The sequence below is a fragment of the Pseudomonas fluorescens genome (assembly GCF_001623525.1).
Taxonomy (GTDB): Bacteria; Pseudomonadota; Gammaproteobacteria; order Pseudomonadales; family Pseudomonadaceae; genus Aquipseudomonas; species Aquipseudomonas fluorescens_Q.
In genome coordinates, this window is the sequence record NZ_CP015225.1 from 1,258,226 (window position 1) to 1,315,896 (window position 57,671).

Below are 57,671 nucleotides of genomic sequence, written 5' to 3' on the forward strand. Positions count from 1 at the left end.
CCGGGGAAAACGCCGAGATGCCCCAACCTTGGCCGGAGCGGTTGAGAATGTCCGGCGGGGCGCCCACAGTCAGCGAGGCGAGCAGTTCGTCCTGCCGGCTCCAGGCCTGGCTGCCACCGCCATCGGCACCCACCGCCAGGTCGGCGATCAGACCGATGCCCATGCCGCTGGATCGGGCTGCGCTCTGGGCGCGCTCCAGGCAGCGGGCGATCAACCATTGGCAAAAAGCGTAGAAGCCGATCTCATCGGCATTTTCCTCGGCGAAATGGGCCAGGGCGGGGCTGCGCGGGTCGCGCCATTCTTCCGGCCAGTGACGCCAGTCGAGGCTTTCCCCCCGGGCGGCGCGTTCGGCCTGCAAGGCCTCGAAGCGGCAATGGTTTTCCAGGGCTTCGCCACTGGTGTGGCGGAAACTGCTGAAGTCCTCATGCAACGGATGTTCACCCTGGCTGAAACCGTCGTACAGGGCACGCAGGATTTTCTGTTTGGCCTGGGCGGCGACCGGCCAGTCGATCAGCGGCTGCTCTTCCAGGGTGCGCAGTTGATTGGTCAAGCCAGTGGCGTCGATGGCGGTGCGCAGCGCGCGTTCACCGAGGATGGTGCCCGGCGCGGCGTAAAGGCTGTTGAAAAACAGTCGGCTCGACGGTGAGTAGGGGCTGTAGCGCCCGGTGTCGCTGCTGAACATCGCGTGCATCGGGCTGATGGCAACGGCCTCGGCGCCGCGCTCGCCGGCTACCCGCGCCAGTTCCTCCAGGGCCTGGGTGTCACCGAAGCCACCGTCACCGGGGCGGCGCAGGGCATACAGTTGCGCGCTCAGGCCCCAGGCCCGGGGCGTCGGGTCGTCCACTGCATCGGCCACGCTGTAGCAGCGGGCCGGCGCGACGGCCAGGGTGAAATGCTGGTCCTGGATGCTGACATGCTGATACCCCACCGGGACCATCCCCGGCAGCTTGGCATCGGCATCGAGGTTCAAATTCAGTGTCGCACCCTCTTCGAGCTTGATTTCGCAGGGTGTCCCGGCCTCGAAGTAGCGGCTCAAGTCCAGGCTGACCCCGACGTCGGCGGTGATCAGCGGTGGCAATTGATGGTTCTGTTGAGCTTCCTGCAATTGCAGCAGGCTGGCGTCGATTTCCTGGGCGCTGCCGGCCGGATGGCCCAGGCCGGTGAGGACCGAACGCAAGACCGCCGGCGAGACTTTCTGGGCCCGGCCATTGGCATCGATCCAATCCACCGCCAGGCCCGCTCGGCCGGCGAGGATTTCCAGTTGCGCATCGCTCATAGGCGCTCTCCAGTGATGTTGGGCAAGGTTGTCGCCTGCGTCAGACTGACCAGCGCGCTGTAGGGCGCAAGGACGCCCTGTTGCAACAGACCCATGACCTGCTGCGGATGTTCGAAAAGAATGCGTGCCTCATCCGGGGCAGTGTGTTCGACGGGCTGATCGCTCAGGTTGAAGTCGATGCGCAACACGCTGCCATCGCCCAATCGCCAGCGTGCGCTGATGGCGCCATGGCCCAGCACATCGGTCCCCAGGGCCTGGGCACCGGGCAGGCGCGGGACGATCTCTTCACGGCGGATTTTCAGCAGTTGCCGATACAGCGCCTCGTTGGCCTGCTGCTCCGGGCCTTGCGATTCCAGGCTTGGGCGTGAAGCCTCGAAGGTACTGGCGGCGTTGGGGTCGGGAATGCGTTCGCGCTTCTGTGGATCGGCAAAGGCGGTGAAGGCCTTGAACTCGTTGCGTCGGCCTTCGCGCACCCGCTCTGCCAGCTCGCCGTGGTGGCTGGTAAAGAACAGGAACGGTTGTTCGGCCGCCACCTCGTCGCCCATGAACAGCAGCGGGATCATCGGTGATAACAGCAACAAGACTGTCGCTGCTTGCAGGGCCTGGGGCGCGGCGAGTTGATGCAGGCGTTCGCCCAAGGCACGGTTGCCGATCTGGTCATGGTTCTGCAGGAACAGCACGAACGCGCTCGGCGGCAAGTGGCCGCTGGGCTCGCCCCGGGCTTCGCCATGGCGATTGAGATGGCCTTGGAAGACGAAGCCCTGGCTCAGGCAACGTGCCAGTTGTTCGGTCGGCTGCTCGGCATAGTCGGCGTAGTAGGCGTCGGTCTCACCAGTCAGCAGCACGTGCAGGGCATTGTGTCCGTCGTCGTTCCACTGGGCGTCGTAGACATGCTCCAGCAGGTGGGCCTGGTTGTGTTCGTTTTCCACGGTCAGCCAGACATGCCGGATCGGGTCCACCTGCTCGCGCACCCGGGTCGCCAGTTCCTGGAGAAAGTCCGGGTCTTCAATGGCGTGTATCGCGTCCAGGCGCAGGCCGTCGAAACGGTACTCCAACAGCCACATGAGCGCGTTGTCGATAAAGAAGTCCCGCACTTCGCGGCGGCGGAAATCAATCGCCGCGCCCCAGGGCGTGTGCTTGTCTTCACGGAAGAAGCCCTTGGCATAGCGGTGCAGGTAGTTGCCGTCGGGGCCGAAGTGGTTGTAGACCACATCCAGGATGACGGACAGCCCATGGCCGTGGGCGCTGTCGATCAGATGCTTGAGCTGTTCGGGCGTGCCGTAGGAGGCCTGGGGCGCGTAGGGCAGGACGCCGTCGTAGCCCCAGTTGCGATCACCGGGAAACTGCGCCAACGGCATCAGTTCGATGGCGGTGATGCCCAGCCCGGCCAGGCGTGCCAGATGCTGTTCGACGCCATCGAAACCACCCAGGGCGCCCACGTGCAATTCGTAGATGACGGCTTCGTGCCAGGGGCGACCGGACCATTGGGTGTGTCGCCATGAGTAGGCATGCGGGTCGACCACCACGCTGTGGCGGTCGATGTCGCCGGCCTGGGCGCGCGAGGCCGGGTCCGGCACCTCCAGCTCGCCATCGATGTTGTAGCGGTAGCGGGTGCCGGCGGGGCAACGGGTCTGGATCATGAACCAGCCGTCGGCTTGGGGCAGTAGCGGTATTGAATCTCCAGTGTCGAGCTCGACACTGACAAAAAATGCATCCGGGGCCCAGAGGGCGAAGCGGGTGTGCCCTTCGTCCAGCATGACCGCCCCGTGGGTCCATGTCTCAGGCGTCCTTGACGTCATTGTTACCTCATTGTCTGGCCGATTTTCCCAGTGACTTAGCCACCAGCTGTTCGTAGAGTTCGGCATAGGGTTCCACGGCCTTGCACCAGTTGAACGGCGCCGACATGGCCCGGCAGCGCATGGCGTTGAGCAGGTCGGGGAATTCGAAGACCTTGAAGGCCCGGCTCAAGGCCTGTTTGTAGCTTTCCACGGTGGACTCATCGAACAGGAAACCGGTGATGCCATCTTCGATGGTGTCCGCCAACCCTCCGGTATTGCGCGCCACCGGCAGCGAACCGAAGCGCTGGGCGTACATCTGGCTCAAGCCGCAGGGCTCGTAGCGCGACGGCATGAGCAGGAAGTCGCTGCCGGCGAACATCCGCCGTGCATCGGTTTCGTTGAAGCCGATACGCACACCGATGCGTCCGGGGAAACGCAGGGCCAGTTCGCGCATGGCCTGTTCTTCCTCCGGTTCGCCACGGCCGATGATGGCGATCTGGCCGCCGGACTCGACGATGAACTCGGCGACCGCTTCGGTCAGGTCCAGGCCTTTCTGGTAGACCAGGCGCGAAACCACGGCGAACAGCGGGCCAGTGGAGTCGTCGAGGCCAAAGAGTTCGCGCACATGGGACGCGTTGACTGCCTTGCCTTCCCAGTCGCCCATGGCGAACTGACGGAACAGGTGGGTGTCGGTGGCCGAGTCCCAGCTTTCATCGATACCGTTGGGAATGCCGCTGAGCAAGCCTTGTTGGGTCTTGGCAGCGAGGAAGCCGTCGAGCCCGCAGCCAAACGCCGGAGTGGTGATCTCCTGGGCATAGGTGGCACTGACGGTGGTGATATGGCTGGAGTACGCCATCCCGGCCTTGAGAAACGACAGTTTGCCGTAGAACTCCATGCCTTCCTGTTGCAGGGCGTGCTCGGGGATGCCCAGTTCCGGGCAGGACGCCAGGCTGACGACGCCCTGGTAGGCCAGGTTGTGAATGGTAAACAGGGTCGGGGTGCGTTGCCCGCGCCAGTGCATATAGGCCGGCGCCAGCCCGGCTGGCCAGTCGTGGGCGTGGACCAGGTCCGGGCACCAATGGATCTGCGCGAGGTTGGCGGCAATGTCGGCCGCGGCCAGGCCCAGGCGAGCGAAGCGAATGTGGTTGTCGGGCCAGTCGCGACCGTTGTTGGCTCCGTAGGGGGAGCCTTCGCGGGCAAAGAGTTCCGGGCAGATCAGGACGTAGATCACCAGGCCGTCGGCCATGTCCATGCGCCCGATCTTGCAGGGCGGCAGTGCTGCGTGGCCGCCCAGTTCGCCGATGATGTGGATCGGATTGCCGCTGTTCATCACTTGCGGATAACCGGGGATCAGCACCCGGACATCATGCAGCCCGGCCATGGCCCGGGGCAGTGCGGAGGAGACGTCGCCCAGGCCGCCGGTCTTTACCAGGTCGGCGATTTCCGAGGTAACGAATAATACTTTCTTGCGGTTGGGATTCTGTCGAACGACGGGGAGCAGTGCCTTGCCGCCGGTGGCCAGCACCGGTGCCGTTGGCGATTCGGCCGCGGGCGGTAATTGAGAACGAACTTGTTGTGGTTCCAAGGCAGCACTGATCATAAATATCTCCCATTTTCTCGATCTGTTTCCGGCAAGCGCCAGAGCTGTTGTTTCATTGGCCAAATCCTGCGGCCAGGCGCACAAGCGCTACGCAAGGAAAGCGAACGGCTACCCAATGCGGCGAAGCGAATCAGCTGAAGGAGCTGTTGCAATGACTAGTGCAAGGACTGCACCAGTCGCGGTTGCCCTACCTCTAACCTGACCTGTCGCCGTTGCGAAAAGTTTCGACTTTTTTTCGTCTGGATGACCGGTTGGTTTTCCCCCCGGTTAGGCAGTCTAGGTCAGAACGTAGAGCGGTGCGGCTCGGTTCGTCGCATTGTCCGACAATCACGGTTTTTGTCGGCAATCTCTTACATGACAAAGGGGGATACGCACCGACGAAGTGCAGTTTTCTGAAAAGAAAAATGTGTATGGGGAGGGGGCTGTTTCATTGGCGTGCGCGATGGAATGGCGTGGTGCACCATTGGGGAGCGGGCAGCGTGGAGGCGTTTTGATGGCATTTATAGGCACTGCAAACACGCTATTTTTGTGAAGGCGTTGTCCTGGGTATTCGGGTAGGCTTCAGCCTGCTGGCGTCAGTAACCGGATCGGCTGGCCCGCCGCCCAGGCCAGCAGGTCTTCGATCATCAGCGAATAGAACCGCTGGTAATTCTGTCGGCTGACATAGCCCACATGCGGCGTGGCCAGTACGTTATCCAGGGTTCGGAACGGATGGGCGGCGGGCAAAGGTTCCTGGGCGAATACGTCCAGGGCGGCGCCGGCCAGGCGCTTGTGCTGCAGCGCGTTGATCAGGGCGGTTTCATCGACGATCGGCCCGCGGGAGGTGTTGACCAGCAGCGCCTCGGGTTTCATCCAGGCCAGGGCCTGGGCATCCACCAGGCCGCGGGTGCGTTCGCCGAGCACCAGGTGGATCGAAAGAATATCGGACTGCTCGAACAATGCCTGTTTGCTCACATACGTCACGCCCACTTCGGCGGCGCGCTCGGCGCTGAGGTTCTGGCTCCAGGCGATGACCCGCATGCCAAACACCTGGCCAAACTGCGCCACCCGCGTACCGATGCTGCCCAAGCCGAGGATCGCCAGCGTCTTGCCGTGCAGGTCGCCGCCCAAGCCTTGCTGCCACAGGCCGGCGCGCAGGGCGTTGGCTTCCTGCATCAGGTTGCGGGTCAGGGCCATGATCAGCGCCCAGGTCAATTCAGGCGTGGCGTGCTTGTAGCTGTCGGTGCCGCATACCTGGATACCCAGCTCAGCGGCAGCCTTCAGGTCCAGGGCGGCATTGCGCATGCCGCCCGTGAGCAACAGCTTCAGATTGGGCAAGCGACGCAGCAGGCCTTCGTCGAACAATGTGCGTTCACGCATCACGCAGATCACCTCGAAGCGCTGCAAGCGCTCGGCGAGGGTGTCGCGGTCAGCGGGATAGTCATGGAGAAACGTCACCTGGCCGACGCTGTCCAGCACCGACCAGTCCACGACGTCACGTGCCACATCTTGCCAATCGTCTATGACTGCTATTTGCACCGCCATGGAACACCTCGTCAGGGAATGGGTTTGTCCAGCCAGCTCAACAGGGCCTTGTGGAACCGATCCGGCTCTTCCATCTGTGGGGCATGCCCCAGATTGGGGAACTCCACCAGCGTCGAGCTGGGAATCAGCCGGGCGGCTTGCTTGCCCAATACCTCGTAGTGGCCCAGCTTGGCCTTGACCGCCGGCGGCGCGATGTCGCTGCCGATGGCGGTGGTGTCCGAGGTGCCGATCAGCAGCAGGGTGGGTACCGTCAAGTCCTTGAATTCGTAATAGACCGGTTGGGTGAAGATCATGTCGTAGATCAGCGCCGAGTTCCACGCCACTTGCGTATGACCCGGGCCCTTGTTCAAGCCGGCGAGCATGTCTACCCAGCGCTCGAACTCAGGTTTCCAGCGGCCTGCGTAATAGGTCGTGCGCTCGTAGTTGCGAATACCCTCGGCGTTGACTTTCAGCTCCCGCGCGTACCATTGGTCCACGGTGCGATAGGGTACGCCCAAGGCTTTCCAGTCTTCCAGGCCAATGGGGTTGACCATCGCCAGGCGTTCGACCTCGTCGGGAAACTGCAAGGCGTAGCGGGTGGCGAGCATGCCGCCGGTGGAGTGACCGAGGATGACGGCTTTCTGTACGCCGAGGGCCTTGAGCAAGGCCTGGGTGTTGCTCGCCAGTTGCTGGAAGCTGTACTGGTAATGCTCGGGTTTACTCGATGTGCAGAAACCGATCTGGTCCGCCGCGATGACCCGGTATCCGGCTTCGCTGAGCACTTTGATCGAATCGCCCCAGGTGGCGGCGCAGAAATTCTTGCCATGCATCAGCACCACTGTGCGGCCATTGACCTTGCCTTGGGCCGGCACGTCCATGTAGCCCATCTGCAACGACTGGCCCTGGGACTGGAAGGCGAAGCGCTTGAGGGTGTAGGGGTATTCGAAGCCCTCCAACAGCGCTCCGTAGGCCGGGCCTTCGGGTGGGGTGGCGGCCAGGGCGAACAGGGGCAGGGCGGCGGTGAGGAACAGGCTGGGCAACCAGCGCGCGGGGGTACGGGGCATGGTCAATCTCCTTGTGGCCGCCGCCGATCCTGGCGCGACCCGATTATGGCGACATTAACCACAGGCAACCGAACAGCCCGAACGTTCAGTCCATCCATCCCAGTGTCGCCAGGGCCAGAACGCCATAGCGCAGGCCCTTGGCAAGGCTCACGAGCAGCAGGAAACGCCGCCACGGTTCGCCCATTACCCCGGCCACCAAGGTCAACGGATCACCGATGATCGGCAGCCAGCTGAGCAGCAGTGACCAGTGGCCGAAGCGTTGGTAATGCACGCGAGCCTTGTCCAGGTGGGCCGGGCTGACCGGAAACCAGCGCCGATCCTTGAAGTGCTCCAGCCGCGTGCCCAGCCACCAGTTCACCAGCGAGCCCAGGACATTGCCGAGCGTGGCAACGGCCAGCAACAGCCAGACCAGATGGCGCTCGCTGAGCAACAAGCCGACCAACACCGCCTCCGATTGCAACGGCAACAAGGTTGCCGCGCCGAAAGCCGCCAGGAACAAGCCGATATAGGCTTCGCCCATTAGTGGGCCGGGTAATCCGCCACTACGGTTTGGGTCCCGTCTTTCTTCAAACCGATGACTTGGTAGGCATCGCTCATACCGTCCATTTCCATGCCGGGCGAGCCCATGGGCATGCCCGGCGCGGCGACACCGAGCAGGTCATCGCGCTTGCTCAGCGCCAGCACCTGGTCGGCCGGGACATGGCCTTCGACGAATTTGCCGTTGATCTCGGCGGTGTGGCAGGAACGCAGGTTCGGCGCCACGCCCAGGCGCTGCTTGACCGAACTCATGTCGGCTTCGACATGGTCGTTGACCTTGAAGCCGTTTGCTTGCAGATGCGAGATCCACTTTTTGCAGCAGCCGCAATTGGCATCGCGGTGCACATCGATGGTGACTGGTTCGGCGGCCTGGGCCAGGGTGGTCATGAACAGGGCGCTCAAGGCGAGCAGGTGCAGGGGATGGGCCATGGAGGAGGTCTCGTGTCGAACGGTTTGGAGGGAGGATAACAGAGTAGCGAGCGCGAGCTGACGGGGGGCTGAAGCGGGGATTACAGAATTGTCAGGTTGCAAGGGCGAATAACGTCCTTTGGGAGCTTGCTCGTGATGGCGGTGACGCTGCTTCAGGGGAAGGCAAGGCGCGATAAAACCAGTGTTGCATAAGGTTGGCGAGGGAGTTTGCTCCCACGCCAAAAAGACAGTTAGCGGGGCATGTCGAAGCCCGGGCCGCCACGGTGATCAGGTCGATCCCCATGGCCGCGGTCGTGGGGGAAAAACAGGCAGCCACTCAGGGTCAGGGTGGACAACAAGGCAAGCAATAGGCTGATACGACGAAACATACATAATTCCTCATGATTAACCGCCGCGGTTGCGCGAATACGCTCCTTCGGCTGTACCATGGGACCCCGTTGGCAGCCCGCCATTCCCGCAATACGGTATGGACTTGGCAAGCCTTCGGATACAGAGCGGATACATTCAGGAAATTGGTAATGACTCATTCACAACGTTTGAAATACTCGATTCTGATCGTCCTCGTCGTCCTGGCAATCATGCTGGGGCTGTCGTGGATGCAGGGCAAGGGCATGATCAGCGAGCAGCTGTTTCAATACATCGCCATCGCCGTGGCGGTCATCGTGGTGGTGATCAACGGCGTGATGCGGCGCAAGGTCAAGTCCTGAGCGCCGGCTTCATTCCTCGGCCTTGAGCACGGCCATCGCACTGGGGTGCAGGCGGTAGCTTTTATCCGGGTTGAGGGTGACGACGCCCTCGCTGCACAGGCGCTTCAACACCTCACGCACGCTGAGAAAGGACAATGGAATGTCCAGCCCCAATAACTGGCTGTGCACCCCGCGCACGCCCAGGCTGCGGTTTTCCTGGGCGGCCTTGAGCAGCGCGTCGATGACTTTGAGACGAATCAGGCTGGTCCTGAGCCCGAAGCTCTTGAGCAAGCGTCTGATGTGGTCATTGCCGCCTCGCTCTGCCGGCCTGTCGAATACACGGTGGGGGGCGCTCAGCGAGACGCCGGTCGCCCTTGGCTTGCCCTCCATGGGCAGTTGCGCGTTACGCATGCAAAAACTCCTTACCAGCCTGATCAGAAAAGGTCACGGATACTCTCCTGTAATAGGACGAACGAGGACGCACAATCATGAGGACCATGATGTGAAAAAAATGCCCTTGCTGCGTCAAACCCCCATATTCAAAAGGCTGCCAGCCATTAATTTTTTTTCATCCGGTTCGTTTTCAAGGGAGGCACATTCCGGTTCAGCAAGCGGCATGTGATTTCCCAGGCGGGTCGAGTGTTTGTCTTCTGTCGCACCGGTGGCCGTCCTGGTTTCTGAAGTTTTATCAGGAGTGAATGTGAGAATGTCCGGGCAGTTATCGAGGATTGGCCTCGCAGGCGCTTTTCTGGGGATCGCCCTCGGGCTCAGCCCCGTGGTCAATGCGCAAGACGATGGGCAGCAGGCCAGTGCCGAGATCCGTCGCACCCGTTTTGGCGTACCGCATATCCGGGCGCAGGATGAGCGCGGGCTGGGTTATGGCATCGGCTACGCCTACGCCCAGGACAACCTGTGCCTGCTGGCCAATGAGCTCGTCACGGTCAATGCCCAGCGCTCGCGCTATTTCGGGCCCGAGCGCAGGACGGTGGAGCAACGGGAGAACCGCGTCAGCGATCTGTTCTTCAGTTGGCTCAACACGCCACAAGCGGTTTCCGGTTTCTGGCAGGCCCAGACGCCTCAAGTGCAACAACTGGTCGAAGGCTACGTGGCGGGCTACAACCGTGCGCTGGTCGAGCGCAAGGCCAAAGGCCTGCCCGAACAATGTGCCAGCGAGTGGGTGCGACCGATCACGGCGCTGGACCTGGTCAAGTTGACCCGTCGGTTGTTGGTGGAAGGCGGCGTTGGCCAATTCGCCGAGGCCCTGGCCGGCGCGCAACCGCCCCAGGCGAGCGCGCTCGCGGGCACCCCGGTCACGGGTTTCGCGGCCGCTGCAACCCGGCAGCAGCGTTTTGCCCTGGAGCGCGGCAGCAATGCGCTGGCCATCGGCAGCGAGCGCTCGTTCAATGGTCGCGGCATGTTGCTGGCGAACCCACATTTTCCGTGGCTGGGTGGCATGCGTTTCTACCAGATGCACCTGACCATTCCCGGCAAGCTGGACGTCATGGGCGCGGCGCTGCCAGGCCTGCCGATGATCAATATCGGTTTCAGCCAGCACTTGGCCTGGACCCACACCGTCGACAGCTCGAAACACTTCACCCTATACCGCCTGCAACTCGACCCTAAGGACCCGACCCGCTATCTGCTTGACGGCAAGTCTGTGCCGATGAGTCAGCAGACGGTCGCGGTGGACGTCAAGCAACCTGATGGACAGGTGCAGACGGTCACCCGAGTGGTCTATGGCTCGCAGTTCGGCCCGATCGTGCAATGGCCTGGCCGGTTGGACTGGGATAACCGGTTCGCCTACAGCCTGCGGGATGCAAACCTGGAAAACGATCGCGTGCTGGCGCAGTGGTACGCCATGAACAAGGCGGTCACGCTCAAGGATCTGCAGGACGCCGTCCATAAGATCCAGGGCATTCCCTGGGTCAATACCCTGGCGGTGGACGACCAGGGGCAAAGCCTTTACATGAACGTGTCGGTGGTGCCGAACGTCGACGCCGAGAAACTGGCCCGGTGCAGCGATCCCCGGGCCGGGTTGCGACTGATCGTGCTGGATGGCTCCCGCAGCGAGTGTGCCTGGAGCATCGATTCCAAAGCCGTGCAAAAAGGCACCTATGCCGCCGACAGGCTTCCGCAGTTGCTGCGCCGCGATTATGTGCAGAACTCCAACGATTCAGCTTGGATGGTCAACCCTGCGCAGCCGCTGTCCGGTTACTCCCCACTGATCAGTCAGCAAGGCCAGCCCCTGGGACTGCGGGCGCGTTTTGCGCTGGACCGGATGAGCCAATTGGCCAAGAGCGGGCCGGTGAAGATCGAGGATTTGCAGCGCATGGTCATGGACGATCAGGTTTACCTGGCTGACCAGGTGATGCCGGACCTGCTCGGCGTGTGCGCCGGTGACCTGGGGGCCGATGCTTCGGCATTGGTCGAGGCTTGTGCCAGCCTCAAGGCGTGGGATCGCAAGGCCGGCCTGAATAGCGGCCTGGGGTTCGTGCATTTCCAGCACATCATGGACCGCTTGCAGGCGGTGCCGGATTCATGGCGCGTCGCGTTCGACCCCAAAGACCCGCAACACACACCGCGTGGCCTGGCGATTGAGCGGCCAGCCGTGCTCAAGGCCGTGCGCGATGCCATGCTGGCTTCGGTGGAGACGGTGAAGGTCGCCGGCTTGTCGAAGGACAGCCAATGGCAAGACGTCCAGGTGGCCAGCAGCGGCAGCCGACAGACACCGATTCACGGCGGTCCCGGGGAGCTGGGCATCTACAACGCGATCCAGAGTGTGCCCGGGGCGGACGGCAAGCGGGAGGTGGTCAGCGGGACCAGTTATCTGCAAGTGGTGACGTTTGACGGCAACGGTCCGCAGGCCCAGGGGTTGCTGGCATTCTCCCTCTCCAGCGACCCGGCATCGCCATATTCGGCGGACCAGACCCAGGCCTTTTCGCAGAAGCAGTGGAGTGTGCTGCCATTCACTGAACAGCAGATCAAGGCCGATCCGCACTATCAAGCGTTGATTATCCGCGAGCGTGATGAGACGGGCAGGGTGGCTACGCAATAGCCGCTGGTGAGCGGTCACATTCAAACGGAATGTAGACTGATCCACCGCCTTCGCGAGCAAGCTCGCTCCCACACATAGGATCGGTACCAGCCTGTGATTTCCCGGCCAACACAGATCCCCAGTGGGAGCGAGCTTGCTCGCGATGACGGCGGCACATTCAACGTCGAGGCAAGCTGACCCGGGCTATCGCGAGCAAGCTAGGCTCCCACAGAGAAAAGCTGTCAGTGAGTGGCTGGTCGTTGCCCGATGGAATTGAGAACCGGGTTGCCGTCCTTGTTCTGGGTCAGGTAGACCGGCAGCACTTTCGGCAGCGAAGGCACCAGGTTTTGCACTTCGCTGATGTTGTAGACACCACCGATACGCAGGCCCCCGGTGCTGTTGTCGGCCAACATGACAGGCCGGTCGAGGTAGCGGTTGATCAGCGGCAGTGCATCGCTCAGGGCAAGGTTATCCAGCACCAGTTTGCCGTTGCGCCAGGCCAGCGAACTGTCATTGGCATCTGTCTCACGAACTTGCGGTTGTTGGTCGCCTGCCTTGTAGCTGGCCTGCATGCCCGGGAAAAGCGGCAGGCCGTCACGGCTGAGTGCCTGGTTGCTGGTCACCCTCACCGAGCCCTCCAGTAGCGTGATCCGTACCTGGTCCTGGTACATCCATACGTTGAAGCGTGTACCGGTCACACGCACCTGGCCTTGGCCGGCCCGAACGACAAACGGGTGCTGTTTGTCATGGCTGACGTCAAAAAACGCCTCACCCTTTTTCAGCGTCACCCGGCGTTCGTTTTTGTAGTTGGCAAATACCAGCTCACTGCCCAGGTTGAGTTCGACCTGGCTGCCGTCACCCAGGGTGATATGACGTACGCTGGCGCCCGCTTCGAAGCGCTGGTAGGAGTTGGCAACCCAGCCCAGATTCCAGCCGGTGTAAGCAGCCAGGGGCATGCCCACTACTAACACCGCAGCGGCGACCGCCAACCGGCTCCAACGCGACTGGGTGCGGCGTGCTGGAGCCGTCGGCGTTGACTCGACACGCGGCAGATGATCGGCAACAGCCCAGATCTCCAGCATGGCTTCGTATTCGAAAGCATGCAGGGGATCGGCATCGTGCCATTGCTTGAACGCCTGCCGTTCGGCATGGGTGCAATCGGCGGCATGCAAACGCATGCACCAATGGGCAGCGGCATCGGTAATGGCGTCGTATTCGGCTTCCGAGAGGGGATGTTCGGTCATTGACTCTTCCTGGTTTGCCGCATTCTAACCTTCGGCATGAGCTGCCGAGAACAACCGTCATGGCGTTTACGCATCAATCGCCTGTTTTTTTACACAAACACTCGTTGTCGCCTACCGTCGCATACATTGCGTGAAAAAAAGATCAACCACCCAAACCGTTCATGGCACGGTAGTTTTCCGTGGTGGAGTGGGGTCGAGTTGGCGTCCCAATTCACAAATCAAGAGTGTGAGCGAGTCGGCGTTGCGAAGTATGACGTCGATGCGCTTGTCCGGCAAAATCGAATCGAGAAAATCATCGCGAGCGTTATCCATGGTTCTGGCGCCAGTAATCTTCAGGATTTCCCGGGTGATTTGACTGTATCCAGGCAACAGCTCCAGCTTCTTGTAAGTGTTATCCGTGCTGTCCCACTGCGTGAACAGTTTTGACTTTGGTGTGGTCAATGAAAGCCCGTTGAGTTGCAGGTCCCTTTGCTCGTCGTATCGCAACTTTCCGGCGTAAGTCGCTGTTGAAATCAAATCGAGAAATGGCAACGCGGCGTCCAGGTAGATGATGTCGAACGTATTGAACAACTGATGGGAAATTTCGTGGATGAGGGTCGCTCCCTGGGCATGCGCATCGACATTGAAGAACTCGGGTACGACGGCCTTGTACCAGTCCAAACCCATGTCGAAGAAAAACTGCGTGATATAGATTCTTCCGACGGCTGCCGGCTCGAGTACGAAGGCGGTTGCTCGATCTTCCATGTGCTTGAGGTTGCCGATCACGATGCGGTCGGCATTCTGTTGCGCCCAGGATGGATCGGCCAATGCCCGGCATATGGGCGAGATCGCCGTCTCTATCTTGCTGATAAGACGAGCGTCGACGCTGTCGACCCCAAAAAACAACCTCATGAAATTATCCAGCCGAGAGCCCGCAAGTGGTTGTCGCTTGAATTGAGCAAGGTTGTGAAGGGCGTTGAATGAATAGAACCTCGCGGTCTCCAGTGCCTGCACAATTGCGTTTGCACGGTGCGGATATTTCCTGCGTATCTCAGCCATGCCCTTTGCTTCGATATTCAGTGAGCCCTTGGCCTTGAAGTCGCTGTAGGTGACGGCCATTTTCGATCCGGCTTTGCCGAAGCGTATGGTCTGGCGTTGTGGATCGAGTTCCCATGTCCGGTCGTCAGGCGACTTTCTCAATAACGGCCCCTCTGCGTGCTCATGCACGATTCGCCAGGTTTGGCCGGCTTTCGCTACTTGGAAGACTTTGCCGGCAAGGGGGATATAGAGCCTGCCGTTTTCCAGTGCCTTGTAGGTGCCGTCGATCAGGTCTGGTTGCAGATCCGACAGGCTGATACCCATGGCCTCGAAAACGCTCAAGTCGGTTCGGATCCGGGCGGTGGAAGCGATGTCCTTCCAGCGATTGGCCAACGTAGCGCCTTGCGAAAGCGGTTCAATGGGATCGAGAAGACCGAATGTATCCTCGCGATTCATCAGGCCCAGCGACACCATCTCGGCAGCGCCGGCGATAAAATCGTGCAGGCCTGTTTTCCAGTCATGCTGCTGCAACGCTTCGGCTGAAGTCTTGAAGTCCTGGTAGCTTTCCCAAAGCGTTTCGATAAAAGTCAGTTTGCCCGACAGTTGCCTCCCCACTGACTTGATGCCGGAGCTGAACAGGTGCAGGACCGTTTCCCAGTCAAACTGTCGTTTTTCATTGGTTTGTGCGCTCAGCATGTCCGATAACAATGCTGCGTTGTCGTCGAACAATGTGTCGAACAGGTTGGTCTGGATAGGGTTCGAGGCCAGGGTGATTTCCGATCGCTGCCCGACGGTGGCGGCGAACAGGTGCCTGAATGTGGCCTGCTGGTGCTCGGGAAGCCGGCGAATCAGCAGGTTCTGAAGTATCCCTGGCGTATTGAATGCGGCAATGACACTCGCTTCATCCTTGAATTCGGTGAAGTGCTCCCCCTCGTGGTAGGGCGAATACAGGACCTGAGGACTTGTCGCATCGACGCTCGAGCCGATCAAGTAGAGCCCTTGCGCTTTGACCGGCACTGCACCACCGGTCTTGATCAACTCCAGCGGGCGAATAAACGCGTTGGCACCCTCAACGGCTTTGCGAGCGACGGCATCGGGCATGTCCACCACCTGGCGAATCAAATCAAAGGCCAAGGGGGAGAGGTGTTGTTGCAGATAACGTGCGTGAGCGTATTGCAGCAACTGCCAGGGCATTTGTTGGCGGAAGGCCGTTTTTCTTTGCCGGGCCTGGGCAGTGGGGCCGGACAGTTTCTGCGCCACCTGATTTTTAAAATCGGTCGAGATATTCAACGAGGACAGCATCTGCCTGACGGTGATCTCGTTCAGGCCGTCCGGCAGTTTCTGCGTGGACGTTGAAGAAACCTTGAATCCCTCCCGAGTCACTTCGATGTGATGCATGGCGAAGTCGGTTAGCGAACTGGCCGGTCCGACTATGGCGAGGTTTGGTGTGATCTGGAGGGTGTCGGGGTCAAGGTTGTTTGCAGCGAAGCGTGCGCTCAGCAGTGCTTTCAATTTATTACGCACATAGGTGCGCAGCGGCTCGATACCGTCCAGATAGTCCTTGCCATCGACCACGCTGTTTTTATATTGCTCAAGCAACTCGACGTGCAGGCGTTGATCGTCAAGTGCCGCCGTACCGAGCCAGGCGGGGAGTTGCTGTTGCTGCTTATTGGCCCGGGCAATGTGGGTGGCGCGCTTGAGATTGGTCGGCGCGCCTTTGTCCAGCAATGCCTGAAGGCTTCTCGACAGAGCCTTGCCGGTCAGTTGCCAGCTTCCGGCTTTCAAGGTGCTCAGATAAGCATGCTCGGCCTCAAAGTGTTTGATGAACGAACTCATCCGATTCACCAGCACGTTGTCCTCGATCAGTTCATATGCCTGGAGTTGATAGCGTCCATGAGGTTGGCGTTGGGCCGGGGTGAGGTTGGCGAGCAAACCAAAGCGTTTTCGGGAATCGAGCAGGTGCCGATTCAATTGCTGGGTCGCAACATCTACGGACGAAAACGCCTGCAAGCCATCGGCGGGCGTCCACAGGATGGCCATACCCGAATAGGGGGTATCGAGGCCTCCGCGCTCAGTTAATAAAAAACAGTTGGCAAGGGGCAGATAAACCGTTCGGTCTTCTTCGCTACAGGCCAGCGTCAACGAATAGACATCCGGCCGGAAGCCCCGGACGCCGATCCGTTGGGCACGGTCCGGGTATTCTGAGTCGTAGGCAAAAACCGTTCTGATCAGGTCATTGGCAATCGACGGCAGGCTCGCGTTAAGTGCCCTGAGTTCGGCCTCGGCCCGTATCCCCAAGGAAAAAACATTGGTCAGTTCAGCCAGTAATTGCCGGAGCCCATTGTGCAGCGAAACGTTGTGGGAGGTCGGCAACCGGGTAAAGAGGCTATCGAAAGCGGCTTCGACATCGGTGTAGCTCTTGACCTTTCTTTGCATCTGATCAGCCATGAAGTTGGACGGGCGCAGACTTCCATGAAAAGCGGGATGAGTCCCCCAGTGTCCGGCAGTAGGCGGGTCCAACAGGCTTTTATTGATGAAGGTGCGTATATCCAACGCCTTGTCGATGAGCGCGTGGATGTCGACATCGCCCTGGCGAGACATTTCCAGTGCGTAATGAAAGTTATTCTTCTGTTTTTCGATGATGGCGTTCGCCAGGGATTCGGGCACTGGCAAATCCAGCGGCTTGCCCGAAATCTGTGGCTCGTCAAAGCGCAGGAAACGGTTGCGCTCTTCCAGGCTCAGCAGGCTATAGAGCGCTTCCTTTTGTGCGGTGCTTGCGGGGTTGCCGAACAGCGCAGCCTTGAAACCTGGAGGGTTGTCTATCTTCTGAAGACCCTGCATGGGGGTGTAGAGATAGTTGCCTTTGGCGCTGATCATCAAGGAACCTGCAAGTTCTACAAAGTGCGGCTCATATTCCCAGAGGCGAATCGTTTCGATGAACAGCAGTGTTTCGTCCCGGCGGGAGGGCCTGAACAATCGGAGCAGTTCACGACTCTGTTCCTCCGTCAGTTGTCTTTTTTCCCGCTCGACCAGGATGGTTGCCCAGAGTCTGTCGTGGATGACTTGGGAAAGCAGTTTGCGCCGAGACATATAAAAGTGGGTCGTCGTGTTCTCCCAGAAGGCATCAATGCAACCGATAAGCGTTGGAATCAGTTTCCTGGCAATGTCTTTTATGATGTTTTCCCATCGCTGCGGGCTGTAGGACGATGCGGGCGTACCCGGGTGAGTCAGATCGATGTCATGCCCGACAGGCCAGCCCTGATGATGGAAATAGCCCAGGATGGCATCGCTCAGTGGAAGGCTTTCGGTCACCTGGATGGCCCTTGGATTTCCTGGGTAAGCCCCCTTGCTGAAGGCCACGCGGATCTGTCGATGATCCAGGTCTGGCAGCGCCTCGTTCAATACCTGGTCAAGCATCGATCTTAACGAGGGCAATTTGATCAGTTCATTCACCATGGCCAGGGCATTGAGACGCTGGGCGTGCTCGATGGATTCGAGCTGGGTCTTGAAAACATCCTCTTCGATGAGTTGCCGGGTCTGCCTGATGTCGGTGGTGCTGTTCAGTTCGCTGCGTTGGGAGATCGACAAGAGACGAAACAGGTCGTCGCGTTGCGCAGTGTCCCGGCGCATCTGGTCAATCTGCTCGTCGAGGGATGCCAGGTTGTCGAACTTTTTTATGCCGCCACTTGGCGTGTAGAGGAACGCCGGGTGGGTGCTGGTCTTGCTGCTGTTCGACGAGGCGCTGAGGACAAAGCAGCCGGCCAGTGCAATGGGCGGTTTTTCATCGGCTTGCAACAGAATGGTTTCGGCGAGCATCGGGGGTGTCTGCGCTGCGCGCTGGGTGTGGTCGGGCAGGGCGATGTGCTGCAACCAGTCGAGGTCTGCCTGCGTCAGTCCGTGGGTTGCGGTCAATTCGTCCAGGCGATGGGCGTGCAATACCTCGGGAAATAAAAGTGGCGTGGTTTCAGTGAGCATCGTTGCTTCTCGATCGGGGCGCCTCAAAGCGGCGCGAACGTGGAGGAAGCCGCCAGACTAGGCAACGATGAATGAGCCAAGGTGGTACATAGTTACCGCATGCTGGTTTTCGACCTGCCAGGCCGGGCAGATGCCGCGGGCAAGGATTGACAGTGCGCGTCTGAAACGGTGTTTAATCACCTGGCGGGTCCCTTTACGCTGTTGCTACCTCCAACAATCATTCTGGAGCTTCAGATGTCTGTGCCATCCGATCATGCCGCTTCTTGCACCTTGTCTTTCGATGCTCTGGTGAGCTTGCTGGAGAAAATTTTCCTGCGTCATGGCACGTCGACCGAAGTCGCTCGGTGCCTGGCTGAAAACTGCGCCGGGGCCGAGCGCGACGGCGCCCACAGCCATGGGGTGTTTCGCATTCCCGGTTATGTCTCGACACTCGACAGCGGGTGGGTCAACGGCAAGGCCGTGCCGATGGTCGAGGACGTCGCTTCAGGGTTTGTCGCGGTGGACGCCTGCAACGGGTTCGCCCAGCCCGCCCTGGCCGCGGCGCGTCCATTGCTGGTGGCGAAGGCCCGCAGTGCCGGTATCGCCGTCCTGGCCATTCGCAACTCCCATCACTTTGCCGCCCTCTGGCCGGATGTCGAGCCGTTCGCTTATGAAGGCCTGGTGGCGTTGAGTGTGGTCAACAGCATGACGTGTGTGGTGCCCCATGGCGCGGATCGCCCATTGTTCGGCACCAACCCCATTGCCTTCGCCGCACCACGGGCTGACGGTGAGCCGATTGTCTTCGACCTCGCCACCAGCGCCATTGCCCACGGCGACGTACAGATTGCTGCACGCAAGGGCGAGTTGTTGCCACCAGGAATGGGCGTGGACAGCCTCGGCCAGCCGACCCGCGACCCCAAGGCGATTCTCGAAGGTGGAGCGCTCTTGCCTTTTGGCGGGCACAAGGGCTCGGCGCTGTCGATGATGGTCGAGTTGCTAGCGGCTGCCCTGACTGGCGGCAATTTCTCCTTCGAGTTCGACTGGCACAACCATCCGGGCGCCAAGACCCCGTGGACCGGTCAGTTGTTGATCGTGATCGACCCGAGCAAGACCGCCGGGCAAAACTTCGCCGAGCGCAGCCAGGAACTGGTCAGGCAGATGCATGGCGTCGGGTTGCGGCGCTTGCCGGGAGACCGTCGCCATCGCGAACGCAGCAAATCCAATGAGCATGGGATTAGCTTGGACGAACAGACCCTGGCGCAGTTGCGCGAGTTGGCAGGGGGTTGAACAATTCGCTGTGGCGGCCAGCCTGGCTGCCACTGCCTTGCCGTGACACGCTGCGCCAAGCCTTCTACTATGACGGCTTCTTTTCTGTGGAATCGCCTGGATGAGTAAGCCCGGCCAAACGGTGCTGGTTGCGCTGCGCAAGATGATCGCCTCGGGCGAGTTGGCCGCTGGCGAGCGTCTGATGGAAATACCCACGGCCGAGTTGTTCGGCGTATCGCGCATGCCGGTGCGCATGGCGTTCCGCACCCTGGAGCAGGAAGGGTTGCTGGTGCGCTTCGGCGGACGAGGTTTCCAGGTGCGTTCGGTCAGTGCCGAACAGATCGCCGGGGCCGTGGAGGTGCGTGGCGTGCTGGAGGGCCTGGCAGCACGGCAGACGGCCGAGCACGGTTTATCTGAAGAGGCCCGTGCGATACTCGAGCAATGCCTGGCGCAGGGCGATGAACTGTTCGCCAAGGGTTATGTGACCGAGGATGACCTGGAGGTCTATCACGACCTCAACATGCGCTTTCACCAGGTGATCGTCGAAGGCAGCCACAACCCGGCGATTGCCGATGCCCTGGCCCGCAACGATCATCTGCCATTCGCCTCAGTCACCGCCCTGGCTGTGGATCGCCAGAACATGGCCGGCGAATTTCGCCGCTTCAACTATGCCCATATGCAACACCATTCGGTGTTCGACGCCTTGATCAACCGCCAGAGCGGCCGCGCCGAGGCAATCATGCGCGAGCATGCCAACGCGACCCTGCGCTACGCCGAAGTGTTCGGCTCGACACTGGCTGACGAGCGGATGACGGTGATTCTCCGTTCGGAGTGAACGGCCCGGATGACTGCTGTATTTGTGTAGCCAGCACGCATCCCCTGTGGCGAGGGAGCTTGCTCCCGCTGGCCTGCGAAGCAGGCCCTATATCGTTCAGGTAAATCGCATTGTCTGGTTTGCGAGTGCTGCGCAGCCGAGCGGGAGCAAGCTCCCTCGCCACGGGATTTGGGTGCCTGTTTTCCGGTGGTTGTCAGAGATCCAGCACCAGTACCGGGGTTTTCGACCTGGAGCAGCACGGCGTGAACTGGTCGTTGCAGGCCTGTTCAGCCTCGGTCAGGAACATGTCCCGATGCTCTGGTACACCTTCCAGCACGCGGGTCAGGCAGGTGCCGCAGACCCCTTGTTCGCACGAGATCGGGATCTCGATGCCATGGCGCTCCAGCGCCTGCACCACACTGCAGTCCGCCGGCACGTCGAACACTTGGCCGCTGCGGGCCAGCTTGACCGAAAAACTGCCATCGGCACGGGTGTCGGTAGGGGCGGCGGCAAAGTATTCGCGGTGCAGGCAGGCTTCCTGCCAGCCCTGGCTTTTGGCGGTGTCGAGGACGTGTTGCATGAACCCGCCGGGGCCGCAGACGTAGAGGTGCACATCGTCACTCGGCGCGGCCAGCATCCTGGCGGCGTCCAGCAGGGTTTCCGGTTCTTCATCGAAATGCAGGAAGACCCGGTCGGCATAAGGCGCCTGGCGCAGGCGCTCGACAAAGGCCGCGCGGTCGCGGGCGCGGGCGCAGTAATGCAGCTCGAACGCGGCACCGCTCTGGGCCAGGTGCTCGGCCATGCACAGGATCGGCGTAATGCCGATGCCGCCGGCAAACAGCAGGCTGCGCCGGGCTTGCGGGGCGAGAGCGAACAGGTTACGCGGCTCGCTGATGTGCAAACGCATGCCTGGCTGGATCAGCTCATGCAGGCTGCGCGAACCACCGCGGGACGCCGGATCCTTGAGCACGCCGATGAGGTAGCGATGCCGCTCCTGGGGATGGTTGCACAGCGAGTACTGGCGAATCAGCCCGCCGGGCAAGTGCACATCAATATGGGCGCCGGCGGTGAAGGCCGGCAGCGGCTCGCCATCGACACGCGTCAATTCGTAGCTGCAGATATCGAGGGCTTCGTTGTGTCGCGCCGCGACCTGGACTTCGATCATGGCCGTTGCTCCACCTGTTGTGGTTGATGGCTGCTGGCGATCAACCCGGCCTGTGCTTCCCGTTCTCGTGCGATCCAGCGCTCCAGCACCCGGCGGGACTGTACGCCGCCTGCGTCGATGTTGAGTTTGAGTAAGTTGCGTTGCGGATGGTCCAGCAGGTTGCGCTGTTGGCGTTCGAGCATTTCCAGGTCTTCGCTGAAAATCTTGCCTTGGCCTTCGCGAATGGACGCGGTGAGGGCTTCATCCTGCGGTTGGAAGTGCCGGGCCATGCCCCAGAAGTACCAGATCGACGTCTCGGTTTCTGGCGTAATGAAATCCACCACGATGCTCGACGCCTTGAATTGCGGCGCGGCGTGATAACCGCCGTTGCCGGCATGGGCCACGCCGACTTCGATCAGCACATGGCTGGGCGGGGTGAAACGGCAGATCTGCCAGCGATCCACTGGCACGTCATCGGCCAGATTGTTGCCGCGCAAGGCCATGCGCCAGAACGGCGGGGCCATGATGTTTTCCATGTGCCGGGCGGTGACCACTTCATCGCCATCGACCGTGGTCACTGGCGGCGCCTCGTCGATTTCCTTCTGGCCGATGCTCGAGGCGTGGACGTAGGTTTCGTGGGTCAGGTCCATCAGGTTGTCGATCATCAGGCGATAGTCGCACTGGATATGGAACAGGCCGCCACCGTAGGCCCATTCATCGCTTTCAGCCCATTCCAGATGATGGATCAGCGCCGGGTCGGCCTGCGCCTGGTCTCCGGGCCAGACCCAGATGAACCCATGCCGTTCCTGTACTGCAAAAGTCTTGTTGCAAGGGAAGCCTCGCACCCGTTGCCCCGGCATCTCGACGGTCTTGCCGTCGCAGCCCATCACCAAGCCGTGATAGCCGCACACCAGGTTGCCGTTTTCGACATAACCCAAGGAGAGCGGGGCGCCGCGATGGGGGCAGAAGTCTTCCACCGCCGCGACCTTGCCTTCATGCCCCCGGTAAAAAACCATCTTCTCACCACAGATCTGGCGACCCAGGGGCTTGTCGGCGATTTCATCGGGGGTGCAGGCAACGTACCAGGCATTTTTGGGGTACATGAGGGATCTCCAGGCGGATGTTGTTCTTGTCTGTGGATCCATTAACTCTCTTAACTAATTTCGTTGTCAACGGTATTGCGGCGTAAATGACCAATTTATCTGATCAGTGGATCCATTAGTGGGCGATTGGCGGTCACATCAGAACCGATAGGCCGCTGGCACCTGCGCTTCGATGAACCGCTGCATGTGCTCCAGAAAACTGGCTTGCAGCTTGGAAACCGGCCCCTGAACGGGCAGGAGCATGCTGAAGTCCATTTCTATCGCCGGTTCGAAGGCACGGAAGACGATGCCCTGGCCGCGGTACTCGACGGCGCTGATGGCATCCACCAACGCCACGCCGAGGCCCTGTTCGACGAACGCGCACATGGGCAGCGAGAGCTGGGTTTCCAGGCGCAGTTCGCGGTCTATGCCATGGGCGGCGAAGATCGCATCGATGTGCTGGCGTGAGGCAATCGACTGCGGGTAGGAAATGAACGGTTCGCCCTGCAAGTCTTCCGGGCGGATCGTCGCCTGGTCCTGCAAGCGATGGCCGGCGGGCAGGGCGCAGAGCATGCGCGTGGCCAGCAATTTTTCGGCACGAGGGCTGGGGTACGTGTTGGGCAGCACGATCAGGCCCAGGTCGCAGCGCTGGCCCACCACCAGGTCCACGACTTCCCGGGATGAATGCACCACCAGCGATATCTGCACTTGATCGTGTTCGGCCATGAACGCAGCAATCGCCCGGGGCACGAATGACAACCCCATGGCCGGTGCGCAGGCAATGTGCAGTGAACCGCGCTTGAGCGTGCGGATGTCCTGGGCCGTACGCGCAATGCGTTCCACCCCCAACAACGAACGCTGCACTTCCTGGTACAGGGTCATGGCCTCGGCGGTGGGTTGCAGCCGCCCCTTGACCCGGTCGAACAGGCTGAAGCCGATGTCCTCTTCCAGGCTGGCGATCAGTCGGGTCGCCGCCGGCTGCGAGATGTGCAGCATTTCGGCAGCCCGCGTCACGGTCTGGCCCAGGATCACGGCGCGAAAGGCTTCCAACTGACGGAGATTCATAGCTCGGATCAACCCATAACAAAAAGACATGAGATTGCCAAAATAAAGCATTTTTCAAGGCACTGTCATCGCCCTAGGATCGACCGAAAGCACTTGAACCAGCCATGGGCCGGCGCCTGATTGAATCAGCGGCGCCGAAAACAGCGATCCGAAACCATGTCAAAAACTGATGTCATTGTCGTAGGGGGTGGCCTGGTGGGTATGTCCATCGCCTATGGACTGGCCTTGCTCGGGCGCCAGGTGAGCGTGCTCGACGAGGGCGATGACGCTATTCGCGCCGCCCGGGGCAACTTTGGTTTGCTCTGGGTGCAGGGCAAGGGCTACCGCATGAGCCCGTATGCCCGGTGGACGCGGGAATCGGTGGCGCTCTGGCCTCGATTCGCCGCGGCGTTGCAAGCCGATACCGGCATCGATGTCCATCTACGCCAACAGGGTGGCTTCCAGTTGTGCCTGAGCGACGCGGAAATGGCCGAGGAAAGTCATCGGCTGGCTTGGTTGCGTGACGCCTTTGCTGGCGACTACCCCTTTGAACTGCTGGACGCCGCGCAACTGCGCGCCCGCTTGCCCGGCGTTGGGCCTGATGTCGTGGGCGGCTGTTTCTCGCCCATGGACGGCCACGTCAACCCGCTCAAGCTGCTGCGCTCGCTCTATGCCGCCTGCCAGGTTCGCGGGGTCAAGCTCATCAACGGCCATCACGTCGAGGCTATCGACGCGGGCACCACGGGCTTCGAACTGCGGGCAGGAGAGCAGCGCTGGGCTGCCCGCCAGGTGGTGCTGGCCGCTGGCCTCGGTAATCGGGCGTTGGGGGCCAGGGTAGGGTTGGACGTGCCGGTGCAGCCGAACCGTGGGCAGATTCTGGTCACCGAGCGGCTTGAGCCTTTTCTGCAGTACCCCACTACCTATGTCCGCCAGACCGACGAGGGCACGCTGCAACTGGGTGATTCCCACGAGTCAACGGGCTTCGATGACGGCACCGGCAGCCAGGTCATGGCGGCTATTGCCCGGCGCGCGGTGCAGTGTTTTCCGCGGCTGGGCCAGGTACGAGTGGTGCGGGCCTGGGGGGCGCTGCGGGTGATGAGTGCCGATGGCTTTCCGATATACGAAATGCCCCAAGGCTGCCCGGGGCTGTCGATTATCAGTTGCCACAGCGGCGTGACGCTGGCTGCCGCCCATGCCTTGCGCTTGGTGCCCTGGATCGCCGGGGAATTCGATGAGCCGGCGGTGAAGCCATTCGGGTTGCAGCGTTTCAACCTGCAAGCAGAGGTGCGTCATGTCGGCTGACAGTCTGTTCCGGCCGCTGGCCTCGGGAGATCACACCGTGCAGATCGAATTTGAAGGCAGACCGCTCACAGTGCCCGCCGAGGTATCCCTGGCGGCGGCGCTGCTGGCCTGTGGCATTCGCCACACCCGCGAAAGCGCGATCAACGGTCGCCCCGGCGCCCCTTATTGCTTGATGGGCGTGTGCTTCGAATGCCTGGTGGAAGTGGACGGACAAGCCAATGTCCAGGCTTGCCTGGTGCCGGTGAGTTCCGGCATGCGCGTGCGGCGCCAACGCGGAGCCGCGTGCCTGGCACCGTGGCAGGAGGGCGGCGATGAGTAATGCAATCATCGACCTGATCATCATCGGCGCTGGTCCGGCGGGAATGAGCGCTGCGCTCGAAGCCAGGGCCCACGGCCTGTCGGTCGTTGTGCTGGACGAGCAGGCCAGCCCAGGCGGACAGATATATCGCCAGGTGCTCCAGGCTGACGCTCGCCGCCGCGCCGTGTTGGGTGACGACTACGTGGCCGGGGCAAAATTGGCCGCCGACTTTCTGCAATGCGGTGCCCGCTATCTGCCCAACGCAGCCATCTGGCAGGTGACGCCGCAGCGTCAGGTGCACTACCTGTTCGAGGGGCGTGCCGAAGTCTTGCAAGGGCGCCATCTGTTGATTGCCACGGGGGCCTTCGAACGGCCGATGCCGATTCCTGGCTGGACCCTGCCGGGCGTCATGACCGCCGGGGCCGGGCAGATTCTGCTCAAGAGCGCTGCCATGGTGCCGGCCACGCCAGTGGTGCTGGCCGGGTGTGGTCCATTGCTCTACTTGCTGGCGGTGCAATACCTGCGTGCAGGCGTGGCGCTTGAGGCCCTGGTGGATACCAGCCATCGGAGCGATCTGCTGCGTGCCTGGCGGGAAGTTCCCGGTGCATTGCGCGGCTGGCGTGATCTGCTCAAAGGGCTGAAGCTGCTGACGGAGCTCAAGCGTGCCGGCGTCCGGCATTTTCGCGGCGCGCGCAACCTGCAGGTTGAAGGCACGGATCGGGCCTGCGCCTTGAGTTTCGACAGTCAAGGCCGCTCGCAGCGCATTCGCGCCGATTTGATTCTGCTGCATCAAGGCGTGGTGCCCAACACTCAGGTCAGTTGGTCATTGCGCCTGGAGCACGACTGGAGCGAACAACTGTGCTGGATTACGCGTCGCAATCAATGGGGTGAAAGCAGCGCGCCGGGCATTTTTATCGCCGGTGACGGTGGTGCCATCGGCGGTGCCCAGGTGGCGCAATTGGAGGGGCGCCTGGCCGCATTGACAATCGCCGGCCAGCCGACGCGCGCGCGCGCCCTGCAGCAGCTGTTACGCCGCGCCCGCGCCGCACGGCCGCTGCTCGATACCCTGTATCGCCCCCGACCCCAGAATCGCATCCCCGCTGATGACGTCACGGTATGCCGCTGCGAAGAGGTCAGCGCTGGCGACATTCGCCGTTACGTCGACCTGGGTTGCCTGGGCCCCAACCAGACCAAGGCCTTCGGCCGTTGCGGCATGGGCCCGTGCCAGGGGCGCCAATGCGGTCTGAGCGTCACTGAAATCATTGCCGAACGCCGCCACGTCGCACCCGCCGAGGTGGGCTATTACCGCATCCGTTCACCCCTCAAACCCATCACGCTCGCCCAATTGGCCGGTGAGCGTCTTTCCCTCGAGGAACCTTCATGAGTATTCAACGCATCGAAAGCAACCCACGCCTGAGCCGTAGCGTCGTGCACAACAGCGTGGCCTGGCTCAGCGGTGTCGTGGCCGCCGATTGCAGCCAGGACATCGAGGGCCAGACCCGCCAGGTGCTGCAGCGGATCGACGAGCTGCTGGCCGCGTCGGGCAGCGACAAGCACAGGCTGCTCAATGTGCAGATCTGGATGAAAGACATGGGCCGGGATTTCGCCGCGATGAACGCGTTGTGGAGCGAGTGGCTCAATGCCACGCAGGCGCCAGCGCGGGCCACGGCCCAGGTGGCATTCGACGACCCGGAGATTTTGCTGGAGCTGATTGTCACGGCGGCGGTCTGAGGCCGTCGGCCGGATCACCGTTGTGCTGTCACCGGGCAGGCGACCACCAGAGCCACCGCCCGGGCTTGTTCACATTGCTGCTGCCATAACGGGCGACTTCTGCGCAGTGCCCGAAATCAATAACATCGCACCTGGAGCAAATGAATGAACGTTAAACGCATCGCCTTGAAACTGGGTCTCGTCTCGCTGCTGGCTTTCGGCACGAGCCTGCAAGCCGCCGAATCATCGTTGCGCATCGGTATTGAGGCGGCTTATCCACCATTCGCCTCGAAAACTCCGGACAACGCCATCGTCGGTTTCGACTACGACATCGGCCAGGCACTTTGCGCCGAGATGAAGGTCCGTTGTGTCTGGCAGGAACAGGAATTCGACGGTTTGATTCCAGCGCTCAAGGTGAAGAAGGTCGACGCGGTGATTTCCTCCATGTCCATCACCCCCGAGCGATTGAAGTCGGTGGACTTCACTGATCGCTATTACCGAATCCCGGCGCGCCTGGTGTTTCGCAAGGGCAGCGGCATCAACGATATTCCGGCACAACTCAACGGCAAGCGGATCGGCGTGCAGCGGGCCACCAACTTCGATCGTTATGTCACCGATCACTTTGCCCCGGCGGGCGCCGAGGTAGTGCGCTATGGTTCGCAGAACGAAATATTCCTCGACTTGCTGGGCGGGCGCCTGGACGCGACCATGGCCAGTTCGGTGGTGATCGACGAGAGCCTGCTCAAGCGTCCCGAGGGCAATGATTTCGAATTTGTCGGGCCCAATTTCACCGAGGAACAATACTTCGGCACCGGCATCGGCATTGCGGTACGCAAGAACGATACGCTGGCGGGCCGCTTCAATCAGGCACTGGCGACCATTCGCGCCAACGGCACTTACGAGCGGATTCGCCAGAAGTACTTTGACTTCGATATCTACGGCGAATGATGTTCGAGGCTGGTTTTTGGCCCGCAGGCTATATCTGCGGGCTTCCTGTTACACAGCACGGAGTGATCCATGAAAACCAAAGCGGTATTGACTGAGCAGGACGTTGCGCAATTGCTGGTGGCGGTCAAGGAGCTGGCTCACCAGCGTCAATGGGCGGTGTCGGTTTGTGTGGTGGACGACGGTGGTCACCCCCTGGGGCTGCTACGCCTGGACGATGCCTCGCCGTTGTCGGCCTATATCGCTACCGAAAAAGCCCGCACGGCCGCCATGGGGCGGCGTGATAGCAAGGTTTTCGAAGACATGATCAATGGTGGTCGTTACGCGTTTCTCAGCGCTCCGCACCTGCAGGGGATGCTTGAAGGTGGGGTGTGCATTCATCATGACGGCCAGTGCATCGGTGCCATCGGGGTTTCTGGGGTCAAGGCTGAGCAGGATGCTGAATTGGCTCGTTTGGCGGTGGAGACGGCGTTGCCGGTGATTACTCCGGATTCCTGAGGCGGCTATAAACCTGTGCAGCTTGCTCGTGATAGCGGTGGGTCAGTTACAGATGCATCTACAGACCGAACACCATCATGAGCAGACCCGAATTCCACAAGGTTTGCACAAATCTTCCAGACACTCTCCTCATCAGCCGTTAATCTGCCAAGAGCACATTCACCAAGCGGGATAGGGCATGACAGCGCGCAACTGGATCGATCTCAAGCAGGACGCCACGTCCGGTATCGAGACCGTGCGCGCGCATTTCGAGGGGCATGCCTATGATCCCCACTGGCATGACACCTATCTGGTGGGCGTGACCGAGCAGGGCGTGCAGCAGTTTCATTGCAGGCGCCAGCAGCACAACAGTACGCCGGGCAAAGTGTTCCTGCTCGAACCCGGCGAGCTGCATGACGGCAATGCCCCCCACGACCACGGGTTCACCTACCGCACGTTGTACCTGGAGCCTCAATGGCTGGAGCGCGAATTGCGTTCCTTGTTCGACGTGGCGCCGGACAACGCCCAGTTGGGGTTTGCCGCCACCCTGACGGACGATGCGCGGCTGGCGAGTGCCACGGCCATGGCCTTCCAGAGCCTCCACGAGCAGGAGATCCGCATCGTGCGCCAGACGGCCCTCGATACGCTGTTGGCCAACCTGACCCAGCACTTGCATTGGCGGGCGCGGATCAACCCGGATCCGCGGCTGCCATTGGTGGCGCAGCAGGCCCGGGATTATCTGCACAGTCACCTGAGCGAAGACATCGGGCTGGATGACTTGGCGCAGGTCGCTGGCGTGGATCGTTTCCGCCTGACCCGTGCGTTCAAGGCGGCATTCGGCCTGGCGCCCCATGCTTATCTGATCCAGTTGCGCCTGGCCCGCGCCCGGCGCCTGCTGGCGCGTGGCGAGAGTGCCGTGGCAGTGGCAGCCATGCTTGGTTTTGCCGATCAAAGTCACTTGGGCCGCTGGTTCCAGCGCGCCTATCGCCTGAGCCCGGCGGACTACCGCAAGCGCTGCTCAATTGTTCCAGACTGACCACGGCTTCATGGGGATGATCAAGCGATTGATCATTCACCGAGAAGTTGCTCCATGGACCAGTTACTGCCGTTTGCCTTGTTCGCCTTTGTCGCCTCCATCACACCGGGCCCGACCAATATCCTGGTGCTGAGCCATAGCTCGCGTTTCGGCCTGGCCACCACCTTGCCGATCATCCTCGGCGCGTGCGCGGCGGCAGCCTTGTTGGTGCTCCTGGTCGGCACCGGATTGGGGGATGTGCTGGCGCGCCATGCCACGATTCAGACGTTGCTCTCCTGGGCGGGCATAGCCTGGTTGAACTGGATGGCTTGGCAGATTTTCAGCGCGCCGGCCCAAGCCATTGACCCGGACCGGCCCGCCGAAGGCCCGCGACTGGGCCTGGCGGGAGCGGCCGGGTTGCAGTTGGTGAATCCCAAGACCTGGATGATGGCGCTGGCGGTGGTCAGCGTGTTTGCCGGCGCCGAGGCTGACCGTACCGTGCGGGTGCTCTGGCTGTCCCTGGCGTTTTTCGCGATTTCCATCCCGTGCATGACCGTGTGGGCCTATCTGGGCCTCGGTGCGGCCAGGTTCTGTCGTTCCGCGGTAGCCATGAGCCGGTTCAATCGGGCCATGGCGGTGTTGCTGCTGGTGTCGGCATGGGCGACGTTGGTGGTCTGAGGGATCGGAAAGAACCATTGTGGCGAGGGAGCTTGCTCCCGCTGGGGCGCGAAGCGGCCCTGAAACCTGGCGACGCGGTGAATCAGGTTGATTGAGCGGGCCTTGAGCGGGGGCTGCTTCGCAGCCCAGCGGGAGCAAGCTCCCTCGCCACAATGGGTATCCCGGCCCATCTGGCTCTATCGCCGGTCAGCTTTGCAAGTACACCGCATGGGTATGGGTGTACTCATACAAGCCATGCTTGCCATCAGCCCCGCCCACCCCGGACTTGCGTACCCCGGCATGGAACCCCTGCATGGCTTCGAAATTTTCGCGGTTGACGTAGGTTTCGCCAAAGTCCAGGCCTCGAATGGCGTGCATGGCGCGACCCAGGTCTCGGGTGTAGATCGAAGAGGTCAGGCCATAGTCGCAGTCGTTGGCCAGGGCGATCGCTTCGTCCAGGTCGTCGATGATCTGGATGGGCAGTACCGGACCGAAAATTTCCTCGCGCATGATCTGCATCGAGGCGTTACAACCGGCCAGCACGGTGGGTTGGAAGTGGAAACCGTCGGGGCGGTCTGCCACGCGACCTCCGCTGATCAGGCTGGCACCTTGCTGCAGGGCGGTTCTCACTTTGCGCTCGACGCTGTCCAGGCCATGGCGGTTGATCAAGGGGCCCATCTCGATATCGGGCTCGGCCAGCGGGTCGCCGTAACGGGTGGCGGACATGGCCGCGCTGATGCGTTCGATGAACTGATCGGCGACCTTGCGCTCCACGTAGACCCGCTCGGCACAGTTGCAGACCTGACCGGTGTTGATGATCCGTGAGTCGCGAATCGCCTTGACCGCCAACGCCAGGTCAGCGTCCGCCAGCACAATGGCCGGGGCCTTGCCGCCCAGTTCCAGGTTGAGCTTGGTAATGTTCGGCGCCGACGCCGTCATGATCCGCGAGCCGGTATCAACGCTGCCGGTAAAGCTGATCATGTCCACGCCTTTGTGACCACTCAAGGCCGCGCCCACCTGGCCGTCGCCACACACAACGTTGAACACGCCGGGCGGCAAGTCGGTTTCGGCCACCAACCGGGCGAATTCGAAGCAGTTGTTCGGGGTTTCTTCGCTGGGCTTGATGACGATGGTGTTGCCAGTCAGCAGGGCCGGGGCCATTTTGCGAGCGATCAGGAAAAACGGAAAATTCCACGGCAGGATGCCGGCCACCACACCCAGGGGCTTGCGGAACAGGAAGATGTTTTCCCCGGGGCGGTCGCTGGTGATGATTTCGCCTTCGATGCGCCGGGCCCACTCGGCCATGTAGTCGAGGTAGTCAGCGGTGAAGTTCACCTCCACTGCGGCCAGGGCGCTGGTCTTGCCTTGTTCCAGGGTGATGGTGCGCGCCAGGTGCGCAACGTTCTCCCGCAGTTTGCCGGCGATGCGTCGCAGGTAACCGGCGCGTTCGATGGCCGGTTTGGCCGACCAGGCTTTCTGCGCGGCGCGGGCGGCAGCCAAGGCCTGATCGACATCGGCGGCGGTGGAGGCCGGGCCCCGGGACAGCAATGCACCGGTGGCCGGGTTGTACACGTCCAGGTGTGCTTCGCTGTGGGTGAACTGGCCGTTGATGAAGTTCTGGAACACAGGAACGGATGACATGGCAGGCTCCTTCAGTAAGTGCGCGACGGCGCTTGGACGGTGGCAGGTTCGCGATAGCGGGCGAGGGTGGCCTGGGCGCTCTGGCGCAGCAGGCTGATGTCGATGGCCACCGCAATGAACTGGCAGCCCCAAGCCTGATAACGACGTGCATCGGCTTCGTTGGGCGCCAGGATGCCGCAGGCCTTGCCCGTCGCGAGGGTGGCGTCGACCGCGTGCCGGATGCGCTCCTGTACCTCGGGATGTCCCGGGTTGCCTGCATGGCCGAGACCGATGGACAGGTCGGCGGGGCCGATGAACACCGCGTCCACGCCCTCGACGGCAGCGATGGCTTCGACGTTTTCCACGCCCGTGCGCGATTCCACCTGGACGATCAGGCACAGTTCTTCATGGGCGGTGGTGAGGTAGTTCGCCACACCGTCCCAACGAGTGGCGCGGGTCAGGCCGCCGCCCACGCCACGAATGCCATGGGGCGGATAACGCATGGCGCGTACCAGGGCCTGGGCCTGTTCGGCGGTTTCGACCATGGGAATCATCAGGGTCTGGGCGCCGACATCCAGCAACTGCTTGATCAGGTTGGCGTCACCAGTCACCGCCCGCACCACCGGCGCGGTGGCATAGGGCGCCACGGCCTGGAGCTGGCCGAGTATGCTGGGTACGGTGTTGGGCGCGTGTTCGCCATCGATCAGCATCCAGTCGTAACCGGTGCCGGCGATGATCTCGGCGGCATAGCCGGTGGCGAAACCGGCCCAGATACCGTACTGGGGCTGTGTTGAGGTGAGCGCGGCCTTGAAGGCGTTGCGGGGCATGTTCATGGCGTGCTCCTTTCGCGGTGATAAGGTCGGTGCAACTGGCAATCCGGATTGAGCGTCACGCCGAAGCCAGGCTGGTCAAGCACCGACAGGCGCATGCGGCCTTCCACTGGCACCGGTTCACCCAGCAGTTGCGGGTGGAACATCGGCACCACTTCGTCGGCCTGGGGCGCCATCATCAGGAACTCGGCGAATGGGCTGTTATGCCGGGTGGCGACGAAGTGATAGCTGTAGACCGAGGAGCCGTGGGGGATTACCAGCGCGTTGTGGGCGTCGGCCAGGGCCGAGATCTTCACCAGTTCGGTGAGGCCGCCGCACCAGCCAACGTCCGGCTGGATGATGTCGCAGCAACCCATTTCCAGCAGCATGCGAAAGCCCCAACGGGTGGCCTCATGCTCACCGGTGGTCACCAGCATGCCCTTGGGTACGTTGTTGCGCAGCGCGGCGTAGCCCCAGTAGTCGTCGGGCGGCAACGCCTCTTCGATCCACTTCAAACCGTGCTCGTGGGCGCCGACCGCGAGTTTGGTGGCGTAGTTGAGGTCCAGGCTCATCCAGCAATCGAGCATCAGCCAGAAATCGGGGCCGACTCGCTCGCGCATGGTTGCCAGGGCTTCGAGATTCTTGCGCAAGCCTTCCTCGCCTTCGGCCGGGCCGTGATGCAAAGGCATCTTGCCGCCGATGAAGCCCATTTTCTGCGCCAGGTCCGGCCGCGCGCCGGTGGCATAGAACTGCAATTCGTCACGCACCGCGCCGCCGAGCAATTGATGCACCGGCTCCTGGCGGATCTTGCCGAGCAAGTCCCAGAGCGCCAGGTCCACGCCGGAAATCGTGTTGATCACCAGGCCCTTGCGGCCGTAGTAGAGCGTCGACTGGTACATCTGGTCCCAGATCTTCTCGATGTCGGTCACCCGGGCGCCTTCAACGAATCGTGCCAGGTGCTTTTCAACGATGTAGGCCGCGGGCTCGCCACCGGTGGTCACGGCGAACCCGACGGTGCCATCGCTGGCTTCGATTTCCACCACCAGGGTGCCGAGCACATTGATGCCGAAACTGCGGCGGCTCTGGCGATAGTCCGGGTACTTGCTCATGGGCGTGGCGATGTGATCGTCGATCCAGTGGCCGTCGGCCTGGTCGTGATAGTCCGCGCCGCCGCCTCGAAGCACGAAGGCGCGAACGTGTTTGATTGTGGGAATACCCATATGTGCAGCTCCTTGAGTTAAACAGTGGCGGGCGTCTTCGAAGCGCGTTGGCCGGGCGAGTGGATACCCAGCACCAGCAACGCGGCGATAACGGTGGTAACGGAGAGCAGGTAGAGGCCTGCGGCGGGAGAGTGGAAGGCGCCTTCGGCCCAATTCTTCAGCACCGGGGCGATAAAGCCGCCGAGGGCGCCAAAGGAGTTGATCAACGCGATGCCCGCTGCTGCCGCGCTGCCGGCCAGGTAGCTGGATGGAAAGGTCCAGAACACCGGCTGCACGGCGATGAAGCCGGAAGCGGCGAAGCACAGGGCGATGATTCCCAGCAATGGGCTGGAAACGCTCACCGAGCAGGCGATTCCGGCGGCTGCCATCAGCAGGGTCAGCGCGGCGGTACGGCGGCGCTGGCCGGTGCGGTCGCTGTAACCGGGAATCAGGTAGGCCGCGCACAGCGCGCAGATCCATGGAATGGCCGTGACCAGCCCCACCATCAGCCCGACCTTGCTGCCCAACAGACCGCCGACCTGGGTCGGCAGGTAAAACACCACGCCATAGACGCTGGCCTGGATCAGCAGATAAATCAGGCACAGGTACAACACCGAAGGTTGGCACAGCACGCTGAGCAGGCTGCGGCCGTGGGATTGTTTGTGCTGGTCCTCGGCATCGAGCAGCGACTGGACCTGCCGGCGTTCCTCGACCGTCAGCCATTTGGCATCGGCGGGGCGGTTGTCCAGGTACCAATAGGCCCAGATGCCCACAGCCGAGGCCATCAGGCCTTCAACGGCGAACAACCACTGCCAGCCGTGAACACCGGCAAAACCGTCCAGCTCCAACAGCAGGCCCGACAGCGGGCTGCCAAAGATGAACGCCAGCGGCGCGCCGAAGTAGAAGAAGCCCATGGCCTTGCCCCGGGCCGCCGAGGGGAACCAATAGGTGAGGTAGAGGATGACACCGGGAAAGAACCCGGCTTCGGCCACGCCCAGCAAGAAGCGCAGCACGTAGAAACTGGTTTCGTTGTGGGCAAAGACCATGGCCGCCGACACCAGGCCCCAGGTGACCATGATCCGGCACATCCACAACCGCGCACCGACGCGGTGCAGGATCAGGTTACTGGGCACTTCCAGCAGTGCGTAACCGGCGAAGAACACGCCCGCACCAAACGCGAATGCGGCGTCGCCGATACCGGTGTCGGCCTGGAAGGCCTGTTTGGCGAAGCCAACGTTGGCCCGGTCGAGAAAAGCCATGATGTACATCAGTAGCAGGAAGGGCAGCAGGCGCCAGGAAATCTTGGCCAGTACAGACACAGGAAGAGTCTTCATCGCGGGAGTCCTTTAGCAGGTATTTGTTCTTATGGGCTGGACTGTACGGCGGGCGATTGATGCGTTACAAATCGAATTTCGCTAACAACCGATACCTTGAAGGTATCGGTAATCAGGGGCCTATCAATGACTCATCCTGTATTGTCGCGCAGTCTGTTCAACCGCCTGCGCTACAAACACTTGCACATGCTGGTGGCCTTGAGCGCCAGCCAGAACCTGCACCGGGCATCCCAGAGCCTGAACATGTCGCAACCGGCGGCGACCCGGATGCTGCACGAGATCGAGGACATGTTCGGTTGCGACCTGTTCGAGCGCCTGCCCCGGGGTATGCGCCCGACCGCCCTGGGCCAGGAACTGATCCGCTTCGCCGAGTTAGCCCTCAGCGGCCTGGATCGCTGCGCCGAAGATCTGCTGGCGCGCCAACAGGGCGGTTATGGTTACCTGTCCATCGGCACCATCATGGGAGCGGCGCCGGACTTGGTCATGGATTCCATCGCGCGGATCAAGGCGCTCAATCCGCAGCTGCGAATCCGCATCATGGGCGATACCAGCGACCAGGTGATCCAGTTGCTGGAGCAAGGTCGCATCGACCTGGCCATCGCCCGACGCAACGCTGCTACCGACAGCGAGCACTACGACTTCGAACAACTGGGCAATGAACGACTGCTTGTGGTAGTCCACGCCGGCCATCCCTTGGCACGGCGCAAAAAACTGGCCCTGGCCGAACTGGTCAGCGACTGGCCATGGATCCTGCAACCGGAAACCAGCCCGGCGCGCATCGGCCTCGATCAGGCGCTGCAACGCCTGGCGTTGCCAATGCCAGCGGACATCATCGAGTGCAGCTCGGTGTATTCCATGCAGCAGCTGATCCAGCTGACCGACGCGATCATGGTGCTCTCGGAAACGGCGTTGCGCGATTACCTGAAAATGGGCCTGGTGGTGGCGCTGCCAGTGGCACTGGACGTACAACTGGCGCCGTTTGGCATGTTGCGGCGCAAGGGTGAGCCGGTGAACCGGGAGCTGGGACTGTTCATTGACCTGCTACGCACCCAGGCCGCGGCGCGAAGGTAGCACTGATTCGCTTGCTGCGCTGACACCCGCAACCCCTTGCAACGGTTGCGCGGTTTCAAAAAATAATCGGTTTGGAGAGCATCGGCCACCTCAACGCATTCAATCGCCCCCAAGGAAGGAGGTCCAACATGTCCACACTCGAGACCCATGTCGAGTTCATCCACGCCAGGCTGCCCATCTGGTTGAAACGCGCCTCGCGAGCCCACCAGAAACGGTTCAAGGTCCTGACCCAGCAATTACAACGCGACAGCGACACCCTCAATGCGCTGATGGTCGACTTGCCGGCCCCCGACACCTTTACGCGCGACCTGCTGCTGGCTCAGCCGCCCGTGCAGGCCTGGGGACCGGTGAAGGGCAAGGGCGGCGTCGTGGAGGCGGTACGTCGGGCACGGGTCAAGCGCGATGCCTTCGGCACCTCGTTGTCGGTGATCGAAGCGGCCATGCGCAATTACCCTCCCGCCGATGCCGCCGTCGGCAGCGAGTTCGACAAGAAAGGCGAGCTGTTCATCAAGGGCCAGCCCGGGGAGTTCCATCGCTGGGGCGCTCCGTCAGCGACCCTGCCGCTGCCCATGACCCCGGCCAGTTTCGCTCTTCTGTGTCGAAGCATGGACGCGGGTGGCGCTTACCAGCGTTTGCTCGAACAGCGGCTGCCGCGAATCGGCGCTGAGGTTCCCGCCGTTGCCAAGGCCTACATGGCCTATGCACGCAGTCAGCTGGCCTACGACGCCTACGAGGCGAAGCTGGATGGGCGCCTGGATGAGACCGGTGAGCGTTTGCTGGCCTATGTCGGTGTGCAGCTCGAAGATCGGCCCGTGGAGCCTCTGGCTTGCGAGATCAAGGCACTGCAAGTGCTGTCTGTGCCGTTGTTCGGTGCTCGGGTCTACTGGGGGGTGGCAGGGAACGCCCAGGGCGTACGCCCGGTGGTCTTGCACTTGCCCCATGACGTGGTGGCGCCCGTCAAGCAATTCCCCAGCCTGCAGGCCATGGCAGCGCAGCTGGCCGAACGATTGCGCAAGCGCAGCTATCGCCAGAGCCTGATGCGTTACCTCCCGTTGCGCCTGCAAGCCCAACTGGGCGATGCCCTGCATGATCAAGTGGAATGGGAGATAAAGGACAACCTCAATCTGTTCCAGGAAATCCATGCGCGTGTGACCGGCTGGCGAGAAGGGGAGCTGGGCGAGGGTGGCAACCCCAGGCGTATCCGGGTGCCGACGCCCCACGTGCCCTGGAGTCTTGGCGATGTGCGCAAAAATCAATGGGACGATCGCTATCACGAATGGCGTACCCATATCCTGGCCAATGCCTCGACGCTGATGGTCCCCACCAAGGACCAGGACTGGCAGGCGCTGCTGGCACGCTTCGAGTATTGGGAAAGCCTCGCGGAGCGTTCGCTGATGCTCGCCGTCAGTTTCATCCCGTTTTGCGCGCCGATTGGCATGGCCGCAGCGGCGGTGGGTGGAGTACGCCTGGTGTATGAGTTCTTCGAAGGTATCCAGGCGTTCAACGAAGGCCACGCCCAGGAAGGCATCGACCATATCTTCAACGTCTTGTTTGGGATCGCTCAAGGCGCCTACCTGGGGTTTATCGGTGGGGCCGTTGAACCCATGCCGCTGAGTGACGGTACGACACGCCTGTGGAACGGCGATGTCACGCCGTTCCAGGCCCGGCAGCGCCCCCCCTTGGTGGCCGAACAGGACGCCTGGGGTGTTTGGCGCACGGCCGACCAGGCGTGGGTGCAGGTCGAGGGCCAGTATTTCGAGGTCCAAGGGACTGCCGACGCCTTGGGCTTGCGCCTGCCCGCCGGCCATCGAGGCGTGACGCCTCAGCTGGAATGGAGCCGTGCTCGCGGCTGGCGCTGGGCGCACCGCAACCCATTGCAGCGCAGCAACCTGGAATTGCTGCGCGACTTTGCCGAAACGCCAGGCGAACTGGACGACAAGACGATCCTTGCCTTGCAGCGACAGGCCGGCATCAGTGAGGCGCACCTGCGTTACCTGCAAGTGGAAGGACAGCCGCTGCCGGCGCTATTCGCCGACGCCCTGAGTGAAGCGCGCAACTGGCAAAAGGTGCAGCAGACCATTGGCCGTCTGCGCCGCGATGAAGCGCCAGGGCATGTGCCTGTTCAAATCACGCAAACCCTCGTGGATCTGCCGGGTTGGCCGAAGGACTTGATGTTGCGCTACCACGACGGCGGACAGACTCACTCCGCAGGCGACACAGCCGCCACGCGCGCGCTCGACGTGCACGACGCAGACCTGGAGCAAGACGCCTGGGCGGGTCGCATCCTGGCCGGATTGAGCGTGAATGAACAGCGCACGCTGCTGGGGCAAAGCCCCCTCGGACTGCGCCCGGTGGAGCGCAGCCGGTTGTTGGCCGGGCGCTGGTCCGACTATCTGGAACGCCATGGGACGCAAGTGAGCGCTGCCCTGGCCCGGCCCGCAGCGCTCGATCCGCAGGCCGTTCCCGTGGCGCGTGCTTTCCCGGGCCTGCCGGAGTCCTTGGCCAACGAACTGGCCAGCCAGGCTCGAGGCCAGGACCGGTTGCGCCTGCTTGAAGGCCGGGTGACCGGGCGGCTGGGCAAGCAATGTGTGGAAGCCTTGACCGAGCTGCGCCTGACCCGTGTCTTGCGCGCCCTGGAGCGCGGCGAAAGCAGCGCCGACCGGGACGCCATTGTCATGGGGTTGCTGGGTGACACGGCGCGATTACACGGTCGGCTGCACCTGCGTCTGTCCTCGCCCGAGCAGCAAAGCCCGCTCACGGTGGGAGAGGCAGGGCCTTTGAAAGTCATTCGCCAGGAGGACGGCCAATACCTTCCCTTTGACGAAACGGATAACGAACTGGCTGGGCCTTCGAGCCTGGAAGAGGCATTGCTCAGGGCGATGCCGGACGAAGCGCGCAATGCCTTGGGCCTGAATATCTGGGACGCAGCCAAGCTGCGTGAGGCCCTTCTTGAGCAAGCCCTGGATGATCGACAGAGTCTGCGTCCGTACCTGCGACTCAAGCGCTTCGACAACATGAATGAGGGGCCGCAGTGGCTGAACGGATACTTTGGTTATCCCATGAGCGGCCGTGGCCGACTGCCGTTGCGGCGCTGGCTTGGCACCCTGCAAGGGCGCCTTGAACGGCTGTATCCCCACCATACCGGGGCCGCCTTCGAGGGGTTGCAACGCAGCTTGACCGAGCAGGCCGAGCGAGAAGGCACCAGTCTCGATGACCTGGTTGGCCGGTTGACGACTGAATGGGCAACCCTGGATGAAGGGCTGCGCCAATGGGAGGTTGAGGAGGGCCTTCATCACCCTAACGAGGGCCGTTACAACCGTGATGAACTGATTTCGGTGCGCAGGGAGGTGACGAGGGAAATCCGCCGGGCCTGGCGACGTGAACCCGATCCGGACCGGGAAGATAGCGAGTTGATATTGCGTCTATCGGGATGGGACATCGGCCGGCTTCCGCCCCTCAGCGCGCGTTTCGACCATATCGAAGAACTGATGTTGGCGCACATGGGCTTGAGTGAAGACCCCTCGGATTTCCTACGGCTGTTCCCCAATATCGAGACGCTGCGCCTGCACGGTAACCACCTCACCGCCGTGCCAGCGGCGGCCGGCGAGTTTCGCAACCTGCTGGAGCTGTCATTGGGCAGGAATCCGCTCAACCTGGACGCGGATGCTTTCGCCCCCTTGCTGGGCGCCGACCGCGCTCCCTGTCTAGAGGAACTGAACCTGTCCGAGGTGAGCGGCGGGACCGTACCCGGTGCAGACCGAGCCGTGGCCATCGGTCGCTTGGCAGAATTGCCCTCGCTGCGGGAGCTGGTATGGTCCGACAACTTGCATTTCACCCCCGAGGAATTGCAGGCCATCACCGCTTTACCGGGATTACGCACCCTGGACCTGGCTCGCTGTGGCCTGCGCCTGGATGAGGAGGGCAGTGCATTCCTGCGTAGCGCCACGACCGTCAGGGATTTACGGCTGAGCGGTAACAACTGTCGCGATTTACCGGACCTCCCCGAACTGGTGTCCTTGGAGGCGCTGGAGCTGGCCAACGCCGGGCTTGAACGCGTTCCCGCGCTGGCATTGCGGTTGCTCTCGAAAACCTCATCCGAGCCAATCTTCATCGACCTCAAGGGCAATCGCATCACTGACATTCAGGGTGACTTGATCCCGGCGCTGGGCAACCTGCCAACGGGGAATACCCTTGGGCTTTGGCTCGAAGATAATCCACTGCCCAGCGCCCAGATCCGAATTCTGCGGGCCGTGGACCCCCAGGCTTTTCGCTACACCGTCGACGACTGGCTTGATCCCTTCAACGAACTCCAGCGGGCGTTGGAAGTGGCCCGCGACGATGCCGGCGGACGGCGTTTCATCGATTGGTACTCTGGCCTCATCCGTGACGCCGATGCCGATGTGCCGGGTGGGTTGGCCGCAGGTGATCGACAAAGGGCGACCAGCATCCTGCAGTACTACACCGGTTTCCCGGACATCTATGCCGACCTCTCGGCACGGGTTGCGGATTTCGACCAGCAATTGGCTCAACTGCGCACACGCTTGCAGGCACGCGTGCTGGACAGGCAACCGCCGGACGTCGCCGAACTGGAGGCGCATTTCCTGATGTTCCAGGCGGTTCAACGTGCCCGCCTCGAGCGGCAAAGGGTGCCTTTCGCGAGTTTCCTGGGTCGCCACCATGACTATTGGGGCAGAGTATTGAGGGGGCGTTATCCCGACGTCTCGCAGTTGCGGGCGGCCATGACTCGGGAAGGCTTCATCAACTGGCTCAGCGACGCCCAGGACTCCTTCAACGGCAACGATCAAATACCCCGCGTCGGCGAACTGACCTGGCGTCCCTACCTGGGGTTGATGTCCCGCGAGTGGTCCGACGGCTTGGCGATCTGGGACACCGTGGAAGACGATCTGGTGGATGCCTTCAGCGAGCCGGTGGACCCTTCCCATTGGCCCCAGGTATTGCTGGATAACCTGGCACACCCGGATGCCGACCTGCCCAGTGCCCTGGAATCCGTCACCGGGCCAGAGGGGATCGTCTGGCACCGTGTGAGGCTCGAGGCGGTGGCGGATGTGGATTGGGCCGCCGGCCAGCCGGTGACGCTCAGCGAAGACCAGTTGCGGCGCACCATGGCCATCTATCGTTCGGTCAAGAGTCGGGAGGTTGAAGTGATGGTCAAGCGGATCACCACAGGCCTGGTCAGCCCTTGGTGGTCGTTGCGCACGCAATAGAGGTTACTGGCCGGCACCCTCGCCAGAGGCCCTCATCCTGAACACCAGCGCCTTCAGGCCACACGCCATGTCGGCATCTGGAAACTCCGGAGGATTCGCCAGCCGCTGTTCGAACACCAGGCCCGGTGCTTCGCGGGTGACGCCGTCGATGAGGAAGTCCGGGCCGGTGGCCGGGTCGTTGCTGCAGGCCAGGACCGTGCCGTCGGCGGTCAGCAGTTCCGGCAGGCGGCGCAGGACGCGCTGGTAATCCTTGGTCAGCAGGAAACTGCCTTTCTGGAAGGTGGGCGGGTCGATGATCACCAGGTCATACGGCCCGCTGTTGATCACCTTGCCCCAGGACTTGAACAAATCGTGGCCGAGGAAACTCACCTGGCCCAGGTCATGGCCGTTCAGGCGATGGTTGTCGCGGCCACGACTCAGGGCCGCACGGGACATGTCCAGGTTGACCACGTGCCGCGCACCGCCGGCGATGGCCGCCACTGAAAAGCCGCAGGTGTAGGCGAACAGGTTCAACACTCGCTTGCCGTTGGCATTGGCCCGCACCCAGTCGCGGCCATAACGCATGTCGAGGAACAGGCCGTTGTTCTGCTTCTTGCCCAGATCGATCCGGTAACGCAGGCCGCCTTCGGTCAGGGTCCATTCGTCAATGGGCTCGCCCACCAGCCATTGGGTGAGGCTTTGCGGCAGGTAGCGGTGCTGTACGGCCAGCGTATGGGCCTTGCTGTGTTGCCAGGCCGGCGACGTAGCGAGCGCCAGCAGTGTCGCGATCAAATCGTCCAGGTGCGTGGGTTCTGGCTCCTTGAACAGCGAGACCAGAACCACCCCTTGCAACCAGTCGACAGTGATTTGCTCCAGGCCCGGCCAGCAGCGCCCGCGGCCATGGAACAGGCGCCGGGTTTCTTCTGGCGCCGACTCCAGGGCGGTCAGCAAATGGGCGTGAAGGGTTTGAAGGGCTTCAGGGGTCATCGCAAAGGCCAGCAATTCGAAGGGCCGGCATTCTAACCACCCGTGACCCTTGTGGCGAGGGAGCTTGCTCCCGCTGGGGGGCGTAGCAGCCCCCATCCCAGAGTGTGTAAAAACAGATAAAACATCGTCGGCACGTAGTGCCGACAGGTGTTGGCCAACTGATTAAAACCTGAAGCGCTCTTGTCGCTCCAATCGCCCCCTACAAGCACTAGCAAGGCTCCATAGCTTGATTAACGAGGCAAAAAAGCAGGCTTTCAGCCCACCAGTGCTTTCATCAGACCCTGCGCACCAAGGATTTTCATCACCCTTTTCCAATTGTAAGCGAGCACATTCAAGCTCATTTCGGTGCTCACCCCAGCCAGCCGCCGTGTCAGAAAATGCGCCGTTCCCATCCAGTGTTTCAGCGTCCCGAAGGGATGCTCGACCGTTCGCTTGCGGATGCTCACCATCTGCGGCGCATTGTTCAGGCGGGCCTGCATTTCCTCCAGTACCGCCTCATGTTCCCAGCGCCGAATCTTTCGCTCTCTGGCCGGTGTGCATTGCGCCTTTATTGAGCAGGCTCGGCAGTTGGAGCTCCAGTAAACGTCCAGCTTCTTGCCCTTGTCGACGTAAAAGTTACGCCAGATCAGCACTTGCTGGGCGGGGCAGATGTACACATCGTTGTCCGCGTCGTAAACAAACTCATCATTGCCGAAGCGGCCATCGAATTTGGCCCGCGAACTCAGCGTTTTTGGCACATAAGCCGTGATCCCTGCCTCGTGACAGGCCAGGATTTCTCCGCTTTTGTAATACCCTCGGTCCGCCACCACCGACAACGATTCGATTTGCATCGCCTCACGGGCCTGCTGGGCCATCGAGCTAAGCTGGTCACGGTCGTGACCGACATTGGTCACCTCGTGCGCGACGATCAGATGGTGTTTGGTATCGACTGCTGTCTGCACGTTGTAACCCACGATGCCATTACCGCTCGTCATCATCATCGAGCGCGCGTCCGGGTCGGTCAGCGAGATCTGTTTGTCCGGCGAGGCTTCAAGCTGTATTTCAATCTCCTGGAGCACCTTCATCTGCTCCTTCAATTTGGCGATTTTCTCCTCCAGACCGCCTTTGGGCCCTGAAGACGTGGGCTCTTCCCGATCAGCCTCATCCAGCGCCTTCAGATAACGGGCAATGCTTGATTCGATCTCTTGCATTCGGCGCTTCAGCTTGGCGCTGGTGAAATTACGGTCGCGGTGGTTCACCGCTTTGAATTTACTGCCATCGATGGCAACGAAATGTTCCGAGAAGAGCCCCAGTTGTTGACACAGCACGACGAACTGCCGACAAACGCCTCGAATGGCCTTTGCGTTGTCTTTGCGGAAGTTGGCGATGGTCTTGAAATCCGGCATCAGGCGACCGGTCAGCCACATCAGCTCGACGTTGCGCTGCGCCTCGCGCTCAAGGCGCCGGCTTGATTGGATACGGTTGAGATAGCCGTAGATGTAGATCTTCAGCATGACTGCCGGGTGGTAAGCCGGCCGGCCCGTTTCAGCGGGGACAGCGCTTTCAAAACCCAAGTTGATCAGGTCGAGTTCATCCACGAAGACATCGACAACGCGCACCGGATTGGTGTCGCTGACGTAATCGTCCAAGCTCTCGGGGAGCAAGGTAGTTTGACCTCGGTGTTCACCTTGGATGAAGCGTTTCATGGGCAGCCCTTGCGATGAAGTCCTGGAGGAATCATAGCAAGGGTTGGCTTCGGGGTTTTTACACACTCTGATCCGTAGCCGGCCCAATCAACAGTGTGAGCGCTTCGCACTCAAGCGGGAGCAAGCTCCCTCGCCACGGGGGCCGTGTCTAACTGCCGCTGGTCGCAAGGATACTGGCAACCTGTTGCGGCTGGCAGTTGAGGTACGCCGAACGCTTGAGCCAACTGGGGTCCGGGTACCAGGAAAACATGAATTGACCGCCCTTGAGCTTGTCGATCACCTGGCGTGCCACCTGGGGGCGTACGGCAGGGCAACCCTGGCTGCGCCCGATGCGGCCCTGGCGCACGCTCCACAACGGGTTCACGTAGTCGGCGGCATGGATCACGATGGCCCGATCACGGGCCAGGTCATTGAAACCCGGCTCCAGGCCGTCCATGCGCAGCGAATAGCCGTGGGTGCCCTGGTAGCTTTCCTGGGTGCGAAACAGGCCCAGGCTGGATTGGTAGCTGCCCAGGCGATTGGAGAATTGCGTCGCGAAGTTTTCCCCGGATTTTTGCCCGTGGGCCACCAGGTCACGCAATACCAGCTTCTTTTGACGCAGGTCGAAGATCCACAGGCGACGGGCCGTGGAGGGTTGCGAGTAGTCGATGACCGCCAGGTGGCGGGCCTGGCTGGCACCATTGGCGACCGCGCATTGCATGGCGCTCAGGGCACTTTTGAGCGCCAGGGGATTGAGTTCCGGCGCTGCGTGGGCGAGGCTGTTGTAGAGCGTTTGCGAATTCGTCTTCTTTTCGGCCAGTGCCGGGCTGCAAATGACGCCCAGGCCCAGCATGACCAGGCAGAGTCGGCGCAAAAAGCCCTGTACAGGCGAAGCGTTTCCAGCGTGGTGTTCGTTCGCGGCATCCCGTCCGATTTCGTTTGTTTGCATGATGGCGGGTCGTACCTGTCGCAAAATTCACCGTCAACGAGACGGCCATGGAGTGGAGTAAAGCAGTTGTTCAAAAAGTCCGCATGTTACCTGAGCCTTTTATTGCTCACTGCGCCATTGGTCGCCACAGCCGAAGACAGCGATCCGGCGCTCGTGCAGACCACACTGGCGCAATTGGCGGTCGCGTGCCCGGACGTCGCGGTGGGCGTCGACTTTCCGACGCAGCTCGATTTGCAAGCGTTCTATCAGCAAAACGCAGGCCAGGAAGTCTGGTCGGACGACGAACGACGGGGGGCGTTGCAGGTCCAGTTGCAACAACTGGCCGACGACGGTCTCGATCCCGCGCGCTATGGCTTGCCGGTCGAGGGGGCGACCCAAGGCCCTCATTGTGCCGACATCGCCATCAGCCGGCGCTACCTGCAAGCCTTGCATGACCTGCGTTTCGGCTACCTGCCTCAAGACCGGCTGGAACCGGTGTGGAAGGCCAATCCACCGCCACAGGACCATCCGGCCGTGGTGTTGGCCATCGCCGGGCTGGGCCTGCGGAACCTGGCCGACGCTTTTGAACAGGCACGGCCGAACCTGGACCTCTACCGCAACCTGCGCGGCCTCTATGCCCGGCTGCGACAACAGCCTTTAGCCGAATGGCAAGCGGTGCCGGGCGGGCCGTTGCTGCAACCGGACAAACAGGACGCCCGCGTACCCGCCCTGGCCCAACGACTGTTCAACGAGGGTTACCTGAGTACGCCGCCGCAGTTGAGCGACGAGCACTACAGCCCCATGCTGGTGGAGGCGATGAAGAGCTTCCAGGCCCAGCATTCGTTGCAGGCCGATGGGGTGGTGGGGCCGTGGACCGTCACCGAGCTGAACATCAGCCCGGCCATGCGTCGCGAGCAGCTGCGCATCAACCTGGAACGCATGCGCTGGCTGGCCCAGGACGTGGAGGCCGACAGTGTCCTGGTCAACGTGGCAGCGGCGCAGTTGACGGTCTACCAGGGCGGCGCCCCGGTGTGGCAAACCCGCACCCAGGTGGGCCGTGCGCAACGGCAGACGCCGTTGCTCAAATCCCACGTCACCCGACTGACACTCAACCCGACCTGGACCATTCCGCCGACCATCATGCGCGAAGACAAACTGCCCGAGATCCGCCGCGATCCGGAGTTTCTCAGCCGCCACAACCTGCGGATTCTCGATGGTGATGGCCTGCCATTGCTGGCGGAAGATATCGACTGGGAGCACCCGGGCAACCTCATGTTGCGCCAGGATCCAGGCCCGAAGAACCCGTTGGGCAAAATGGCGATTCGTTTTCCCAACCCGTTTTCGGTGTACCTGCATGACACACCGAGCCAGGCACTGTTCAGCAAAGGCCCGCGAGCCTTCAGTTCAGGCTGCGTGCGGATCGAGCAAGTGATGCGCCTGCGCGACTTGCTGGTAAGCCCGGCCGAACGCGCCCGCACTGAGACGTTGCTGGCCAGTGAGTCGACCCACGAGTTCAGGCTAGCCCGGCCCGTGCCGATCCTGCTGGGCTACTGGACAGCACAAGCGGACAGCCAGGGCCAGGCGGTGTACGTTCCGGATATCTACGGGCGTGACGCGACACTGTCGGCCGCCCGTGGTCGCGCGCTCTGAGTTCAGGCGCATGCGGTCGCGGGGGCATGGGTGGTTTCGTCGAGCGTTGCGAACAAGCGCTGGCCGATAATGCCGGCGGCCTGCAGATGTTGTTGCGGATCGGCGGTTTCCGAGTCGAGCAAACGTTGGGAACTCACCACCCGGGCGCCGCAATAATCGAAAATGCCATGGTCGATCTGCGTGGTCATGGCCTCACCATAGCCGTGGCGCTGGAAGCTGTCGGCATCGGCGCCGCCGACCCCCACCAGATGGACCTGCAAGTGCTGCAGTTTCTGGATGAAGGGCTTGTCGAGGCTGAAGTCGAATGCCCAGCCGTTGGAAAACACCCGGTCGATCCAGCCCTTGAGCAGCGCCGGCATGGACCACCAGTAAATCGGATAAACCAGCACCAGCGTATCGGCACGGTCGATTCTGGCTTGCTCGGCCAGCACATCCGTCGGCGGCAAGGCTTCGCGGTGGTGCACGGCATGGTCGGCAAAGCTGAAACGCGGATCGAAGCCTTCGGCGGCCAGGTCGGCGATCTCGAACGTATCGGCGGGGTTGGCGCGGGTGATGCCTTCGGCGATTTTTCCGGCCAGGCTGTGGGTGAGGGAGCGCGGATCGTGGTGAGCCACAACGATGAGTGCATGCATGGCGAAACTCCTTCTGGTCACGAGGTCTTGATGACAGGTATGCTTAAGTTACGCTTAGTAAGTTACGGTTGGTAAAGTTAGCATGTCAAGCACTGACGAACATTCGCACGCGTCACCTCGTCGTCGTTTATCCCGGCATGACCGGCAGCGCCAATTGCTGGATGTCGCCTGGCGCCTGGTACGCGAGGAGGGCAGCGAAGCCCTGACGCTGGCGCGGCTGGCGGACCAGGCAGGGGTGACCAAGCCCATCGTCTACGACCACTTCATCACCCGGTCCGGCTTGCTGGCGGCGCTGTACCAGGATTTCGACGCCCGCCAGACCGCGTTGATGGACGCGGCCCTGGACGCCAGCGACGCGACCCTGCAAAGCCGGGCGGCGGTGATTGCTTCTTCCTACGTCGAGTGCGTGCTGTTGCAGGGCCGAGAGATTCCCGGGGTGATCGCAGCGTTGACCAGTTCGCCGGAGCTGGAACGCATCAAGCGCGAATACGAGGGTATTTTCCTCGACAAGTGCCGCGCGGTGCTGGAGCCGTTCGCCGGCACGAAGGGCATCACCCAGGCCGGTTTGCGGGCGATGCTGGGAGCGGCGGAAGCATTGTCCAATGCCGCCGCCATTGGGGAAATCAGCGCTGGCGAAGCGAAGGAAGAGTTGCTGGTCAGCATCGTTGCGCTGGTGGAAAGGACCGCCAACTTCCCTTCAAACTGACCCACCGCTTTCGCGAGCAAGCCCGCTCCCACAGGAAGTCCGTGCTGAGCCCCAGCTCCGCAACCACCACGAACCCCATGTGGGAGCAACTGTCTTGGATGGTTTATTCAGCCTCTTTGCCAACTGACCGACGGATATCGAGAGCAAGCCCCTCTTGAGGGCTTGCTGCACTTTTATGAAGCCGCAGGCAAGGTGATCGCACCATCGCAAGGCAGTTGGCGGTGCTTGCGAAACGGCGGCAGGCTGCGGTGACTGAACCGGCGTCTTCGCGGGCAGGCCCGCTCTCACGGGGGATTGGCGATGAATGCACGACCGTGAATAGGGGCTGGATGAGGTTTGGCACGCTCGCTGCAAGAGGCTATCCAGGCCCACCGTGAACACAGTCGAGTGGGCAGCCCCGTCGGTCAACGAAGATCGAGCGCCAGCAGGCCGGGGGACATCGGTAGGTCAGGGCGCAGTCGCCGGGCCGATACCGCACAGAACAGGCAAAGACGCCTGGAACCGCAAGGTTTCAGGCGTCTTTTTTTTGCTTTCAAAATCGTGATGGGCTTTTGTCGGGTGCTTTTTATGAATTCCAACGTTGCTTCTCTGAACAAGCTGCAAACGCTGATCGTGATCGGCAATGGCATGGTCGGCCATCACTGCGTCGAGCAATTGATCGAGCGCGGTGCCCTCAATCATTACCGTGTGCATGTGTTCAGCGAAGAGCCGATGCGTGCCTACGACCGCGTGCACCTGTCCGAGTACTTCTCGGGCCGCGATGCCGAGTCCCTGGCCCTTGGCGAAGCGTCGTTGTACCAGACCCCCGGCATCACGTTGCACCTGGGTGTGCCTGTGCTGGAAATCGACCGTGACGCCCATCAGGTCGTTACCGCCCATGATCGCCTTCACTACGACAAACTGGTGCTCGCCACCGGTTCCTACCCGTTCGTGCCACCGATTGAAGGTGCCGAAGGCGATTCGTGCCTGGTCTATCGCACCCTGGAAGACTTGGACGCGATCCGCGCTGCCGCCAGCAATGCCCGTCGTGGCGTGGTGGTCGGTGGCGGCCTGCTCGGCCTGGAAGCGGCCAACGCTCTCAAGACCCTGGGCCTGGAGGCCCACGTGGTGGAATTCGCCCCCCGACTGATGCCGGTGCAATTGGATCCCCAGGGCGGCTTGGCCCTCAAGGCCCGTATCGAGAAGCTGGGCGTCGGCGTGCACCTGTCCAAGGGCACCCAGTCCATCAGCGCCGGTGAGCAGTACCGGTATCGGATGAATTTCGGCGACGACGATTTCCTGGAAACCGACCTCATCGTGTTTTCCGCCGGCATCCGTGCCCAGGATGCCCTGGCACGCCAGAGCGACCTGCAGATCGGCCCGCGCGGTGGCGTGGTGATCGACGACCATTGCCAGAGCAGCGACCCAGACATCTACGCCATCGGCGAATGCGCGGCCTGGAACGGCAGCATTTTCGGCCTGGTCGCCCCGGGCTACCAGATGGCCCGCAATGTCGCGGCCCGGCTGTGCGGCGAAAGCGCTGACGCCTTCACCGGGGCCGACATGTCCACCAAGCTCAAGTTGCTGGGTGTGGACGTTGGCTCCATCGGCGACGCCCATGGCAACACCCCGGGGTCGCGCAGCTTCCAATTCATCGACGAAACCAGCGCCAGCTACCGGCGGCTGGTGGTGGACGCCGCCGGCAAGCGCGTGATCGGCGCGGTGCTGGTGGGCGACAACAGCTACTACGACACCTTGCTGCAATACATGCAGAACGGTATCGCCTTGCCCAAGGACGCTGCCAGCCTGATCCTGCCCTCGTCCGAAGGCGCCCCGACCCTGGGCCCGGCGGCGCTGCCGGAAACCGCCACGATTTGCTCGTGCCATAACGTCACCAAAGGCTCGATCTGCTCGGCCATCGACGGCGGCTGCACTGATCTGGGCCAGCTCAAATGCGACACCAAGGCCGGTACCGGGTGTGGTGGTTGCGCGGCCCTGGTCAAGCAAGTGTTCGAGCATGAGTTGACTGCCCGCGGCGTCAGCGTCGACAAGAGCCTGTGCGAACACTTCGCCTACACCCGCCAGGAGTTGTATGCGTTGGTGCGGGTGGAAGGCATCATCAGCTTCGAAGAGCTGCTGGCCAAGCACGGTCGTGGTCACACCGGTTGCGACCTGTGCAAACCGGCGGTGGGTTCGATCCTGGCGTCGTGCTGGAACCAGCCGATCATGGACCCGTCCCTGGTGCCGTTGCAGGACACCAATGACACCTTTATGGCGAACATGCAGAAAAACGGCACCTACTCGGTGGTGCCGCGTATCGCCGGTGGGGAAATCACCGCCGACAAGCTGATCGCCATCGGCGTGGTCGCCAAGAAATATGACCTCTACACCAAGATCACTGGCGGCCAGCGCATCGACCTGTTCGGCGCCCAGTTGCACCAGTTGCCGGACATCTGGGCCGAGCTGATCGAAGCCGGTTTCGAAACCGGGCATGCCTACGGCAAATCCACGCGCACGGTGAAATCCTGCGTGGGCAGCACCTGGTGCCGCTACGGCGTGCAGGACAGCGTGCAGATGGCCCTGACCCTCGAGGATCGCTACAAAGGCCTGCGCTCGCCGCACAAGCTCAAGTTCGCGGTGTCCGGTTGCACTCGTGAATGCGCCGAGGCCCAGAGCAAGGACGTCGGCGTGATCGCCACCGAGAAGGGCTGGAACCTCTACGTGGCCGGCAACGGTGGCATGCGCCCGCGTCACGCCGAGCTGTTCGCCACGGACCTGGATGATGCCACGCTGATCCGCTACATCGACCGTTTCCTGATGTTCTACATCCGCACTGCCGACAAGTTGCAACGGACCTCGGTCTGGCGCGAAAGCCTGGAAGGCGGCCTGGACTACCTCAAGGAGGTGATCATCGACGACAGCCTCGGCCTGGGCGCCGAACTCGAGGCGCAGATGCAACTGGTGGTCGACCGTTACGAATGCGAATGGGCCAATGCCCTCAAGGATCCGGACAAACTCAAGCGTTTCCGCACCTTCGTCAACGACGGGCGCGGCGATCCGGATGTTCACTTTGTCAGGGAACGCGGCCAGCGCCGGCCGGTTCACGCCCACGAACTCCACCTGATTCCCGTTACCGAGGAGGTGCTCTGATGAGCCAGTCAAACGTCGTTCGTATTCCTGTCCGTGATGTCGCTCAAGAACCGCTGCAATGGCGTGCCCTGTGCAGCCGTGACGACCTGGTCCCCAACTCAGGCGTGGTCGCCTGGCATGACGGCAGCCAAGTGGCGCTGCTGTACCTGCCCGAGCATCAGGACAAGCCGCTGTACGCCATCGACAACCGTGATCCCAAGTCCGGCGCGAATGTCATCGGCCGTGGTTTGCTGGGCAGCATCAAGGGCGACCTGGTGATTGCCTCGCCGATGTACAAACAGCATTTCCGCCTGGAAGATGGCCATTGCCTGGAATACCCGGAACAGCGCCTGCGGGTCTGGCCGGTGCGCCTCAATGGCGACGTGGTCGAGATCGGCGAAGACTGACCCGCTTCTGTGGCGAGGGAGCTTGCTCCCGCTCGGGTGCGCAGCGCCCGCAAGATCCTGGGGCCGCTGCGCAGCCCAGCGGGAGCAAGCTCCCTCGCCACAAGGGGTTCTCAAGCGAACGTATCAGGTAAGCTGCTAGGGGAATAATCAATGAAAACCGCCGCTCAACTGGTGAGACTCAAAAGCGTGCAGCACCAGCAGGTCCACAGCATCGCTCCGGAACAGACGGTGCTCGAAGCACTGCAAATCATGGCCGAGAAAAACGTCGGCGCGTTGCCGGTGATCGAAGACGGGCAAGTGGTGGGCGTGTTCAGCGAGCGCGATTACGCGCGCAAGATGGTGCTCAAGGGGCGGTCGTCGGTGGGTACGACGGTTCGCACCATTATGAGTGCCCCCGTGGTCACCGCCGACAGCCAGCAAAGCATCGATCGCTGCATGGAAGTCATGACCGACAGCCACCTGCGGCACTTGCCGGTGCTGGATAACGGGCAGTTGATCGGCCTGCTGTCCATTGGCGACCTGGTGAAAGAGGCGATTGTCGAACAGGCGGATTTGATCCGGCAGTTGGAGCACTACATCCGCGGGCACTGAGCCCGCAAGCTCGCATTTGTGGCGAGGGGATTTATCCCCGCTGGGCTGCGATATAGGTAGTCCGTTCCTTGCTCCCCCATACTGATACTCGCTGGAGTCCGGTTGTCGCGAGGAAGGAACATGCACCTGCGAGCTACGAATAGGGCTGCAACGCATTTCGATGATTACTGCTTCACCTTCGAGCCCAGCAGGTGCGCTTGCGCCCTCTAACGAACACTCAGGGAAAGCCGGGCACGGCTCTCTATATCGCCTTCGCTGGACGCAAGCATGCATGTTCCTGCATGTACTTTAGCGTCTGTGGAGGTGTGCAATGCAAACGCTCTTGTCTCAGAAATTCACTGCTTATATCGGAATTGATTGGGCCGATACCAAACATGACGTCTGCTTGCAGGTTGCTGGGCAAGCCCAGCGGTGCTTCTCGGTCATCCGACACAACCCCGAAGCTATTGATCAATGGGCTCATGCGCTGTATCAGCGTTATGGCGGTCCTATCGCCATTGCCGTGGAGTTAGACAAAGGACCGTTGATAGCGGCCCTGCAAAAATATGATTTTTTTTGTTTGTTCCCAATCAACCCCGCCACCTTAGCCAAGCAGCGTAAGGCCTTTGTTCCCAGCGGTGCGAAGGACGATCCGAGCGATGCCCAGTGGGCACTTGAGCTATTGCTCAAGCATCCCGACAGATTTCCCCTGCAGGAGAAACAAAGTCCTGCCATACGCTCTCTGGCTAGCTTGACTGAACATCGGAGAACCTTGGTTGATGAGCGGGTAAGAACCAGTAATCGGTTGGTTTGCATGCTCAAGCAGTACTATCCGTTGGCGCTGGAGTTGTTCCACGACCATGACACACAGGTGTTTTGTGATTTCCTGGAGCGCTGGTCGACGTTGGAAACACTTAAACGTGCTCGGCCTACAAGCGTTTTGAAGTTTCTTAACGCGCACAATGTTCGCCATGCAGAACTCAATCAGCAGCGCCTGGCCTTGATCCTCAAGGCCACGCCGCTGACAGAGGATCCGGGGATTGTTACCCCTTCAGCGCTGTATGTGCGGACCCTGGCATCGCAACTGAGTGGGATGCTGGTGGCGATCAAGCAGTTTGATGCGGCGATCGAAGAAACGGCCAATACCCTGGCCGATTACAGCCTCTTCAAATCCTTGCCTGGAGCCGGGCAACAGCTTGCACCACGGCTAATGGTAGCTTTTGGTGAGCAACGTGATCGCTTCAAGGATGCTGGTGCTATGCAGCGATATGCCGGGATCGCTCCGGTTACCGAGCGCAGTGGCAAGAAGAAAATCGTTCGCTGGCGCTATCAATGTTCAACCTTTTTGCGCCAGACATTTGTCGAGTGGGCTGCCCACAGCATCAATCAATCGGTATGGGCAGGGGCGTACTATCGCCAGCAGAAGGCCAAAGGCTGCTCTCATCAAGCAGCCCTGAGGGCACTGGCTTTTAAATGGATCAGGATCGTTTATCGGTGCTGGAATGCTGGATCCCAGTATGACGAGAGCGTCTATTTACAAGCCTTGGCCCGCCACGACTCGCCTTTGATAAGAGCACCGGAGGCAACGAAAGCATGTTGACGGAAGAGCTCAGGGCGTGAAGCAGTCCCAAAAAAAGCACAGTCGACTCAATGCTTGGGTGATAAAAAGGGGGGCTGCTGCGCAGCCCAACGGGGATAAATCCCCTCGCCACAAGGTTGTGTCCGACTTCAGTACCTATAAGCTTCACCCCAGCATCAACAACTGCCGAATCAGGTTCGGCGTGCTACCGGTCCAGCGCTTGAACGAACGACGGAAGTTCGCCGTGTCGTTGAAGCGCAAGTACTGCGCCACTTCTTCATTGCTGAACCCTTTGACCTGATACAGGTACAGCGCCACATGGGTGTGCACCCGATCCACCTGTTGCTGGAATCCGGTGTGGTGCTTGTGCAGCTTGCGCTTGAGGGTTGCCGGGCTCATGGCGAAGGCCTGGGCGGTCTGTTCCAGGCTGAGCGTCTGCTGCACATGAGCGTGCAGGTAGTCGTAGATACAATCCAGAAAGCTTGAAGCGAAGCCCAGTTGATCAAGCTGTTCCCGGGCTTCGATCCGCGCCACCTGGCCGGCGGTGGCTGAAACGTTGGGCCAGGGCTGGGCGAGGCAGTGGCGGGGCAGGCGCATCAGGTCCAGGGGGCGGTCGAACTGGGTGTGCTCACCCAGGTGCACCCAATATTGCTCGACGTAACGCGGTTCGCTGTGGCGAAAGCTGCATTGCCAGGGCAGGCGTTCGCCGCTGAGCCAGGTGCTCATCGCCACCATCGAGGTCATACTCGCCTCCAGTACGAAGCGCCATTGTTCATCGGCGCCGCAGCTGTCAAGCCAATGGAGGTAGGCATAGTGCTCGTCCAACAGCAGCCTCGGGGCGGCCAACGGGCTGAGCAGCGCCTGCTGGTCGATCAGGGTTTGCAGGGCTTGATGCAGATTTTGCGCGTGGCGCAAGGCGTGGCTCGCAGGCCCGTAGTGGCCCGGCAACAGCCGCTGGCCGAACAGGAAACTGCTGTCGCTGGCATCCAGCAGGCGCCGGCTGTTGTCGATCAGGCCGAGGAACTGCTGCGGGCTGATACGGCTCTGGCCGGCGAGGATATCGTCGTGAAACAACCCGGTGCCGCGCAGCAGGCGATGGCTGTCGATGTCCCGCGACAGCGCCAGGTCGATCAGCGCGGCAGGCTGATAGTGCCCCGGAATGAAGCGGCTGTCGGTTTCGTACCAGCACGTCTTGAGCGTCATGCGCTTTTCGCCAATGTGGTCCGGGACTGGGCCAGCGCCAGGTTCAGGCGTTTGAGCAAGGCTTCGGGGGACTCGTCGAACGCCATCACCACCGCCGTGCTGGCGACCAGTTGCAACCGTTCGCTGTGTTGCCGGGTCTTGTGGGCCAGGCTGCGCACCGCAATTTCCAGCTCCAGGGCCAAGCGCCGGGCCTGGCTCTCGCCTGTATCGGGCAGCAGCACCACGAAGCGATCACCGGCCAGGCGGCATAGCAGATCCTGGCGCCGCAGGTTCAATACCAGCAACTGGCTGACGGCCTGAAGCACCGCGTCGCCTTCGCTGTGGCCGAAGCGCTGGTTGATGGCGGTGAAGTTGTCAAGGTCCAGGGCTAGCAGCGACAAGGGTTGCTGGCGGCGTCGACTGTCTTCCAGGCTGGCGGACAGTTCGTGCTTGAGAAAGTCGGCGCCTCCCAGCGGCGTGAGTTTGTCGAACAGGCGATGCTCACGGAACAGCCGCTCGCGCTTCTCCATCTGCCCGTTGATCGCCAGTTGCTCCCGGTGCCAGTGATAGATGCCGAGGGTCAACAGGATCATGCCCACCGGCATCGGCCCGGATTCGAGCCAGTGATCCCAGGTGATGCTGTCGGGCAAGCGGATGAATTCGTCGAGGCTGTCGATCCACCAGGAAAAGAAGATGCAGCCCAGGCCCAGGATCAGGTAATTAGTGACCCGGCCGGTCGGGCGGCTTTTCAACACCAGCCCCAACCAGACCAGCGCCAGCAGCGCTGAGCCACCTTCGCCGAGGATGTCCAGCCAGACCCATTCGGCGACGGGTTTGAGTTCGCCACTGGCCAAGTGCAGGATCAACCCGACATTGGCCGCCAGCAGGAGCAGGGCGAGTTTGAGGCAGTGCGGGCGCAGCACGGAGAACATGGCCGGAATCCTTTGCCAGAAGCGGAATGCGGCCCAGCACAGCAGATGAATGTGACAGTGCGGTGACGGCGGGTGATGGGGTGGGGGAGGTCGAATCAGCTCATCGGTCATCTGGTTTTTTTGCGACAACACTGCCCCTGTGGCGAGGGAGCTTGCTCCCGCTCGACTGCGCAGCAGGCGCAGATGGTCTGTCTATCAGGACCGTGGCGCCTGGTTGTGGGGGCGCTGCGCACCCCAGCGGGAGCAAGCTCCCTCGCCACGGAGTTTCCGAGCGCGGTTCCAGTAGGTCATTTCAGCTCATTCCGGCTCGCCAGCCCCCCTAAATCAGCCGATTGCTGCCCCTCCAGCCACACCCTGTCACAGAACCGTCATTCCGCACCCCTAGCGTGCCCTCCCAGTTGCCGGGCCATTGCCTGGCGGATTTCCGGATTCCTGGGGAGGACCACCATGTATCACCGCACAAGCACTGCCGGGCTCGTCGGTTTCACGTTCACCGCATTGGCGATGGCCATTGCCAGTGAGCGGCTGAGCGCCGCCGAGCAGGTGACCACAGAACACGTTGAAGTGGTCGGCCAGGCGGCCAGCATCGATCAGGCCCTCAAGGAGCAGCGCAACGCCGACAGCATCAAGAGTGTGGTGCATGCCGACGGTGTGGCGCAGTTGCCGGATGAAAACGTCGCCGAAGCGGTGCAGCGCCTGCCCGGTGTCAGCGTCGAGCGCGACCAGGGCGAAGGCCGGTTTGTCAGCGTGCGCGGCCTGGGCCCGGACCTCAACAGCGTGACCATCAACGGCACGCTGGTGCCAGCCCCGGAGAGCGAACGCCGGGCCGTTGCGCTGGATGTGCTGCCTTCGGAGCTGGTGCAATCGTTGTCGGTGATCAAGACCCTGACGCCGGACATGGACGCCAACTCCCTGGGCGGCACGGTGGACGTCAAAAGCCTCTCGGCCTTCGACCACAACGGCCTGTTCTACACCGGCAGCAGCGAAGCCAGCTATGACAAGAACACCAGCCAGACCAGCCCGAAATTCTCCGGCGCCATCAGCGATCGTTTCAGCCTCGGCGATGGCATCGATAATTTCGGCGTGGCCGCGGCGCTGAGCTGGCAGAAGCGTGACTTCGGTTCGGACAACGTCGAAACCGGCGGCGCCTGGGATTTCGAGCAAGGCTCGCGCCTCGAAGAGTTCGAACAGCGCGACTACGACATCCGTCGCGAGCGGGCCGGTGGCGGGTTGAACTTCGACTACAAGCCCGACGACTCCAGCAGCTATTACCTGCGCACGCTGTACAGCCGCTACAAGGACAGCGAAACCCGCAACGCCGCCAGCATTGCCTTCGAAGACCCGCAAGCCGCCGGTGAATTGGGGGACGCCGAGGGCGAGCGCAAACTCAAGCAACGTGAAGAAACCCAGGAAATTCAATCCTACGTGCTCGGTGGCGAGCGCCTGTTCGGGCTCTGGACCCTGAGCGGTCAGGGCGGCTATAGCCAATCCAGCGAAGACAGCCCCGGCCATATCGCCGGCGCCACTTTCGAAGGCATCGACGGTTTCAACGGCGGCTTCTACGACAACGACAAGCCGCGGCCGATCATCGGCTCGGGGTTCTACGATCCCGCCAACTTCAGCCTCGACAAGGTGGATTGGGAGGAGCAGAAGACCACCGACACCGAGAAAAACCTGCGCCTGGACCTGGCTCGGGACTATGACCTACGTGGCTACGCGTCCCAGGTCAAGTTCGGTGGCAAAGTCAGCCGACGTGACAAGGACAACGACCTCAATGCCTGGGTCTACGAGGATTTCGACGACCTGGGTTTTACCGACGAGCAGTTGAACCTTGGGCAGTTCCAGAAAGGCAATGTGGATTATCGCCTCGGCCGCTTCGGCCCGGGTATCAGCGCCGACGCGATCAAGCAGTTGCTCGGCGGTCTGAATCGCGATGAGTTCTTTGACGAGCAGGAGTCGCGAGTCAACGACTTCAAGATGAGCGAAGACATCAACGCCGGATACCTGATGAACACCGTCGATATCGATGACTGGCGCTTCATCGCCGGCATGCGCTACGAAGGCACTGAGTTCGACGCCAAGGGCACCGGCGCCACCGACGGCGTATTCACCGACACCGAGACCCGGCGCAAGTATCACCACTGGTTGCCGGGCCTGCACGCACGCTATCAACTGGACAAGAACACCCAGGTGCGTGCGGCCTGGACCAAATC

45 protein-coding genes (2 of these 45 running past the window's edge) are annotated in these 57,671 nt (G+C 61.7%); 21 read left to right on the forward strand and 24 right to left on the reverse strand.

Annotation, left to right across the window (positions count from 1 at the left end):
* From malQ to TK06_RS32685, 8 genes are all read right to left on the reverse strand, one after another.
* A protein-coding gene (gene malQ, locus TK06_RS05420) for a 4-alpha-glucanotransferase (protein WP_063321170.1) crosses the window boundary here: on the reverse strand, positions 1-1,276 show its 5' portion. Its footprint begins 803 nt before the window's first position; only the first 1,276 of its 2,079 coding nucleotides appear in the window; its start codon is at positions 1,274-1,276; the stop codon falls past the left edge of the window.
* Positions 1,273-3,075 carry a malto-oligosyltrehalose trehalohydrolase gene (gene treZ, locus TK06_RS05425; RefSeq protein WP_063321171.1) on the reverse strand — a complete coding sequence of 601 codons (1,803 nt, stop codon included), beginning with the start codon at positions 3,073-3,075 and terminating at the stop codon, positions 1,273-1,275. Before treZ ends, malQ begins: the two co-directional genes overlap by 4 nt.
* 7 nt (positions 3,076-3,082) lie before the next feature.
* Positions 3,083-4,654, reverse strand: coding sequence for a glycogen synthase GlgA (glgA, locus tag TK06_RS05430; protein ID WP_063321172.1), 1,572 nt, complete (start codon positions 4,652-4,654; stop codon positions 3,083-3,085).
* A 561-nt stretch (positions 4,655-5,215) separates the two neighbouring features.
* Complete coding sequence (locus tag TK06_RS05435; RefSeq protein ID WP_063321173.1) at positions 5,216-6,178, reverse strand: D-2-hydroxyacid dehydrogenase family protein; 963 nt, start codon at positions 6,176-6,178, stop codon at positions 5,216-5,218.
* An 11-nt stretch (positions 6,179-6,189) separates the two neighbouring features.
* Positions 6,190-7,221, reverse strand: coding sequence for an alpha/beta fold hydrolase (locus TK06_RS05440; RefSeq protein WP_063321174.1), 1,032 nt, complete (start codon positions 7,219-7,221; stop codon positions 6,190-6,192).
* 85 nt (positions 7,222-7,306) lie between these two features.
* Positions 7,307-7,741 carry a YqaA family protein gene (locus TK06_RS05445; RefSeq protein ID WP_057450667.1) on the reverse strand — a complete coding sequence of 145 codons (435 nt, stop codon included), beginning with the start codon at positions 7,739-7,741 and terminating at the stop codon, positions 7,307-7,309.
* Positions 7,741-8,187, reverse strand: a complete 447-nt coding sequence (locus TK06_RS05450; RefSeq protein WP_057450668.1) for a DUF411 domain-containing protein — start codon at positions 8,185-8,187, stop codon at positions 7,741-7,743. Before TK06_RS05450 ends, TK06_RS05445 begins: the two co-directional genes overlap by 1 nt.
* A gap of 230 nt (positions 8,188-8,417) precedes the next feature.
* Complete coding sequence (locus TK06_RS32685) at positions 8,418-8,555, reverse strand: hypothetical protein (protein ID WP_014338251.1); 138 nt, start codon at positions 8,553-8,555, stop codon at positions 8,418-8,420.
* Positions 8,556-8,705: 150 nt separating this feature from the next.
* Here TK06_RS32685 and TK06_RS05455 point away from each other — a divergent pair, with 150 nt between their 5' ends.
* Complete coding sequence (locus tag TK06_RS05455) at positions 8,706-8,894, forward strand: hypothetical protein (RefSeq protein ID WP_003202135.1); 189 nt, start codon at positions 8,706-8,708, stop codon at positions 8,892-8,894.
* Between the two features lie 9 nt (positions 8,895-8,903).
* Here TK06_RS05455 and TK06_RS05460 read toward each other — a convergent pair whose 3' ends face one another.
* Positions 8,904-9,284, reverse strand: a complete 381-nt coding sequence (locus TK06_RS05460; RefSeq protein WP_063321175.1) for a hypothetical protein — start codon at positions 9,282-9,284, stop codon at positions 8,904-8,906.
* Positions 9,285-9,579: 295 nt separating this feature from the next.
* On the opposite strand from TK06_RS05460, the gene TK06_RS05465 reads away from it, so the two are divergent.
* Positions 9,580-11,928: an acylase gene (locus TK06_RS05465; RefSeq protein ID WP_063321176.1), complete on the forward strand. Its 2,349-nt coding sequence runs from the start codon at positions 9,580-9,582 to the stop codon at positions 11,926-11,928.
* Positions 11,929-12,149: 221 nt separating this feature from the next.
* Here TK06_RS05465 and TK06_RS05470 read toward each other — a convergent pair whose 3' ends face one another.
* Both TK06_RS05470 and TK06_RS05475 read right to left on the reverse strand, forming a co-directional pair.
* Positions 12,150-13,151, reverse strand: a complete 1,002-nt coding sequence (locus tag TK06_RS05470; protein WP_063321177.1) for a FecR family protein — start codon at positions 13,149-13,151, stop codon at positions 12,150-12,152.
* A 159-nt stretch (positions 13,152-13,310) separates the two neighbouring features.
* Positions 13,311-18,143 (reverse strand): dermonecrotic toxin domain-containing protein, encoded by a 4,833-nt coding sequence (locus TK06_RS05475; protein WP_063321178.1) that lies wholly within the window; start codon positions 18,141-18,143, stop codon positions 13,311-13,313.
* A gap of 234 nt (positions 18,144-18,377) precedes the next feature.
* Between TK06_RS05475 and TK06_RS05480 the strand changes: the two genes are divergently transcribed.
* Positions 18,378-19,409, forward strand: coding sequence for an Ldh family oxidoreductase (locus TK06_RS05480; protein WP_063321179.1), 1,032 nt, complete (start codon positions 18,378-18,380; stop codon positions 19,407-19,409).
* Between the two features lie 100 nt (positions 19,410-19,509).
* Positions 19,510-20,223 carry a GntR family transcriptional regulator gene (locus TK06_RS05485; RefSeq protein ID WP_063321180.1) on the forward strand — a complete coding sequence of 238 codons (714 nt, stop codon included), beginning with the start codon at positions 19,510-19,512 and terminating at the stop codon, positions 20,221-20,223.
* Positions 20,224-20,416: 193 nt separating this feature from the next.
* Here TK06_RS05485 and TK06_RS05490 read toward each other — a convergent pair whose 3' ends face one another.
* The 3 genes from TK06_RS05490 to TK06_RS05500 all read right to left on the reverse strand — a co-directional run bounded on the left by TK06_RS05490 (position 20,417) and on the right by TK06_RS05500 (position 23,493).
* Positions 20,417-21,367, reverse strand: a complete 951-nt coding sequence (locus TK06_RS05490; RefSeq protein WP_063321181.1) for a PDR/VanB family oxidoreductase — start codon at positions 21,365-21,367, stop codon at positions 20,417-20,419.
* A complete protein-coding gene (locus tag TK06_RS05495) occupies positions 21,364-22,449 on the reverse strand; it encodes an aromatic ring-hydroxylating oxygenase subunit alpha (RefSeq protein WP_063321182.1) in 1,086 nt (361 codons plus the stop codon). The genes TK06_RS05490 and TK06_RS05495 overlap by 4 nt, the downstream gene beginning before the upstream one ends.
* Positions 22,450-22,587: 138 nt before the next feature.
* Positions 22,588-23,493, reverse strand: a complete 906-nt coding sequence (locus TK06_RS05500) for a LysR substrate-binding domain-containing protein (protein ID WP_063321183.1) — start codon at positions 23,491-23,493, stop codon at positions 22,588-22,590.
* A 156-nt stretch (positions 23,494-23,649) separates the two neighbouring features.
* Here TK06_RS05500 and TK06_RS05505 point away from each other — a divergent pair, with 156 nt between their 5' ends.
* From TK06_RS05505 to TK06_RS05540, 8 genes are all read left to right on the forward strand, one after another.
* The gene (locus TK06_RS05505) at positions 23,650-24,774 is read left to right on the forward strand and encodes an NAD(P)/FAD-dependent oxidoreductase (protein ID WP_086936577.1); all 1,125 of its coding nucleotides are present in this window, start codon (positions 23,650-23,652) and stop codon (positions 24,772-24,774) included.
* Positions 24,764-25,093, forward strand: a complete 330-nt coding sequence (locus tag TK06_RS05510; protein ID WP_063321184.1) for a (2Fe-2S)-binding protein — start codon at positions 24,764-24,766, stop codon at positions 25,091-25,093. The genes TK06_RS05505 and TK06_RS05510 overlap by 11 nt, the downstream gene beginning before the upstream one ends.
* A complete protein-coding gene (locus TK06_RS05515; RefSeq protein WP_063321185.1) occupies positions 25,086-26,456 on the forward strand; it encodes an NAD(P)/FAD-dependent oxidoreductase in 1,371 nt (456 codons plus the stop codon). Before TK06_RS05510 ends, TK06_RS05515 begins: the two co-directional genes overlap by 8 nt.
* Positions 26,453-26,803, forward strand: a complete 351-nt coding sequence (locus TK06_RS05520) for a RidA family protein (protein ID WP_063321186.1) — start codon at positions 26,453-26,455, stop codon at positions 26,801-26,803. The genes TK06_RS05515 and TK06_RS05520 overlap by 4 nt, the downstream gene beginning before the upstream one ends.
* Positions 26,804-26,947: 144 nt before the next feature.
* Positions 26,948-27,730, forward strand: coding sequence for an ABC transporter substrate-binding protein (locus TK06_RS05525; protein ID WP_063321187.1), 783 nt, complete (start codon positions 26,948-26,950; stop codon positions 27,728-27,730).
* Between the two features lie 69 nt (positions 27,731-27,799).
* Positions 27,800-28,225, forward strand: coding sequence for a GlcG/HbpS family heme-binding protein (locus TK06_RS05530; protein ID WP_063321188.1), 426 nt, complete (start codon positions 27,800-27,802; stop codon positions 28,223-28,225).
* A gap of 178 nt (positions 28,226-28,403) precedes the next feature.
* Positions 28,404-29,240: an AraC family transcriptional regulator gene (locus tag TK06_RS05535; protein WP_063321189.1), complete on the forward strand. Its 837-nt coding sequence runs from the start codon at positions 28,404-28,406 to the stop codon at positions 29,238-29,240.
* A gap of 54 nt (positions 29,241-29,294) precedes the next feature.
* The gene (locus tag TK06_RS05540) at positions 29,295-29,897 is read left to right on the forward strand and encodes a LysE family translocator (RefSeq protein ID WP_063321190.1); all 603 of its coding nucleotides are present in this window, start codon (positions 29,295-29,297) and stop codon (positions 29,895-29,897) included.
* A gap of 186 nt (positions 29,898-30,083) precedes the next feature.
* On the opposite strand, the gene aldA is transcribed toward TK06_RS05540, so the two are convergent.
* From aldA to TK06_RS05560, 4 genes are read right to left on the reverse strand one after another with little or no spacing between them, the layout of a single operon-like run.
* The gene (gene aldA, locus TK06_RS05545; protein ID WP_063321191.1) at positions 30,084-31,517 is read right to left on the reverse strand and encodes an aldehyde dehydrogenase; all 1,434 of its coding nucleotides are present in this window, start codon (positions 31,515-31,517) and stop codon (positions 30,084-30,086) included.
* A gap of 11 nt (positions 31,518-31,528) precedes the next feature.
* A complete protein-coding gene (locus TK06_RS05550; RefSeq protein ID WP_063321192.1) occupies positions 31,529-32,329 on the reverse strand; it encodes an aldolase/citrate lyase family protein in 801 nt (266 codons plus the stop codon).
* Complete coding sequence (rhmD, locus tag TK06_RS05555) at positions 32,326-33,525, reverse strand: L-rhamnonate dehydratase (RefSeq protein ID WP_063321193.1); 1,200 nt, start codon at positions 33,523-33,525, stop codon at positions 32,326-32,328. The genes TK06_RS05550 and rhmD overlap by 4 nt, the downstream gene beginning before the upstream one ends.
* 17 nt (positions 33,526-33,542) lie before the next feature.
* Entirely contained in the window at positions 33,543-34,838 is a 1,296-nt protein-coding gene (locus TK06_RS05560) for an MFS transporter (RefSeq protein WP_063321194.1), read from the reverse strand.
* A 126-nt stretch (positions 34,839-34,964) separates the two neighbouring features.
* Here TK06_RS05560 and TK06_RS05565 point away from each other — a divergent pair, with 126 nt between their 5' ends.
* A complete protein-coding gene (locus TK06_RS05565) occupies positions 34,965-35,909 on the forward strand; it encodes a LysR family transcriptional regulator (RefSeq protein ID WP_063321195.1) in 945 nt (314 codons plus the stop codon).
* Positions 35,910-36,037: 128 nt separating this feature from the next.
* Positions 36,038-41,134 carry a dermonecrotic toxin domain-containing protein gene (locus TK06_RS05570; RefSeq protein WP_063321196.1) on the forward strand — a complete coding sequence of 1,699 codons (5,097 nt, stop codon included), beginning with the start codon at positions 36,038-36,040 and terminating at the stop codon, positions 41,132-41,134.
* Positions 41,135-41,137: 3 nt separating this feature from the next.
* Here the strand turns inward: TK06_RS05570 and TK06_RS05575 are convergent, their stop codons facing one another.
* The 3 genes from TK06_RS05575 to TK06_RS05585 form a co-directional block, all read right to left on the reverse strand.
* The gene (locus TK06_RS05575; RefSeq protein ID WP_063321197.1) at positions 41,138-42,100 is read right to left on the reverse strand and encodes a class I SAM-dependent methyltransferase; all 963 of its coding nucleotides are present in this window, start codon (positions 42,098-42,100) and stop codon (positions 41,138-41,140) included.
* 254 nt (positions 42,101-42,354) lie between these two features.
* Positions 42,355-43,785, reverse strand: a complete 1,431-nt coding sequence (locus tag TK06_RS05580; RefSeq protein ID WP_063321198.1) for an IS1182 family transposase — start codon at positions 43,783-43,785, stop codon at positions 42,355-42,357.
* Between the two features lie 148 nt (positions 43,786-43,933).
* The gene (locus TK06_RS05585; RefSeq protein WP_063325073.1) at positions 43,934-44,617 is read right to left on the reverse strand and encodes a murein L,D-transpeptidase catalytic domain family protein; all 684 of its coding nucleotides are present in this window, start codon (positions 44,615-44,617) and stop codon (positions 43,934-43,936) included.
* 162 nt (positions 44,618-44,779) lie between these two features.
* Between TK06_RS05585 and TK06_RS05590 the strand changes: the two genes are divergently transcribed.
* Entirely contained in the window at positions 44,780-46,342 is a 1,563-nt protein-coding gene (locus tag TK06_RS05590) for a L,D-transpeptidase family protein (RefSeq protein ID WP_063321199.1), read from the forward strand.
* A 2-nt stretch (positions 46,343-46,344) separates the two neighbouring features.
* On the opposite strand, the gene TK06_RS05595 is transcribed toward TK06_RS05590, so the two are convergent.
* Positions 46,345-46,974 (reverse strand): NAD(P)H-dependent oxidoreductase, encoded by a 630-nt coding sequence (locus TK06_RS05595; RefSeq protein WP_063321200.1) that lies wholly within the window; start codon positions 46,972-46,974, stop codon positions 46,345-46,347.
* Between the two features lie 82 nt (positions 46,975-47,056).
* On the opposite strand from TK06_RS05595, the gene TK06_RS05600 reads away from it, so the two are divergent.
* The 5 genes from TK06_RS05600 (at position 47,057) to TK06_RS05620 (ending at position 53,365) form a co-directional block, all read left to right on the forward strand.
* Positions 47,057-47,680 carry a TetR/AcrR family transcriptional regulator gene (locus TK06_RS05600; RefSeq protein ID WP_063321201.1) on the forward strand — a complete coding sequence of 208 codons (624 nt, stop codon included), beginning with the start codon at positions 47,057-47,059 and terminating at the stop codon, positions 47,678-47,680.
* A 567-nt stretch (positions 47,681-48,247) separates the two neighbouring features.
* Positions 48,248-50,809, forward strand: coding sequence for a nitrite reductase large subunit NirB (gene nirB / locus TK06_RS05605; protein ID WP_063321202.1), 2,562 nt, complete (start codon positions 48,248-48,250; stop codon positions 50,807-50,809).
* Positions 50,809-51,195 (forward strand): nitrite reductase small subunit NirD, encoded by a 387-nt coding sequence (nirD, locus tag TK06_RS05610; RefSeq protein WP_063321203.1) that lies wholly within the window; start codon positions 50,809-50,811, stop codon positions 51,193-51,195. Before nirB ends, nirD begins: the two co-directional genes overlap by 1 nt.
* A 150-nt stretch (positions 51,196-51,345) precedes the next feature.
* Positions 51,346-51,786 carry a CBS domain-containing protein gene (locus TK06_RS05615; RefSeq protein WP_063321204.1) on the forward strand — a complete coding sequence of 147 codons (441 nt, stop codon included), beginning with the start codon at positions 51,346-51,348 and terminating at the stop codon, positions 51,784-51,786.
* 310 nt (positions 51,787-52,096) lie between these two features.
* Complete coding sequence (locus TK06_RS05620) at positions 52,097-53,365, forward strand: IS110 family transposase (RefSeq protein WP_063321205.1); 1,269 nt, start codon at positions 52,097-52,099, stop codon at positions 53,363-53,365.
* Between the two features lie 144 nt (positions 53,366-53,509).
* On the opposite strand, the gene TK06_RS05625 is transcribed toward TK06_RS05620, so the two are convergent.
* Together TK06_RS05625 and TK06_RS05630 are read right to left on the reverse strand one after the other, a co-directional pair.
* The gene (locus tag TK06_RS05625; RefSeq protein ID WP_063321206.1) at positions 53,510-54,547 is read right to left on the reverse strand and encodes an AraC family transcriptional regulator; all 1,038 of its coding nucleotides are present in this window, start codon (positions 54,545-54,547) and stop codon (positions 53,510-53,512) included.
* Entirely contained in the window at positions 54,544-55,458 is a 915-nt protein-coding gene (locus TK06_RS05630; protein ID WP_063321207.1) for a GGDEF domain-containing protein, read from the reverse strand. The genes TK06_RS05625 and TK06_RS05630 overlap by 4 nt, the downstream gene beginning before the upstream one ends.
* A 447-nt stretch (positions 55,459-55,905) precedes the next feature.
* Between TK06_RS05630 and TK06_RS05635 the strand changes: the two genes are divergently transcribed.
* Positions 55,906-57,671, forward strand: partial view of a TonB-dependent receptor gene (locus tag TK06_RS05635; protein WP_063321208.1) — the 5' portion only. It continues 757 nt past the right edge of the window; 1,766 of the gene's 2,523 nt are visible here — the first part of the coding sequence; the start codon lies at positions 55,906-55,908; its stop codon lies off the right edge, out of view.

Excerpts from the sequence above, each read along its gene's own strand:
- TK06_RS05465 (WP_063321176.1), top strand. The coding sequence starts at position 9,580 with ATGTCCGGGCAGTTATCGAGGATTGGCCTCGCAGGCGCTTTTCTGGGG.
- TK06_RS05530 (WP_063321188.1), top strand. The coding sequence starts at position 27,800 with ATGAAAACCAAAGCGGTATTGACTGAGCAGGACGTTGCGCAATTGCTG.
- TK06_RS05620 (WP_063321205.1), top strand. The coding sequence starts at position 52,097 with ATGCAAACGCTCTTGTCTCAGAAATTCACTGCTTATATCGGAATTGAT.
- TK06_RS05535 (WP_063321189.1), top strand. The coding sequence starts at position 28,404 with ATGACAGCGCGCAACTGGATCGATCTCAAGCAGGACGCCACGTCCGGT.
- TK06_RS05455 (WP_003202135.1), top strand. The coding sequence starts at position 8,706 with ATGACTCATTCACAACGTTTGAAATACTCGATTCTGATCGTCCTCGTC.
- TK06_RS05560 (WP_063321194.1), bottom strand. The coding sequence starts at position 34,838 with ATGAAGACTCTTCCTGTGTCTGTACTGGCCAAGATTTCCTGGCGCCTG.
- TK06_RS05450 (WP_057450668.1), bottom strand. The coding sequence starts at position 8,187 with ATGGCCCATCCCCTGCACCTGCTCGCCTTGAGCGCCCTGTTCATGACC.
- TK06_RS05515 (WP_063321185.1), top strand. The coding sequence starts at position 25,086 with ATGAGTAATGCAATCATCGACCTGATCATCATCGGCGCTGGTCCGGCG.
- TK06_RS05435 (WP_063321173.1), bottom strand. The coding sequence starts at position 6,178 with ATGGCGGTGCAAATAGCAGTCATAGACGATTGGCAAGATGTGGCACGT.
- TK06_RS05440 (WP_063321174.1), bottom strand. The coding sequence starts at position 7,221 with ATGCCCCGTACCCCCGCGCGCTGGTTGCCCAGCCTGTTCCTCACCGCC.
- nirD (WP_063321203.1), top strand. The coding sequence starts at position 50,809 with ATGAGCCAGTCAAACGTCGTTCGTATTCCTGTCCGTGATGTCGCTCAA.
- TK06_RS05570 (WP_063321196.1), top strand. The coding sequence starts at position 36,038 with ATGTCCACACTCGAGACCCATGTCGAGTTCATCCACGCCAGGCTGCCC.
- TK06_RS05575 (WP_063321197.1), bottom strand. The coding sequence starts at position 42,100 with ATGACCCCTGAAGCCCTTCAAACCCTTCACGCCCATTTGCTGACCGCC.
- TK06_RS32685 (WP_014338251.1), bottom strand. The coding sequence starts at position 8,555 with ATGTTTCGTCGTATCAGCCTATTGCTTGCCTTGTTGTCCACCCTGACC.
- TK06_RS05485 (WP_063321180.1), top strand. The coding sequence starts at position 19,510 with ATGAGTAAGCCCGGCCAAACGGTGCTGGTTGCGCTGCGCAAGATGATC.
- TK06_RS05505 (WP_086936577.1), top strand. The coding sequence starts at position 23,650 with ATGTCAAAAACTGATGTCATTGTCGTAGGGGGTGGCCTGGTGGGTATG.
- TK06_RS05520 (WP_063321186.1), top strand. The coding sequence starts at position 26,453 with ATGAGTATTCAACGCATCGAAAGCAACCCACGCCTGAGCCGTAGCGTC.
- TK06_RS05595 (WP_063321200.1), bottom strand. The coding sequence starts at position 46,974 with ATGCATGCACTCATCGTTGTGGCTCACCACGATCCGCGCTCCCTCACC.
- treZ (WP_063321171.1), bottom strand. The coding sequence starts at position 3,075 with ATGACGTCAAGGACGCCTGAGACATGGACCCACGGGGCGGTCATGCTG.
- TK06_RS05580 (WP_063321198.1), bottom strand. The coding sequence starts at position 43,785 with ATGAAACGCTTCATCCAAGGTGAACACCGAGGTCAAACTACCTTGCTC.
- TK06_RS05495 (WP_063321182.1), bottom strand. The coding sequence starts at position 22,449 with ATGTACCCCAAAAATGCCTGGTACGTTGCCTGCACCCCCGATGAAATC.
- TK06_RS05565 (WP_063321195.1), top strand. The coding sequence starts at position 34,965 with ATGACTCATCCTGTATTGTCGCGCAGTCTGTTCAACCGCCTGCGCTAC.
- TK06_RS05480 (WP_063321179.1), top strand. The coding sequence starts at position 18,378 with ATGTCTGTGCCATCCGATCATGCCGCTTCTTGCACCTTGTCTTTCGAT.
- TK06_RS05625 (WP_063321206.1), bottom strand. The coding sequence starts at position 54,547 with ATGACGCTCAAGACGTGCTGGTACGAAACCGACAGCCGCTTCATTCCG.
- TK06_RS05470 (WP_063321177.1), bottom strand. The coding sequence starts at position 13,151 with ATGACCGAACATCCCCTCTCGGAAGCCGAATACGACGCCATTACCGAT.
- TK06_RS05615 (WP_063321204.1), top strand. The coding sequence starts at position 51,346 with ATGAAAACCGCCGCTCAACTGGTGAGACTCAAAAGCGTGCAGCACCAG.
- TK06_RS05510 (WP_063321184.1), top strand. The coding sequence starts at position 24,764 with ATGTCGGCTGACAGTCTGTTCCGGCCGCTGGCCTCGGGAGATCACACC.
- TK06_RS05585 (WP_063325073.1), bottom strand. The coding sequence starts at position 44,617 with ATGCTGGGCCTGGGCGTCATTTGCAGCCCGGCACTGGCCGAAAAGAAG.
- TK06_RS05500 (WP_063321183.1), bottom strand. The coding sequence starts at position 23,493 with ATGAATCTCCGTCAGTTGGAAGCCTTTCGCGCCGTGATCCTGGGCCAG.
- glgA (WP_063321172.1), bottom strand. The coding sequence starts at position 4,654 with ATGATCAGTGCTGCCTTGGAACCACAACAAGTTCGTTCTCAATTACCG.
- TK06_RS05490 (WP_063321181.1), bottom strand. The coding sequence starts at position 21,367 with ATGATCGAAGTCCAGGTCGCGGCGCGACACAACGAAGCCCTCGATATC.
- TK06_RS05600 (WP_063321201.1), top strand. The coding sequence starts at position 47,057 with ATGTCAAGCACTGACGAACATTCGCACGCGTCACCTCGTCGTCGTTTA.
- rhmD (WP_063321193.1), bottom strand. The coding sequence starts at position 33,525 with ATGGGTATTCCCACAATCAAACACGTTCGCGCCTTCGTGCTTCGAGGC.
- nirB (WP_063321202.1), top strand. The coding sequence starts at position 48,248 with ATGAATTCCAACGTTGCTTCTCTGAACAAGCTGCAAACGCTGATCGTG.
- TK06_RS05475 (WP_063321178.1), bottom strand. The coding sequence starts at position 18,143 with ATGCTCACTGAAACCACGCCACTTTTATTTCCCGAGGTATTGCACGCC.
- aldA (WP_063321191.1), bottom strand. The coding sequence starts at position 31,517 with ATGTCATCCGTTCCTGTGTTCCAGAACTTCATCAACGGCCAGTTCACC.
- TK06_RS05460 (WP_063321175.1), bottom strand. The coding sequence starts at position 9,284 with ATGCGTAACGCGCAACTGCCCATGGAGGGCAAGCCAAGGGCGACCGGC.
- TK06_RS05540 (WP_063321190.1), top strand. The coding sequence starts at position 29,295 with ATGGACCAGTTACTGCCGTTTGCCTTGTTCGCCTTTGTCGCCTCCATC.
- TK06_RS05445 (WP_057450667.1), bottom strand. The coding sequence starts at position 7,741 with ATGGGCGAAGCCTATATCGGCTTGTTCCTGGCGGCTTTCGGCGCGGCA.
- TK06_RS05525 (WP_063321187.1), top strand. The coding sequence starts at position 26,948 with ATGAACGTTAAACGCATCGCCTTGAAACTGGGTCTCGTCTCGCTGCTG.
- TK06_RS05550 (WP_063321192.1), bottom strand. The coding sequence starts at position 32,329 with ATGAACATGCCCCGCAACGCCTTCAAGGCCGCGCTCACCTCAACACAG.
- TK06_RS05630 (WP_063321207.1), bottom strand. The coding sequence starts at position 55,458 with ATGTTCTCCGTGCTGCGCCCGCACTGCCTCAAACTCGCCCTGCTCCTG.